Here is a 52,232-nt window from a genome sequence, read left to right as displayed (position 1 = left end):
CGTCCTCCAGGTCGATCTCCGTCGATGCCTGGATCACAGTACTCATCAGGGGTGTCCTCCATGATCAGGAGTTACACCGTTGTTCTTACAGTCCCAGCTGAGCCCCCGCCGGAGGCATGAAACGGGTGAGGGCTACGAAGGGCTCATTGCGTGCAACCCGTCCCAGGCGGAAGATGCGTGTTCGTGATCAGAGAATCGCAGATCCTGGCCTGTTCCGGGGTGCTGTATCCGCCTGAGGGGTTTCGGCACGTCGGCGTTCAGATATGGCAGGCGAGGCAGTTAGCTGGTGTGCGTAAGCCGCGGATGTGCCTCATCGCGACGGCGGTGGGTGACTCGCGGGAATTTATCGACGGCTGGTGCGCGAGGGCTGCGTCGTTCGGTGACGCGGACTTGTCCCATCTCCAGTTGTTCACGCAGCCGAATGTGAGTGACGTGCGGGCGCATCTCCTCGCCCAGGATGTGATCTTCGTGTCCGGGGGGAGCGTGGTGAATCTGCTGGCGGTGTGGCGGGCGCACCGCCTTGATGAAATCCTTCGGGAGTGCTGGGAGAAGGGCGTCGTGCTGGCCGGTCAGAGCGCGGGTAGCCTGTGCTGGCACATGGGCGGTGTGACCGACTCCTTCGGCGACGGCCTCGATGCTCTCAATGACGGCTTGGGATTCCTGCCGTTCAGCAATGGCGTCCATGACGACTTGGTCGATCAGCCCCGGCGGGCTCGGTTCCGCGTAGCTGTGGGCAACGGGACGCTGCCGGCGGGATACGCCACGGAAGACGGGGTCGCCCTCCGCTACGTGGGCACCAAGCTGCACGAGGTCGTGAGTGTCCTTCCCGACCGGAACGCATGGTTCGTCGAGGCAGACGGCGATGGCGGGTACAGAGAGAAGGCGCTTCCGGCTCGCTGCTGGGTTCCTTGAAAAGTTGCGCCGGCGCTTGCCGCGCCATGCACGAGTGCGCGGCCCGGGCCGCCGGCGGCCGGGACCGGCCCCAGGCCGCATGCCCGGCCGCCGAGCGGCGGAGGGCCGCGAGGCGGCGCGCGCCACGGACCGTCTGCTTTCAGACGGAGCATTCGCCCTGGTCTGGTAGCGGAGACCCGGGTCAGAGGGGGTTTGACGGTGGACGAAGTGAGTCCGTGTGCGGGGACGTTGCTGTCAGCGCTGCTGTCACCACTTCGCCGGCCCCCTGCGAGATCGTCCCGGTCCGTAGAACTATGTCCTCATGTCAGTGACCGAATTCGCCGGTGTGACCAAGGACAAGAATCGTGACATCACTTCCGTGGGAGGGGGAGGGCTGTACGAGTTCTGGACCGAGGAGGGTGCCCACGTCTACCTTCACGACACCAACTTCAGGCGCCTGACTTACAAGCCCGGCAGGCCGCCGACGTTGGAACTGGAGTTCATCTACGTCCCAAAGTGGACTCCACCCGAACTGTCGAAGACACCTGTCGTGGTCTTCCGGTTCGAAGACGTCCGCCTCGTCGAATGGATCGAGGATCAGGAGGGCCACGACTGTGTGGCCACCTCCCCTGATGCCCCGCCGGGGCAGGTCGGGCAGTTCGACTGGGACGGCACCGACATGTTCACCCTGGACACCTTCATACTGCGCTTGATCTTTCACGCGCCGCGAGCAGCGGTGACCGTACATGCGAAGTAAAGCGGGAAGCCATCACGGCCTACCTGTCCGAATCTCGGCCCCCTTCATTACGCGTCAAGCGGAGGGCCGTGGTTGAGAACCTGCGCCGCTGCTCAACCGTGTGACGCCGTACGGAACGATCAAGCTGCGTGAGGCGGCGTTGCTGTACTTCCCTGGTGTGCAGCAGACCGCAGCAACCCCCGTATCCGGTGGCACGCCGACCCGGAGCGCAGGGCCGCCAGGCCCGAGCACCGGAAGCGGCGCGGCAGTAATCGCCCAGTACGGACCATGAGTACCGAAGTCGGCGATCGTCGCGGCCTCAGACCCGGCAGTGGCTGTTGACCAGAGAGTCGCAGGCCCAGCACTTCACTGACGCGTTTCCAACCTGATCGGGCTGATCAGCAGGAGAGAAGCGGGACGGGTTGGCATGAGAAGAGGCTCTCGGCAGCTCGTACGCCCGGGTCTGACCCCATGAAGACCAATAGGCTCCTGGTTGCCAGATGTGCCCGTTGAGCGGTCTCTTGACGGCTCGGATCATGTGTGGAGGGATCTCGGTGATGATGATCAGCCAGCTCGTGATCGCCGGACTGTTGTTACCGAACCTGTCCGTACAGGCACAGCCCCCTCTCCTCCACGTGATGACGTGGAACGTCTGTGCGGGCACCAACGCCGGGTGCGCGCTCTTTCGCCGCTCGAACGCCGAGCTGGCCTGGCACGTGGCAGTGCTGGCGACCGAGGCGGACGTGGTCTTCCTTCAGGAGTTCTGCACGGGCGCCGACGCCGACCTGGAACACGAGCTCGAACGCCGTACCGGCCGGAATTGGAGCGTCCGGTCGGCGGGGCTGATGTATTCGGACGGTTCTCCGTACCAGTGCCTGCCCGACAGAAACGGCAGGCCGCGTGGGGTGCTGAGCGTCACCCTGGCCGTGGCCGGAACGGACACCGGCCTCGTCGTGCACCCGCTGACCTCGCCGCCGTGGGGAGCCCGCAGGTACGCCGTCTGCACGGCCGACCGGGCGTTCTGCACCGCGCACTTCTCGTCGGGATCGAGCTACGACGACAGGCAGAAGGGCAGGCCCTACCGGCACATCCAGTTGCGCGAGCTGTTCAAGCTCGGCCGGGGTGTGATCGGCGGCGACCTCAACCTGGTGCCGCGCGACGCCGCCGCAGCCTACAAGGGCCGCGACGAATGCGACCCGCGCCGGCGCTGGACCTACGTGACCCGCAAGCGGAAGATTGATTACGTGTTCGCCGGCGAGGGCCGCGTACGGAAATGCTTCGTCGATTACGCCCGGAGCACGTGGTCTGATCACGTCCCGCTGCACGCCTGGGTGAGAGCAGGCTCAACGCCGCCTGCACCGCGTTGAGCCGGCCCAGCACGGCCGCCGGACTATCGGCATCCCCGCCGCGATCGTCCCAACCCTTACCGAACCTCTTGCGTCCTACGTAGGTCCCGATGAGGACGCCTTCGTGTTCCTCGGGAAGAACAGCGGGTTCCTGCGCGGGGGCAACTTCCGGCGTGCCGCGAAGTGGGCAGACGCACTCAAGGAGATGGGGCTCATGGGCCTGCACTTCCACGATCTTCGCCACACGGGCAACACGCTGGCCACACAGTCAGGGCGAGCCTGGCCGACCTCAAAGCCCGGATGGGCCACGACAGCGATGGCGCCGCACTCATCTACCAGCATGCGACCAAGGACGCCGACCAACGGATCGCCGACGCTCTCAGCGCGCAAGTGGAGGTGGATATGAGAGATCGCCGCCCTAGCGGCTAATGGCCCGTTAATGGCCCGAACACCCCGTCACAAGATCAGTGGCGGGGTGTCTTCCCTGGTGGAGCCTAGGAGATTCGAACTCCTGACATCCTGCTTGCAAAGCAGGCGCTCTGCCAACTGAGCTAAGGCCCCTTCGACGAAGATAGCTTACCGGGCCGGGGAAGCCACCCGCGTCGTCCCGAGGTCGTCGCTCAGCACCAGGCCCGGGAAGTCCGCGATGGAGTCCAGGATGTGCGTGGCGCCGCCCTTGAGCAACCGTTCCCTGCTGTGCACGCCGGTCATCACCCCCGCCACCACGGAGGCTCCGGCCCGGCGTCCGCAGAGCATGTCGCTCTCCGAGTCGCCGACGACCGCCACGTGCCGTACGTCCGCCACGCCGAGTCGCAGCACGGCGTGCAGGACCATGTCCGGCCAGGGACGGCCGCGGCCGCCCGCGTCCTCCGGGGAGATGGCGAGGTCGATCTTGTCGTGCCAGCCGAGGACGCCGAGCACGCGGCTGAGCGTCGTACGGCTGAAGCCGGTGATCAGGGCGAGCTTGATCCCGGTGCCGCGGAGTTTGTCGAGCATCTCCAGGACGCCGGGCACGGGCTCCAGTCCGGCACGTTCCAGCGCACCCTCGTAGGAGCGCTCGAACGTCAGGTTCGCCGCCTGGGCCTGGGCCTCGTTGCCGGGGAAGATGCCCCGGAAGACATCGATCTTGGGACAGCCCCGGGACCGGTGCACGTGAACCATGGCACGCGCGTACGCTCCGGTCCCGGGCACTATGCCCTGGGTGGCGATCGCCTCGGCGAAGGCGCGCTCGACCATGGCGATGTCACCGACTGTGGTGCCTGCCAGGTCCAGGCACGCCAGCTCGATGGGGACGACGTCACTCATCGCCTCGCCGGTCGGTTAGTTCTCGCTGCCGGTCGCCTCGGTCCAGAGATCGAGCTCGGCGCGGTCGGCCTGCACCTTACGCCAGATCAGCAATCCCCCAAGGGCGATCAGCGCCAGAACGAGCAGCTTCTTCACGGTGTGACCCCACTTCTTCGACGGTCTCACCTGCCGGGGTGAGACCCAACGGTTGACATGCAGCCTAGCAAGGGATGGCTGCGCTCCTTGTGTTGCGCACGAACCTGATGTGCGGCTTGTGCGTAGAACGAGCCTTCAGCTCGGCCTGGATCACCTCTTCGACCCCGGCCTGTCTCCATCCCGTCCTGGGCAACCTGCCAATCACTTCGGACAACATCCCGATCATGCCAAATATCCGGACGTCCCGCGCGCGCGGCATACCCCCATAGGTATGTTACATCCCCCACCGCATGGCCGGAGGCATGGCCGGGTCACGTCTGGCGGAGGCCGGTCCACCGGCGGTTTCCGGGCCGTCTTCCCGGGCACCGCGGTGGTGGCCGTTATGGGTGCGGGACGCTGAGCGCGCAGGCCGTCCGTACGCGAAATCGTGAGCTGGATCTCATGCCCTCCGGAATACCCTAGGGGGGTACCGTGTTAGAGTATTCGGCAGGAACCGGAACCGCGTTGAAGGAGACCGTAATGAGCACCGCCACCTACACCGTCAAGGGCATGACCTGCGGCCACTGCGTGAGCTCGGTGAAGGAGGAGGTCGGCGGCGTGGCCGGCGTCACCGGCGTCGAGGTCGACCTGGCCAGCGGCCGGCTCACCGTGACCAGCGAGAGCCAGGTCGAGGAGTCCCAGATCGCCTCCGCGGTCGAGGAAGCCGGATACGAGCTGGTCGGACAGTCATGAACACGGCCGCCAAACTCGGCTCCTACGCCCTGGGGCTCGCCGTCGTCTTCGGCGGGGCCCTGGGCGTGGGCCGGGCGGTCGGCCCGGTGGCAGAGGACCCGTCGGCACAGAGCCACACTGCCATGACGAAGAGCCAGGAGAGCCAGGAGGGCCACGAGGGCCAAGACGCCCTGAAGGGCCAAGAAGGCCAAGAGGACCACGAAAGCCAGAACAGCGAGAAGAGCCAGGAGCACGGGACGCCGGAGCAGGCGTCCGGTGACACCCCCGGGGGGCTGCAAGTGTCGCAGAACGGATACACCCTCAACCCGCTGACCCCGATCGAGACCGGCAAGGCCACCGACTTCCGCTTCGCGGTGACCGGCCCGGACGGCCGCCCGGTCACCGCCTACCAGGTGGAACACGACAAGAAGCTGCACTTCATCGTGGTCTCCCGCGACCTGACGACCTTCCTCCACCTGCATCCGGAGATGACCCCCGACGGCATCTGGTCGGTCGGGCTGACGCTCCCGGCGGCGGGCGCGTACCGGGCGTTCGCCGACTTCGCCCCTACCGGCGGCGAGAAGCTGACGCTCGGCGCCGACCTGCAGGCCGCCGGCGACTACCGGCCGAAGCCGCTGCCCGAGGCGAGCCGCTCCTCGAAGGTCGGTGACTACACTGTGAGCCTCGACGGAGACCTGGTCCCCGGGCGGGCGAGCAAGCTCACCCTCTCGGTCAGCAAAGACGGCGAGCCGGTCACCGACCTGCAGCCCTACCTGGGCGCGTACGGCCACCTGGTCGCCCTCCGCGCCGGTGACCTGGCCTACCTGCACGTGCACCCCGAGCAGAGCGAGAAGGCCGGTCCGCAGATCACCTTCTACGCCGAGGTGCCGAGCATCGGCGACTACCGGCTGTTCCTCGACTTCAAGCACGGGGACGAGGTTCGTACCGCGGACTTCACCGTGCGCGCCACGCAGGGCGACGCGACCGCCGCGGAACCGTCGGCCCCCCACGGCCACTGAACACCGGGATATCGAGAAAGGAGAGGTGATGTCTTCCCTCACCGAGGAAAAGGCCGTCGAGCTCGCGATCGGCGGAATGACGTGCGCGTCCTGCGCCAACCGCATCGAGCGCAAGCTGAACAAGCTTGAGGGCGTGACCGCGACGGTCAACTACGCGACGGAGAAGGCGAAGGTCACCTTTCCCGACGGGCTCGACCCCCAGACGCTGATCAGCGAGGTCGAGAAGGCCGGGTACACCGCCGCGCTCCCCGTCGCCAAGAAGCAGGAGGAGGAGCAGGCCGAGCCCGCCGACGAGCTGCGTCCGCTGCGCGACCGGCTGATCGCCGCCGTCACGCTGAGCGTGCCGGTGATCGCGATGGCGATGGTCCCGGCGCTGCAGTTCACGAACTGGCAGTGGTTGTCGCTGGTGCTGGCCGCGCCGGTCGTGGTCTACGCGGGCTGGCCCTTCCACAGGGCCGCCTGGACGAACCTGCGCCACGGCGCCGCCACCATGGACACGCTGATCTCCATCGGCACGCTGGCCGCGCTCGGCTGGTCGTTGTGGGCGCTGTTCTTCGGCACGGCGGGCACGCCGGGCATGACGCACCCGTTCGAGCTGACCATCGAGCGCACCGACGGCTCGGGCAACATCTACCTGGAGGCCGCGGCGGGAGTGACCGCGTTCATCCTGGCCGGACGCTACTTCGAGTCGCGTTCCAAGCGGCGGGCGGGGGCCGCGCTGCGGGCCCTGATGGAGCTGGGCGCCAAGGACGTCGAGCTGGCCGACGGGCGGCGGGTGCCGGTCGAGCAGCTCAAGGCGGGCGACACGTTCGTCGTGCGGCCGGGTGAGAAGATCGCGACCGACGGCGTGATCGAGGAGGGCACCTCCGCGGTCGACGCCTCGATGCTGACCGGCGAGTCCGTGCCCGTCGAGGTGCGGCCGGGCGACACTGTCACCGGCGCGACCGTGAACGCGGGCGGCCGGCTGGTGGTGCGGGCCACCCGGGTCGGGGCCGACACGCAGCTCGCCCAGATGGCCAAGCTGGTCGAGGAGGCCCAGACGGGCAAGGCCGAGGTGCAGCGGCTGGCCGACCGCGTGTCGGGCATCTTCGTCCCGATCGTGATCGCGCTGGCGGTGGGCACGCTGGGCTTTTGGCTCGGCACCGGCAACGGCGCGGGGGCCGCGTTCACCGCGGCGGTGGCCGTGCTGATCATCGCCTGCCCGTGCGCGCTCGGCCTGGCCACCCCGACGGCGCTGCTGGTCGGCACCGGACGGGGTGCGCAGCTCGGCATCCTGATCAAGGGGCCGGAGGTGCTGGAGTCCACCCGCCGCATCGACACCATCGTCCTGGACAAGACCGGCACGGTCACCGAGGGCAGGATGACGCTGGTCGGCGTGCACCTGGCCGAGGGCGAGAGCCGCGAGGAGGTGCTGCGGCTGGCCGGCGCCATCGAGCACGCCTCCGAGCACCCGATCGCCCAGGCCATCGCCAGGGAGGCGAAGTCCGATGCGACCGTGGAGGACTTCGCCAACGTCGAGGGTCTCGGCGTGCAGGGCATCGTGGACGGGCACGCGGTCCTGGTCGGCCGGCCCAGGCTGCTGGCCGAGTGGTCGCAGCACCTGCCCGCCGACCTGGCGGCCACCCTTGAGGAGGAGCAGGCCAAGGGCCGCACGGTGGTCGCGGCCGGCTGGGACGGCAAGGCCAGGGCGCTGCTGGTGGTGTCGGACGTGGTCAAGGAGACCAGCGCGGAGGCCATCGCCAGGCTGCGCACGCTGGGCCTCACCCCGGTGCTGCTGACCGGCGACAACGAGGCAGTCGCCCGGCAGGTCGCGGACGAGGTCGGCATCGACGAGGTGATCGCCGAGGTGCTGCCCGCCGACAAGGTGGACGTGGTCAAGCGGCTGCAGTCGGAGGGCAAGGTCGTGGCGATGGTCGGCGACGGCGTCAACGACGCGGCCGCGCTCGCCCAGGCCGACCTGGGCCTGGCCATGGGCACCGGCACGGACGCGGCCATCGAGGCGTCCGACCTCACCCTGGTCAGGGGCGACCTGCTGGTGGCCGCCGACGCGATCAGGCTCTCCCGCCGGACGCTCGGCACGATCAAGGGCAACCTGTTCTGGGCGTTCGCCTACAACGTGGCCGCCCTGCCGCTGGCCGCGCTCGGCCTGCTCAACCCGATGATCGCGGGGGCCGCGATGGCCTTCTCCAGCGTGTTCGTGGTCAGCAACAGCCTGCGGCTACGCCGCTTCAAATGACCGCCGCTTCAAATGACCGCCGGTTCAGGTGACCGCCGGTTCGAGTGATCGCTGAGCCCATCTGACGGCCGGTGCCATCGCGGCGCCGGCCGTCATGAACGCCAGCCCCAGCAGCAACCAGCCCACGGTCCCGCCGTCGAGCACGAGCGTGGTGAGCACGGCCGGGCCGAGCATCCTGGCCACCGCCGTGCCGGTGCCGAAGAAGCCCTGGTACTGGCCCTGCCGGTCGTCGGGGGCCAGACCGAAGCCGATCTCCCAGGCCCCCGCGGCCAGCAGCATCTCCCCCGCGACCTGCAGACAGCCCGCCGCGATGAGGAAGACCCAGCCGTACGGGCTGAGGGCGAACACCGCGCACGCGGCGAACAGCACGACGCCCGCCCGGCGGACGGCCGTGGACGCGTCCCGCAGGTCGCGCACCCGGCGGGCCACGCGTACCTGGAAGAGCAGCACGCTGCCGGTGTTGAGCACGAGCAGCACCGCGACCATCCAGGCGGGCCCGGACGTGCGCTGCGCGATCCACAGCGGCACCACGAGGCTGAGCAGCGGCATGTAGAAGAGCATCACCGCGTTGATCACCGTCACCAGCGCGTACGGCCGGTCCCTGAGCACGGCCAGCCGCGGCCCCGGCGCGGCCGGCGCGGGCCGCACGGCGGGCAGCCTGAGCAGGACCAGCGCGGCCACCAGGAAGCTCAGGGCGTCGAGCGTGAACACCGCGACGTATCCGGCCCGGGTGCCGACGGCCAGCGCGACGCCGCCCAGCGCCGCCCCGACGGCCATGCCGCCGTTGAGCGTGGACTGCAGCACCGCCCGCACGACCGTGCGGCGGGCCGGCTCGACCAGCCCGGCCAGCAGGGCCTGCCGGGCCGCCGACAGGCCGGTCTGCGCGGTCCCGTAGAGGCAGGCGACCAGCAGGAACAGCGCGAACGACCGGACGAACACGAACGAGCCGGCCGCGACCGCGGTCGTGAGCGCGAGCAGCACCGCCACGCCGCGCGGCCCCCGCCGGTCGGCCAGGTGCCCGAGCGGCACCCCCGCCACCGAGCCGACCGCCCAGCCCAGCGTGAGGCCGAGGCCGATCTCGGTGGCCGACAGCCCCACGACGTCGGCGAAGTAGAGCGCCGAGGTGACGAGGTACGCGCCGTCGCCGATGGAGTTGGCGAGCTGCGCGGCGGCGAGCACGCGCTGGGTTTTCATGACTTGTACGACTCCGGGGTCATCCGGGTGGCGACGCCCATCCTGTTCCAGGCGTTGATGGTGGCCACGGCCACGGTGAGCGCGGCCATCTGCTGCTCGTCGAAGTGCGCGGCGGCCTGCGCCCAGACCTCGTCGGTGACGTCGTCGGTGGACAGGCGGGTGGCGGCCTCGGTGAAGGCCAGGGCGGCGCGTTCCTGCGGGGTGAAGAAGGGGGCCTCGCGCCAGACGGCCACGGCGTGCAGCCTGGCGTCGCTCTCCCCTGCCTGCTTGGCGTCGGAGCTGTGCATGTCCACGCAGTAGACGCAGCCGTTGATCTGGCTGGCGCGCAGCCGTACGAGTTCGAGGAGGGGCTTGGGGAGGGTGCTCTGGGCCACGAACCGGTCCAGGCCGGCCATCGCCTTGTACGCTTCGCCGGCGAACTTCCCGAGTTCCATGCGTTCGGTCATATGCCCATCTTGGCCGTACTCTTGTCCCGACATAAGCTCCAATTTCCGCCAAGTTGATTGGGCCAAGTTGGACGTTCACATCAGCCTTCAGGGGCGCGGTGACCTGGCCGCACAGGTCTACCGGCAGCTGCTCGACGCCATACTCGACGGACGCCTGCGCTCCGGCGAGCGGCTGCCCCCCACCAGGGAGCTGGCCGGCCGGCTGGAGATCTCCAGGAACACGGTGGCGGTGGCCTACGACCGGCTGGTGGCCGACGGCTTCCTGGTGGGCCGGGCGGGGGCGGGCACGTTCGTGTCGGCCGAGCCGGTGCGCGGCCGGGCCGCGCCCAAGGGGGTGGTCAGGCCGCGGGCGTTCTGGCGGGAGCTCGGGGAGACCGTCGAGGTGCCGCCCGCCCGGTACGACTTCCGCGTCGGTGTGCCGGACGCGCGGCTGTTCCCGATGGAGACCTGGCGCAGGCTGGTGGCCAGGGAGCTGCGGGTGGGGCTGGCGACGTACGAGCCTTCGTCCGGCTACAAGCCGCTACGTGAGGCTATTTCGCGTCATATCGGGATCAGTCGGTCGGTGCACGCGGGGCCCGACGACGTCCTGATCACCAACGGCGCCCAGCAGGCCCTCGACCTTATCGGCCGCGTCCTCATCGAGCCCGGCACGACCGTCGCCGTCGAGGAGCCCGGCTACCCGCCCGCCCGCCGGCTGTTCAGCTCGCTCGGCGCCCGCGTGATCGGCGTGCCCGTGGACGCCGAGGGCCTGGACGTGGCGGCCATCCCCCGCTCGGCGAGCCTGGTCTACGTCACGCCCTCGCACCAGTTCCCGCTGGGCACGCCCATGTCGCTGGCCCGTCGCGCCGCCCTGCTCGCCTGGGCCGAACGCCGCGCCGCCGTGGTGATCGAGGACGACTACGACAGCGAGTTCCGCTTCGGCGAACGCCCGCTCGAACCCCTGCAGAGCCTCGACCGGTCGGGCCGGGTGATCTATGTGGGCTCGTTCTCGAAGACCCTGCTGCCCATGCTCAGGCTCGGCTTCCTCGTCGCCCCCGCCTCACTCGGCCCGGCTCTGTGCGCCGCGCGGCAGCTGTCCGACTGGCACGGCGACATGCCCACGCAGGCCGCCCTGGCCCGGTTCATCGACGAGGGCCTGCTGGCCAGGCACATCAGGAAGGCGACCCGCGAGTACGCCGCCCGGCACGAGCTGGTCACCGCGGCACTGGCCGGGGACGAGCGGCTGCGCCTGATCCCGTCCGCCGCGGGCCTGCACGTGTGCGCCCGCCTGGCCCCCGGCGTGTCCCTGGGCCCTGTGCCGGACCTGGCCGTCGAGCAGCTCGACGCCTACTGCGGCGAGACCCCGGCGCAGCCGGGCCTGGTGCTCGGCTACGGCGCGATCGGGCCGCGCGACATCGGCCCCGGCCTGCGCCTGCTCACCGACAACCTCAGGACGGCAACGCCCGGTCAGTAGTTGCGCCGGCTCCAGAACCGCCACGCCCGGTCAGTAGTTGCGCCGGCTCCAGAACCGCCGCGCCCGGTCCCCCGTCAGCTCCGGGTCGTCCGGCGGCGAGGGCTGCTGCACGATGACGACGGTCGTCTTGGCGTGCCGGGCGCAGTACATGCTGGTGGAGGGCAGCAGGATCCGGCTCAGCAGCCGCCGCCGCCCCCGGCCGAGCACCAGCAGGTCGCCCTCGCGGGCCAGATCGACGAGGTGGTAGCCGGGGTCGCCGACCTTGCTGAGCGTCGCCACGCGCAGGTCGTCGGGCACGCCCCCGGCGACGTCCTCGAACACGCCCGCGATCACCTCCGCGCAGCGGGACTCCTCGCCCTGCCGGATCGCGTGCTGCACGGGCAGCGCCTCGGGAAAGGGATGGACGGGCGCACGACTGACGTGAACGGCCACCAGAGCCATCCGGTGCAGCCTGGCCGCGCCGATGGCCCAGGCGAGTGCCCAACGCGAGGCCGGGGACTCGTCCACCCCCACGATCAGCCTCACACCGCCAGGCAGATCCTGTTCCACGGTGCCTCCTGGAAATGAAGTACGACCATAGTGCGCCAACCGGCCAGTTACCGGGAGGTGGCACTTTGCGAACTCTGGAGTCCCCCGCGAGCCCGGGCGTAGCATGCGGGGGTGGAACGAGGGTGGGTGCAACCCCGTCCCGCCCTCGACCGGCGGCTCGACGGGGCGCTTACGCACAGGCTCACCACGCTCGTGGCCTCTACAGGCTACGGGAAGTCGATCGCGCTCGCCGGTTGGAGCCACGCCGTGGGCGGCGTCCTGCACCTGCTCGGGCCCGCCGACCGCGACCTGCCGACGCTGGCGGGCTCGGTGGCGTCGGCGCTGGCCGAGGCCGTGCCGAGGTTGCCCGCCGACCTGCTGGCCGCGGCCGGGGCGCCGCTCGGGCCCGACGCCGACGAGCTGTCCAGGGCCGCCGCGCTGGCGGGCGCGCTGGCCGAGGCACTGGCCCGGCGGCTGACCAGGGGTCTGGCGCTGGTCTTCGACGGCGTCGACGCGATCATCGGCGCGCCCGGCTCGGTGCGTTACGTCGAGACGCTGGTCCGCGCCGCGCCCCGGCACCTGCATCTGGTCACCGCCTCGCGGGCGCCGCTGCCGTTCCCGACGGCCCGGCTGCGCCAGGACCACGAGGTGCTCGACCTCGACGCCACCGACCTCGCGCTCACCGCGTCCGAGACCGGCGCCTGGGCCAGAGAGCGGCTGGGCGAGCAGGGGGCGGGCATCGCCGCCAGGCTGCACGAGGCGTGCGCGGGCTGGCCGGCCGCCGTCCAGGCCGCCCTCGACGCGCTGGCCCGCGAGGAGCCGGCGAGCTGGCCGCGCACCGCGGCGAGCCTGGCCGCCAACTCGGCCACGCTCGAACACCTGACGCTCGCCGCGTTCAAGGACCTGCCGGCGGGCATGCGGGAGCTGCTGCGCGCGGCGACCGTCCTGCCGGTGCTGACGTCCGGCCTGGCCGCCACGCTCGGCGCGCCGCCCGACACGCTCGCGGCCCTGACCAGCCGCGGCCTGTTCATCGAGGCCGACCAGGACGGCCACCGGCTGACCTCGACCAGCAGGCACGTCCTGGCCAGGCACGCCCCGCTCGACCGGCACGAGGCCCACGACGTGGCCGCCGTCGCCGCCCGCTGGTACGTCGAGCACGACCAGCCCGAGCTGGCCCTGCGTGCCGCCGTCGCGACCGCCCACCCCGATCTCGCCGCGTCGCTGCTCAACTCCCACGGCCCCCGCCTGGCCGAGCGCGGCGACGTGATCGCGGCCCTCGACCTGCTGCCCGAGCAGGCCAGAGGCGCGCCGCCGATGCTCAGGCTGGCCGGCATCGCCGAGCAGAACCGCGGCCACTGGACCCGCGCCCGCGACCTGCTGGCCCGCGTCGCCGACGGCCCCGCCTTCGACGCGTTCGTGGCCAGGCGGCTCGGCTTCATCGACCACCTGCGCGGCGACCTCGACGCCGCCATGACGATGTACGCCAAGGGGCACGCCTACGGCTCGCCGCCCGCCGACGCCGCCATGTGCGCCGCCTCCATGGCCTCGGTGCTGTGGCTGAAGGGCGACCGGGCGGGCTGCGCCGAGCTGGCCGACCGGGCGCTGGAGCAGGCCGGCGGCCTCGGCGACCCCGGCGCGCTGGCGATGGCCAACACGGTCCTGGCCATGCTGGCCGCCCTCGACGGCGACCGCCGCGCCAACGACGCCTACTACCTGCGCGCCCTGGAGTACGCCGAACGCGCCGGCGACGTCGTCCAGCTCATCAGGATCCGGGCCAACCGGGCCTCCCGCCATCTGGACGAGGGCGCCTACACCGAGGCGCTGGCCGAGACGGAGGCCGCGAGCAGGCTGTGCGACCTGGTGTCGTTCGCGCCGTACGCCGCGCTCAACGTGGCCAACCGGGCCAAGGCGCTGGTCGGGCTCGGCCGGCTGGAGGAGTCGGCGATCGACGCGGCCGACGCGGTGGCCAGGTGGGAGGCGATGGGATCGCGGCTGGTCAGCGTCGGGCTGGTCCGGCTGGGCGAGATCCACGCGCTGCGCGGCGACCGCGGGCAGGCGGCCGCCGTCTACCGCCGGGTGATCGCCGAGACCGAGCCGCTGGGCGAGGTGCAGACCCGCTCGAACGCGCTCAACGCGCTGGCCGAGCTGCTGGCCGAGGACGATCCCGAGGAGGCGGCCCAGGTGGCCGGGCAGGCGCTGGCGTACGCCGGCGGCATCGCCGGGGTCTCCGCGCGGGTGGCCGCGGCGCACGTGGCCCTGGCCGCCGGCCGTCGCGAGGAGGCCGCCCGGCTGGTCGGCGAGACCGAGCCGATCGCCGTGGAGCGCAGGGACCACGCGGCCCAGGCCGTGCTGCACGAGCTGCGGGCCCGGCTCGACGGCGATCCCGCGCAGGCCGACGAGGCGGTGCGCAGGTGGGCGGCGCTCGGCGACCCGATCGGGCGGGCCAGGGCCGAGCTGGTGCGGGCGGCCCTGTCCGACCCGGTGAGCGGGGGTGAGGTGGCCGTACGGGTGCGCGAGCGGATGCACGCGATCGGCTGCCGGGCGCTGGACGACCGGATCGACGAGCTGATCGCCCGCGCGGCGCCCGCGCCGGGGGCGGCGGTGGTGATCGAGACCATGGGAACGTTCCGGGTGCTGCGCGGCGCGGTGCCGGTCCCGCGTACGGCCTGGCAGTCGCGCAAGGCCCGCGACCTGCTGAAGATCCTGGTCAGCCGCCGAGGCGGCGCGATCAGCAGGGAACGGCTGGTGGAGATCCTGTGGCCCGAGCAGCGCGACGACGCGGTCGGGTTGCGGCGGCTCAACGTCATGGTCTCCACGCTGCGCGCGGTGCTCGACCCGGCCCACGAGCGGCCCGCCGACGACGTCGTGGTCTCCGAGGAGGGCGCGCTGCGCCTGGACCTGGCGCACGCCGACGTCGACGTGGAGCGCTTCCTCGACCTGACCGCCGGCGCCGTACGGCTGGAGCAGGCCGGCCGCGCCGCCGAGGCACTGGAGCGGTGGACGGCGGCCGAGAGCGCGTACGGCGGCGAGTTCTGCGAGGAGGACCCCTACGCCGACTGGGCGGTGGGCCTGCGCGAACAGGCGCGGCTGGCCTACGTGCAGGCGGCCGCCCGGCTGGCCACGGCGCGCACCCGCGAGCGGCGCTACGACGAGGCCGCCCGCTACTGGCTGCGCCTGCTGGAGCGCGACGGCTACGACGAGCGCGCCCACCTGGGCCTGGTGCGCGTGCTCGACCTGGCGGGCCGGCGCGGCGACGCCCGCAGGCGCTACCACCTCTACGCCGAGCGCATGCGGGAGCTGGAGGTCGAGCCCGCGCCCTACCCCACCTGAACCAGACCTGAACCGTCCCGGGTGATGGTGATCAGATGAGGACGGTCATCGTACGGCTGGTCGAGCCCGAGCAATCCGGCGGCCAGCTCCGCGGGCTGCTCGAAGAGGTGGGGGGCGAGCCGGTGCCGTTCAGCGGCGCCGACGCCGTGATCACCCTGTTGCTGAACGCGGCCGGCCTGAACCGCGATCCGGCCTGAACCTCGCGCGAACCTCGGCTCGCCACCATCTGTGGTGAGAGGAGGCACGATGAGCGAGCAGCTGGGGAGTGGATGGCCGTTCGTCGGGCGAGGGGGATCGATCGCGACCGTGCGCGCGGCGCTGCGGTCGGGAGCGGGCGCGATGATCGCCGGTGAGGCGGGCGTCGGCAAGAGTAGGCTGGCCGCGCAGGCGCTGGCCGGGCTCGACGGGTACGAGGTCGTGCGCGTGCTGGGCACGGAGACCGCGTCGATGATCCCGTTCGGGGCGTTCGCCCATGTGTTGACGGGGCCGCCGCAGAGTGGCGAGAACCTGCTGCGCTGGGCCGCGCGGCACCTGCGCAGGGGAGAGGGAGAGCTGCTGGTGAGCGTGGACGACGCCCACCGGCTGGACGCGGCGTCGGCGGCGCTGGTGCACTACCTGGCCGCCGGCGGGGAGGCCAGGGTGCTGGTCACGGTGCGTACGGGCGGCCCGCTGCCCGCGCCGGTGGCCGCGCTGTGGAAGGACGAGCTGCTGACCAGGGTCGAGCTGCCGCCGCTCGGCCGCGACGAGGTCGGCCAGGTGCTGGCGGGCGCGCTCGGCGGCGAGGTGGCGGAGGGGACCGTACGGCATCTGGCGGCCGTCACCGGCGGGAACGTGCTCTACCTGCGCGAGGTCGTCCATGCCGGGCGCACGTCCGGCTGCCTGGCCGAGAGCGGCGGCGAGTGGCGCTGGCGGGGCGAGCTGTCGATGACGACCCGGCTGCGCGAGCTGGTCGGCGCCCGGATCGGCCACCTGGACCAGGACGAGCGGGAGGTGCTGGAGCTGGTGGCGTACGGCGAGCCGGTGGACGCGGAGCTGCTGGTCGCGCTGACCTCGCCGCGCGCGGTGGAGCGGGTCGAGGCCCGCGGCCTGGTCACGGTCGCCGGCGACGGCAGGCGCGAGCAGGTACGCCTCGGCCACCCCCTGTACGGCGAGGTGGTCCGCGGCGACTGCGGCACCCTGCGGGCCAGGCGGCGGCTGCGGACGCTGGCCGAGGCCCTGGAGGCAGGCGGCCTGCGGCGGCGCGAGGACGAGCTGCGGGCGGCCGTCTGGCGGCTGGACAGCGGGTCGGCCGCCGCGCCGGAGCTGTTGTTGTCGGCCGCGGGCCTGGCCTGGGCCAGGCGTGACCCCAGGCTGGCCGCCCGGCTGGCCAGGGCCGCGATCGAGGCGGGCGCGGGCGTGGCGGCGGTCGCGCTGCTCGGCCAGGTGCTGATGGTGCTGGGCGACCAGGACGCGGCGCTGACGGCGCTGCGGCAGGCGGCCAGGAACGCCGTCACCGAGGGCGAGCGCGCCCAGCACGCCTTCAGCCTGGGCATGAACCTCGCCTGGGCGGGCGCGGACGCCGAGGCGTGCCGGGTGCTCGACCTGGCCGCCGGGTCCCTGACCGATCCGGCCTGGCGGCAGGAGGCGCACGTCTACCGGGGCGTCGCCGACTTCTTCGCCGGCCGGCTGGCCGGGGCCGCGGACGCCCTGGCGCGGGCGCGCGCGTGCGAGCCGGCGACCGTGCGCGGCGCGGCGCACGCGGCCGCGCTGGAGTCCTGGACCGCCGCCTACTCCGGACGTGCGGAGAGCGCGCTCGCCGTGGCCGGGCGGGCCCTCGCGGGCCGGGACGGCTGGGACGACGACGCCCCGCACGCGCTGCCGACGCTGCTGGACGCGCGCTGCGCCGCCCTGGTGTTCTCCGGCCGCCTGGACGCGGCGGCGCGGACGGCCGCGGAAGGCATGGAGACGGCCGCGGCCGAGCTGTCGGTGTCGGGGTTCGGGGCGTACCGGGCGATGGTCGGCAGGCTGCGCGGCGACGCGGCCGGCGCGGCCCGCTGGGCCAGGCAGGACGCGGCCCGGCTGCCTCCCGGGACGCCGTACCGGGGGCGCTGCCTGGCCGAGCTGGCCCACGCGCGGGCGCTGATGGGGGAGACGGCGGCGGCGCGGGCCGCGCTGGCCGAGGCCGAGGGGCCGGCCTCGCGGTGGGCGTTCACCCGGCAGCCGGTGTTGCAGGCCGCGGTCTGGGTGACGGCCTCGGCGGGCGACCTGGACCAGGCGGTGAGCCTGTGCCTGACGGCCGCCGGGCTGGCCGAGCGGCACGAGCAGTCCGGGCACCTGATGTTCGCGCTGCACGACCTGGTGCGGCTGGGCGCGCCCGCCCTGGCGGCCCGGCGGCTGGCCGCGCTCGCCGAACGGGTGGACGGGCCCCTCGCCGGGCTGTTCGCCCGGCACGCGCGGGCCGTCGGCGACCCGGCCGAGCTGCGGGACGTCGCCGCCGAGTTCGAACGGCTCGGCCTGATCCTGTACGCCGCCGAGGCCCTCGCCCAGGAGTCGGCGGCCCACCGCAGGGACGGCCGGGGCACGCTGGCCAAGGGGGCGCAGACCAGGGCGTGGGCGCTGGCCAGGCGGTGCCCGGGGGTCTCCACGCCCGCGCTGGTCGAGCTGGCCACGCCGGAGCTCACGCCACGCCAGCGGGAGATCGTCAAGCTGGCGGCGGCCGGGCTGACGAACCGGCAGATCGCCGACCGGCTGACGCTGTCCACCCGGACGGCGGCCAACCATCTGCAGGCGGCCTACGAGAAGCTGGGGGTCAACGACCGCACGCAGGTGGGCCGCCTGCTGGCGGCGCTTTAAATAAGGCTCAGGAGGCCGTCGTACAGGGCCTGGCGGTCGTCGTCCGTCATGGCCCGGTACGGGTCGGCGGCCCGCCGGTTCGTCTCGGCCTCGATCGCGGCCCGGACGGGACCGTCCTTCAGCGCGACGATCCCGTCCGCGGTCAGCCCGGCCGCGCGCCAGGACTCGGCGTGCGCGTCGGCCCGGTGGTAGCGCAGCGCGGCGAGCCGGTTGAACAGCAGCAGGCCGGCGGGGGCGGCGTCCGGCTCGTACGGCGGCGCCATCACCTCCAGGGCGCCGCCCGGCACGCGTACCGCCCGGTCGAGCACCCCGCCGACCGACACGGCGAGAGCGGCCACGTCGTGGCCCGCCCAGACGCGGCCGGCCGCCTCGGCGTGCGCGGCGTACAGGGCGTCCACGAACGCCCGTCCCGTGGAGGTGAGCCGCAACGCCCCGCCGGCGTCCCGTTCGAGCGTGCCCTCGCGCAGGTGGACGCCGACGCTTTCGGTGACGTCGCCGTACCGGTGGACGGCGGCGAGCGCGGCCGTGGTCACCGGGCGCAGGGGGAGCACGAAGCGCAGGTCGTTGAGGAGGCCGCTGGTCAGGCCGGAGCGCTCGGTCAGGTCCAGGACGGCTCTGCGGGCGGCGGCGTGCACGTCGACGTGGGCCGCGTCGATGACGGGGGCGATCGCCGCGGCAAACTCCCCCAACCCCTGAAATTTCGGCATTGAGCGTCATTATGGCGCTCAATCCGTAGCTCATCAGCAGGAAACCGTAATCGCCTGGCTCCAGGGTGAGGTCAACCGTCCGGCGTCCGCCGGTGTTCTTCCACCGCCCGGTTCCTCCCTCCCTTGGAGTCCCTGATGTCCCTCCGTCCTCGCTGGGCGGCCCTGCCCGTGGTGCTGGTCGCGGTGTTCATGACCACGCTCGACTTCTTCGTCGCGAACGTGGCCGTGCCCTCGATCCGCGCCGACCTGGGAGCGGGCGACGCGGCGAGCCAGTTCGTGGTCGCCGGGTACGGGCTGGCGTACGCGGCGGGGCTGATCGTCTCGGGGCGGCTCGGCGACCTGTACGGGCCGCGCCGCCTCTTCGCCGCCGGGCTGGCCCTGTTCACGCTCGCCTCGGCGGCCTGCGGCGGCGCGCCGGACGCCGCCGCGCTCGTGCTCGCCCGGGTGGCGCAGGGCGTCGCGGCGGCGCTGCTCGCGCCGCAGGTCCTGACCCTGATCGGGACACTGTTCCCGGGCGCGGGCCGGGCCAGGGCGTTCGGCTGGTACGGCACGGTGGTGGGCCTGGCCGGGATGAGCGGCCAGGTCGTGGGCGGGCTGGTGGTGGCGGCCGATCCCCTCGGGCTCGGCTGGCGGGCGTGCTTCCTGGTCAACGTGCCGATCGGCCTGGCGGCGCTGGCGCTGACCGGGCGGCTGGTCCCCCGCGTCGCCGGGGCCGGGTCGCGTGCGGGGCTCGACGTGCCGGGGGCGGCGCTGGTCGCGGCGGGGCTGGCCGGCGTCGTGCTGCCGCTGGTCCAGGGCCGCGAGGAGGGCTGGCCGCAGTGGACGTGGCCGTGCCTGGGCGGCGCGGCGCTCATGCTGGCGGCGTTCGTCCGGCGGCAGCGGCGGCTGGCGGCGACCGGCCGGGAACCGCTGCTGGACCTGGCGGTGTTTGGCGAGAAGGGGTTCACGGCCGGGCTGGCGGCGGTCGCGCTGCTGTTCGGCACCTCCGCGGGCCTGTCGTTCGTGCTCGCCCTCAACCTCCAGGACGGCCTCGGCCTCGGCCCCCTGGCCGCCGGGGCGGTGTGCACCGCGCTGAACGCCGGCTTCTTCCTGGCCTCGCCGCGCTCGGCCCGGGTCCCGCGCCCGGCCGGCCCGCTGGCGCTGCTGCTCGGGCTCGGGCTGCTCCTCCAGGCGGGGGAGTCGCCGTACCTGGTGGCGGGCGCGCTGCTGGTGGTGGGCGCGGGGATGGGGCTGGTCATGTCGCCGCTGCTGTCGTCGGTGCTCGCGTCCGTACGCCGGGAGCGGGCGGGCGCGGCGGCCGGGGTGCTGGGGACCGTCCAGGAGACCGGCGGGGTGCTCGGCGGGACGATCACCGGCGCGGTGTTCTTCGGCTCCCTGGACGCCGGCTGGCCCGCGGCCACCAGGGCGGCCCTGCTCGTGCTCATCGTGGGCGCGCTGGGCGTCCTGGCCCATTCGGTACGCCGCCCGCGCCGCCCCCGCCGCCCCGAGCCGTGCCCGGCGATGTCCCTGGAGCCGAACCGCTGATCGCGGGGCCCGTCCGGGACGTCAGCCGTACCGGCCGGCCGTGGGCGGGCGCAGGGCGGCGGCCAGGTCGCCGGCCAGGCGCGGCAGCTCGTCGGGCCGCAGCGTGGAGACCGTCAGCCGCAGCGCGGGCGGCGTGCGGACGCGGTTGCGGGCACCGGGCGCGGCCGCCCAGCCGAGGGCCAGCAGCCGGGTGACGGCGGTGGTCTCGTCGGCCACCGGGACCCAGACGTTGAGCCCGCTGCGGCCGTGCGCCCGCAGGCCACGCGCGGCCAGCGCGTCGATCAGGCCGTCCCGCCGACCGGCGTACGCGGCGGCCACGGCCGCGGTGTCCACAGCCTGTGCACGCCACAGGTGAGCGACCGCGCGCTGCAGCAGATGGCTGACCCAGCCGGCGGCCAGCCGCTGCCGCCCGCGCAGCCGGTCGAGCGTGACGGGATCGCCGGTGACCAGCGCCAGCCGCAGGTCGGGGCCGAACGCCTTGGCCGTCGAGCGGGTGAGCAACCAGCGGGTGGTCACGCCGGCCAGGGGATGGAGGGGGAGGTCCACCAGGCTCGCGCCGTGGTCGTCCTCGATCAGCACCACGTCGGGACGGCTGGCGAGCAGGGCGCGCAGGTCCGCGGCCCGCCGGGCGGTGACGGCCGCGCCGGTGGGGTTCTGGGCGCGGGCGGTGATCACCACCGCTCGTACGCCCGCCCGCAACGCCCGGTCGAGCTCGTCCGGCAGCGGGCCCTCGTCGTCCAGCCGCATCGGGACCGGCCGCAGCCCGAGGGCGGCGACCAGGTCGAGCAGGGCCGTCCAGCCGGGGTCCTCGACGCCGATCGCGTCGCCGGGACGAAGGTGGGCGTTCAGGACGCGTTCCACCGCGTCGAGGGTGCCGGAGGTGATCGCCAGCGGCGCGGCGGGCACGCCGTCCGCACGCAGACGGGCGGCGGCCAGCGAGAGCAGCTCCTCGTCGTCGCCCGTGCCGTACATGGCCGGACGCTGCTCGTGCGCCCTGGCGGCGGCGGCGAGCGCCTCGTGCAGCGGCGGCAGCAGGGCTGGGTCGGGGTTGCCGTGCGACAGGTCGCGCACGCCCGGCGGCACCTCGATGCGGATCTCCTCGCGGGTCGTGGTGGCCGGGCGCGGCCGGACCCGCGTGCCGCGCCGGCCCGCCGTCTCGACGATCCCGCGCTCCCGCAGCAGCCGGTACGCGGCCGCGGCGGTGTTCGGGCTGACCTCGGCCGTGGCGGCCACCTCGCGCACCGGCGGCAGGTGCGCCCCGGGAGGCAGCAGGCCCGCGGACACCGCGGCCTCGACGCCCGCAGCGATCTCGCTGGCCGTCCCACCGACGATCCTGTATGTTTCTGACACAAAATACATTATGTACTAATACAAAGCTGGGCGGGAGGGTTTCACGTGCTCATTCATCCCTGGGACGCCGCACGGGACGACGACGAGTGGCACACCTGGCTGGCCACCCGCGACTTCGGCCAGCTGGCCGCGAACGGCCCCGACGGCGGCCCGCCCGTCGTCGTCCCCACCCACTTCCTCTTCGACGCCGCCGCCGGGGAGGTGCTGCTCCACCTGGCCAGGCCCAACCCGGTGTGGACGGCGATCGAACGCGACCCGGCGGTCCTGCTGAGCGTGCACGACGACTACGCCTACATCCCCGGCGGCTGGCGGACGGGCGACCCCGAGACCGGCGTGCCCACCAGCTATTACGCCTCCGTCCAGCTCACCTGCCGGGCCGAGGTGGTGGACGACCCCGAGGGCAAGGCCGAGATCCTGCGCCGCCAGCTCGCCCACTTCCAGCCCGACGGCGCGCACGGCGTCGTGGCGGCCGGCGAGGGGCCCTACCACCGGCAGCTGCCCGGCCTGCGCGGGCTGCGGCTGGCGGTGGTGGCGGCACGCGCCAAGTTCAAGTACGACGGCCGCCACCCCGTCGAGACCCGCGAGCGCGTCGCCGGGCTGCTGGCCGAGCGCGGCCTGCCGGGCGACGCCGGAGCCAGGGAGCAGCAGCTCAGGCGGATGGCTGAGCGCTGAGGCAGGTGCGCAACATGCGGATGAGTACCCGCTTCTCCCGGTGGGTGACGGTCAGCCCGTAGTGGTGCTTCACCGTGATCCAGGCCCGCGCGTACGTGCACCAGTACGACCTGCGCGGCGGCCGCCACGTCGCCGGGCTGCTGCCCGCCTTGTCCAGGTTGACCGACTCGCTGACGGCGATGAGCTCGGGCCTGGTGAGATCGTTGGCGAACGCCTGCCGCTGCTCGTCGGTCCAGGCGTTCGCGCCGGAGACCCAGGCGTTGGCCAGCGGCACGAGGTGGTCGACGTCGATCTGCTCCTCGCTGTGCAGGGTCAGGCCGTCGTACTCGCTGAACCAGGTGCCGTGGACGGCCTCGCAGTCGAGGTCGGTCGTCACGGACACGGCGTCACGCCGCAGGACGACCTCCCGCGTGTCGCACGCGCCCTCCGCCTCGGTCCAGGACGGCATGAACCGCTCGTGCGCATACCCCCTCAGCGACCGCGCCTCGGCGACGACCAGCTCCCGCAACTCGCCCCGGGCACGGGCGACCGAGGTCGGCTCGGGCAGGACCAGGGGGAGCAGCAGCAGCGGCCACATGACGGCGATCATGGACCCAGCATTAGCAGCCCACCCCTCGTTGCTCCTAGTATTTGACGACTCACACAGAGCGATGTCGAGGGAGAGGGTCCCACATGCAGTCGCCGGACGGTCCGGGCCGGGAGCAGGTGCTCGACTGGGTCGAGCGGGTGGCGGACTTCGTCTCCGAGGAATGGGGGCTGGCCCCGATCACCGGGCGCGTCCTGGGCTGGCTCATGGTCTGCGACCCGCCCGCGCAGACGGCCTCCGACATCGCCGACGCCATCGGCGCGAGCCGCGCGTCCCTGACGACGACCATGCAGCTCCTGACGTCGATCCGGGTCGTCCACAAGCTGCGCAGGCCGGGGGAGCGCAACGTCTACTACCGGATCGAGGACGACGCCTGGGCGAAGGTCCTGCGCCAGAAGCTGGCCGCGTTCACGGCCTTCGACGCGCTGGCCGAGGAGGGCCTGCGGCTCGGCTGGACGGACGAGGCCCAGACCGCCCGCATCCGCTCCGCGCACGACTCCATCGCGGCCGTCGCCACCGCTCTCGACAGCCTGTGGAAAACCGACGCGCCTGTGGATAACTAGCCGTCGGCGTCCGGGTACTGGAAGACGTCGTCCAGGGGCACCCGGAACACCCGGGCGATCTGAAAGGCCACCTCAAGAGAGGGTGAGTACCGGCCCTGCTCGATGGCGATGACGGTCTGCCGCGTGACGCCGACCCGCTGGGCCAGCTCGGCCTGCGTCATCTCCCCGTGCGCGAACCGCAGAGCCCTGATGGAGTTGGTCACCTTGGTCGGCTTGCCCATGCCTACAGGCCCCTCCGGTAGGCGAGCAGCCGCAGCGGGGTGGCCACCAGAGTGGACAGGACGAGCGCGCCGTAGATGGCGTTGGCGATCCAGAAATGGTCGGCTTCCGCCATGGTCAGGCCAAGGGGGACCACCATGGAGGCGGCCAGGACGACGCCTCCGACATGTTGGGCGGAACGGTTGATTTCCTTGTCTCGCACGTCGCTCTTGTGACTCTCGCTGGGCTTCACGATCTCGACCACGATACGGCCCGCGATCGACAGGACGACGCTGATCCCGATCGCCCACAGCATCGGCGCGACGTAGGGGACGGCACTGAGCGGGCCGTCGCCGGCCCGGCCCAGGATGACGATGACGTAGGCCACGTAGGCGCCGGCCGTCGCCAGGAGATAGACCCAGGCGCCCTTTTCCTCGTACGACATCACAAGCAGGGAAGGTAAAACAATCCAGACATCGTGTCAATGATTTCAGACTTGTCCACCACTGTGGACAACTGTCCCCAACCTGTGGATAACTTCGCGCCATTTGTGTGGCCGTCCACGGGAGCCCCTTCTGTGGGCGTGGCGCGTCGCCGCGGCGAAAGAGCCTCCGCCGGGCGGGCCCGTCCACCATGCTTGCACCTGTCCCAGGACAGGAGGCAACCATGCGCTACTTCCTCGAAGTACCCCTCGACGACGGCGGCACCGTGCTCGTGGAGGTCAACGAGCGGCCCGGCGACGAGCCGCTTCCCGCCGGACGGGCCCGCGCGGCCGTCGAACGCATGCCGGAGGCGCTGGGCGCGGGCCTCCAGCGCGTCCAGGTCTTCGCCACCGACGTCCTGCGCCGCATGCGGTCATGCCCGGAGCCGCCGGACGTGGTGGCGGTCGAGTTCGGGATGAAGCTGACCGCCAAGGCCGGCGTGGTCATCGCCGAGTCGACGGGAGAGGCCCATCTCAAGGTCACCGCGGAATGGCGGAAACCGGAAGGCGACTGACCCGGCTTCCCGTTAGGGCGTCCTCAGGTCACGCCTTGATGGCCGTGCCCTGCGCCGAGACCAGCCGCCACCTTCCGTCGGGGCCGATGGCGTACACGTGCGTGTACCGGCTGCCGGCGCTGAACGTGCTGCCATCGGGGTTCGTGAAGTTCATCCCCGTACGCCCCACGACGATCCCGACGTCCCCGATCATCCGCACGATGGCCTCGTCGGGGAACGAGTCGATCTTCGGGAACCGCAGGCTTCCCGACTTCACCAGGTCGAGCAGGACGTCCTTGCCGGCGACCGCCCCGTCCTCGACCCCCACCAGGACGAAGTCGTCCGCCAGCAGGTCGTTCAGGCGGTCGTGGTCGTTGGCCACCAGGGCGTCGAAGAAGCTCTGGTCCAGCTCGACCAGGGTGGTGCGGTGGGTGCTCACGGGGGTCGTCCGTTCTCGTCGATATGCGGACGACGAGGGTAGACGTTGACGCCGGTGACAAGGTCAAGCCGTCGAACCGTCGAACCGTCAGGCCGCGAACCGCTTCAGCAGCAGCTCCAGCCTGCGTTCGTGCTGCTCGGCCGGCAGCCGCTTGCCGCGCATGAGCGTGACCAGGCCGTGCAGGGCGGCCCAGTAGGTCTCGGTGAGCAGGCCCAGGTCCTCCCCGTCGCCGGCGTGCGGGCGCAGCCCCTCGACCAGCTCGCCGAAGGCCGCGTGCAGGGCCGCGGGAGCCTCCGGCGTGGCGAACGGCAGGTCGACGTTCTGGCTGAAGATGACGTCGTAGAGCGCCGGACGCCGCTCGGCGAACGCCGTGTAGGCCGCGCCGACGGCCGCGAGGGCGCTGCCGGCGTCCGGCGCCGCGGTACGGGCCGCGCGCAGCTCGTCCGCGAGGATCACGCAGCCCTCCACGGCCACGGCCGCCATGATCGCGCCCTTGCCCTTGAAGTGGCTGTAGAGCACCGGCTGGCTGTACTCGATGCGCTCGGCCAGCCGCCGCGTCGTCACCGCCTCCCAGCCCTCGGCCTCGGCCAGCTCGCAGGCGGCCGTGATGATCAGCTTCTCGCGTTCCGCACGTTCGCGCTCCCGGCGCGCCTGTATCGACATGCTCCCGATCCTAGCACCGCTAGCGCTTCTGTCATCGTTCTGCTAGCGTCGTCCTCGTTCCTAGCAACGCTAGCTCTCGGAGACGGACATGCTCACCACCCTTGCCTACGGCCTCGCCATCGCCCTCAACCTGCTTGTCGTCTTCATCGGCGCGCGCTTCCTGTTCGTGCCGGTCGCCGCGGCGGCCGGTTACGGCGTCCCCGCCAAGCAGGACGGCGACCGGGCCTACCTGACCATCAAGGGGCTGCGCGACGGCACCTACGGGCTGCTCGGCCTGGCCCTGCTGGCCTTCGTCGGCGCCCAGGCCGAAGCCTGGTTCATGCTGATCGTCGCGCTGCTGCCCCTGGGCGACACCCTGATCGTGCTCCGCAACGGCGGCACCAGGGCGGTCGCCTTCGGCGTGCACTTCGCGACCGCCGTCGCCCTCCTCGTCAACGCCGCCCTGCTCTTCGCCGTGTGACCCGGCGATCCCGGAGCTACCCCGCCGCCGCCGTCCGTACGTCCCGCTCGATCTCCCGCCGGGACGTGCGCAGCGGCGAGCACCACATGACCACCGGACCGGCCAGCATCCCGGCCGAGAACACGACAAGCGTGCCGCGCATGCCGATCCCGCCGGCCAGCGCCCCCGCGAGGACCGCGCCGACCGGCGTGGCCGCCCAGGTGAGCCAGCGGGACGTGGCCGCCAGCCGCCCCTGCATCTCCTTGGGCGTCAGGAGCTGCCGCAGACTGCGCTGGGTGCTCTGGAAGACGAGCGTGACGATGATCATCAACGTCCACGAGACGCCCACCACGAGCTGCCCGGCCAGTCCCGGCCCCACCAGCCCGATCGACCCGCTGCACAACGGGTACGCGAAGGCGGCCCCGAGCAGCACGCGCGGCATGCCGTACCGGTCGGTGAGCGGCCCCGCGATCGCCCCGGCCGCCAGCCCGCCGGCCATGCTCACCCCGAACACCAGGCCGGTCGCCAGGCCCGACCAGCCGAGCTCCCGCACGACGTAGTTGACCTCCAGCGCGCTCAGCCCGGCGATGCAGAAGCTGACCGTGGCCATGTAGAGCACCAGCGGCCCGATCACACGATGGCGGACGACGTACCGCAGCCCCTCCCCGATCTGCTCGCGCAGCCGAGGGGCCCGCTCCGTCCGCTCCGGCCTGGCCTCCGGCGACCGGATCAGCGCCAGTGCGAGCGCGCCTCCCAGGTAGGACAGCGCGTCGGCGAGCACCGCCTTGGCCGGCCCGAACAGCGAGATCAGCACCCCGCCGACCGGCTGCCCCGCCATCCCCGCCACCGTGACCGTGCTGGTGAGCTTGGCGTTCCCCGCCATCAACCGCTCAGGCCCGAGCAACGTCAGCGGGTACGTCTGGTAGGCGGGCGTGAAGAACACCTCACACGTCGCGACCACCAGCGCCACGGCGTAGAGCTGCCCGAGCGTGAGCCCTCCGGCCACGGCCGCCAAGGGGACCGTCCCCATCGCACACCCGGACACCAGGAACGTGACGATCATCACCGGCCGCTTGCGCCACCGATCGCTCAGGGCGCCCGCCGGCAACGACGCGAACAACACCGGCAACCGCCGCGCCGCCGTCAGCAGCCCGAGCTCCACCGGCGAGGCGTCCAGCACGAGCCCGGCCACCAGGGGTAACGCCAGATAGGAGATCTCGTTCCCGAGCGAACTGGTGGTCTGACTGCTCCACAGGAGCACGAAATCCCGCTGCCGCCACAACGACCCCGCCCTCGACATCCGCGACATTCTGCCACCGCGGGCCCGTGGTTCCGGTGCTAGCTCGCCAACCACCCGAAGTCCGGCGCCGGGACGTCGAGAACCGCCCCTTCGCGGACGTGCCAGCATCGCGCCCGGCCGCGCTCGTCGGTGACCACGAAGACTCCCCGCGGCCGGTCTCCGTCCTCGTCGACCGGCGGCAGGGCGGCCAGTCGTTCGACCTTGGCCCGGATCTCGTGCAGCGCGCCCTCTCTGACGTCGCCCCCGTAGAACAGGTAGAGCGTCCAGTTGAAGGGTTTCGCGGGCCACGCCCAGCCGCCGGCGTAGGGATCGTCGTCCCCGATGACACGCTCGGCGTCCGGCCGCTGAGCGAACCCCAGCTCAAGCCACCCTCTGACCGAGACGAACATCCCCATACCCCCGATCCTACGAACGCCCTGCGGACCGCCCCAGCCTCATTGACCCGAATCGGGGACCTCTCCTCATCAGCACGCACACTGATCACCAGCGCGGCCTGCTAACTCTGCGGCGGCTTCCAAATGAGGATCGCCCATTTGGCACCCTCGGGCGCCTCGACCTTGACGCTACGGACAGCCACATCGTCGGGGATCATGCTGACGCGCACACCCCCAGGATCGATGGAGCACTGATGAGGGAGCTGAGACTTGCCGACGCGGACGATTATCGTCCCGCTTGCGCCGACGCAGTCCACCTCAAGGCGGAACGACGCTCCCATCTTGAGTTTCGTGGTCCAGCGGCGGGCCTGCCCCTCCTCATCGACATGATGAAGCAGCACCTTGCCTTTGGCGCTTTTCGAAAGGTCCGCGAGCGCGCGATTGACAGGGGGCGGATCGATCAAGAAGCGAGACGGCGATCCCCCTCGCTGTCCTGAAAACGAAATTGCACAACCGGCCAGGAGCGACGAGACGACGACAATGGCCGCGACGTATCTGCGCATATAACCCCTCGGTTGATCAATTCGCGACAAGGCTACGGCAGCAATACGGCCCCCACCAGCCCACGTTCGCCGGACGTCCGGCCAAGCTCGGCCGCGATGCCCCTGGAGCTCAAGTTCTGTGCGTGCAGACGGCACGCCCCGACATCACGCTTGGCCGTCTCAGGGCAGCGGGCGAAATTCGGCCTCGCTGAAATGCGGCGGTAATCCGGGCGGTAATCAGGCATCCAACGTATTGCTAACGCGGCCGGTTGCAATGCGTACGCGGTGGAATCAGCCGCCCCGCGGGGCCCTGAGCCGACCGGGTGCCGTACATCTCAATCACCGGAACGAGGGCGAAGCGATCATGGCCACCTCATATGGAGCGGCAGCGACTGTCCTGAACAGCGACAGCAGATGGATCGCCTACATCGACGCGGCCAACCTGTACTACGGGATCTGCCAGAGTGCCGGCCCCGACTACTGGCGGGTGGACGTCGTCAGAATGTGCGACCAGGTACTGAAGACGTACAACGGCAAGCTGTTCAAGGTGAAGTACTTCACCACCGCGCTGAGCGGCAAGGCCGGGGTGGATCAGAAGCAGTTCGAACAGGACACCATCAGCGTCTACGGCAAGCAGTTCCAGCCGTTCATGGGGAAGACCAAGTACGACGACAAGACCGGCAGCTTCAAGGAGAAGCAGGTCGACGTGCGGCTCGCGGCTCACTTGGTCGGCGACCTGTGCACCAAGGCGTGCGAGGCGGCGCTGGTGGTGAGCTCTGACTCCGACCTGGCCGCGGCGATCGGTGAGGCCAGGTACTACGCGCCGGGCAGGACCATCGTGGCGGCTCATCCCGACGGCGTGCCTTCCGGCGCCTACACCGGTCTCGTCGACGAGGCCATCCCGATCGACGCCGGCATGTACAGGAACGCCGCACGCCTGGACGTGACCCTCTCGAAGCACCGCAAATAGAAGGCACGCCGTTCCGCCCGAGACGAGTAGGTCCGCAACCGGGTCAGTCGTCGTAGGGCGATCGTGGATGGGGTGATGGGCCGATCGGCGGATCGTCCGACCCGCCACCATTCGACCTCACCCGAAATCCCCACGCCAAGCGCCGCCGGACCCCCAGCGCTCGTGGCGGCACATTGATGGCAAACACTCAAAAGGCCGTCTCCCGAACTCCGGGAAACGGCCTTTGCATTGAGAAGAACTGTGGGGCTACCAGGACTTGAACCTGGGACCTCTTCCTTATCAGGGAAGCGCTCTAACCGTCTGAGCTATAGCCCCGCACACCGAACGGTATCGCATTCGCCTCTTGGAGGCGAACCAGTTGTTCGGACGAGAAAAGCTTACCGTGTCCGACGGGCTGCTCGTGCCGTACCAGCCACCCCGGTACGGCACGAGCTCCCGCCCGAACCTGCTATTCGGCCTCGCTGAACGTCACCTCAACGCCCCCGACCAGGTCGGAGGCGATGTTGTAGATGACCGCGCCCAGCGTGGACAGAGCGGTGATCAGCACCACGTTCACGGCGCCGATCAGCGCGGTGTACCCGAGGATGCGCACCGGCTCGAACCACGAGGCGATGTTGATCGGGATCGAGCTCTGTCCCTGCTCACCCTTGCCGAGCTGGTTGACCAGGTCGACGAGTGAGTCGAACACCCCCAGAGCCGACAGCACGCCGTAAAGGACGGCCACTGCCACGAAGAGCACCACGAAGCAGACCAGGGACACCACGAAGCTGAACTTCATGGCCGACCACGGCTCGACGCGGCGCAACACCAGGTGTGCCTTGCGGGGCAGCCTGGACCCCGAGTTGTTCGACGACTTCTTCTTGGGCATCTCGACGGGCGGAGGTGCCTCGCTGGTGAGCGACGGACGGAGGCGCACCGTCTCGTTGCCCTCCGCCTGCGGCTCGTCCTTGGAGCGGGGCTGAGCGGCGGCGCCCTTCGCGGGCGTCCTGTCCTGCTCGCCGTCGACCGCATTGAAGATTTCCGGCTCAGTGGACTTCTTCGGCTGCTGTCCGTTACCCGACGCCGCCTGGGCTCTGGCGGTGCCACCCTGGGCGCTCATGATTTACTCTCCTCCCCCGTCTTCCTCATTCTCCACCGGAGTCTCCATCGACTCCGCGTTCCGGGCGAGGGCAACCACGCTGTCGCCTTCGGCGAGGTTCATCAATCGCACTCCCATGGTCTGGCGGCCGGACTGCTTGATCTCGCCGGCACTCGTCCGGATCACCCCGCCGGCGGACGTGATCGCGAAGACCTCGTCCTCTGGGTTGACCATGACGGCTCCGACCAGCTTGCCACGGGAACTCACGATTTTCGCAGTCAGCACGCCCCTACCGCCACGTCCTTGAACTGGATACTGCTCCACTGGCGTCCGCTTTGCGTACCCAGCCTTCGTGGCGATAAGCACATCTTGACCGTCGGCGATCCGATTCATGGCGAGAAGTTCGTCTCCTTCGAGGAACCTCATGCCGATGACACCGCTGGTCGCGCGGCCCATGGGCCGCAGCGCCTCGTCGGAGGCGGTGAACCTGATCGACTGCGCGCCCTTGGAGACGAGCAGCAGATCGTCGGTCTCGGAGACCAGGCGGGCGCCGATGACCTCGTCGTCCTCGCGCAGGTTGATCGCGATCAGACCGCCCGACCTGGGGGAGTCGTACTCGGACAGGCGCGTCTTCTTGACCAGGCCGCTGCGCGTGGCGAGCACCAGGTAGGGGGCGACGTCGTAGTCGCGGAGGTCGAGAACTTCCATGACTGTTTCGTCGGGCTGCATGGCCAAAAGGTTCGCGAGATGCATGCCACGGGCGTCACGCCCGGCATCAGGCAGCTCGTACGCCTTGACCCGGTACACCCGGCCCTTGTTCGTGAAGAACAGCAGCCAGTGGTGCGTCGTGGTGACGAAGAAGTGGTCGACGATGTCGTCCTGGCGCAGCTGGGCGCCGCGGACGCCCTTGCCGCCCCGCTTCTGCGCCCGGTAGAGGTCGGTACGGGTGCGCTTGGCATAACCGCCGCGGGTGATCGTGACGACGATCTCCTCCTCGGCGATGAGGTCCTCGATCGACATGTCGCCGTCGTAGGCGATGATCTCGGTCTTGCGCTCGTCGCCGAAGCGGTTGACGACCTCGGCCAGCTCGTCGCCGATGATCTCGCGCTGGCGGGCCTCGCTGGCCAGGATCGAGTTGTACTCGGCGATCTGGGTCATCAGGGCGTCGTACTCGTCCTGGATGGCCTGCCGCTCCAGAGCGGCCAGCTTGCGCAGCTGCATGTCCAGGATGGCCTGCGCCTGGACCTCGTCGATCTCCAGGAGCCCCATGAGGCCCTGCTGGGCGTGCGAGGCCGACTCCGAGGCCCGGATGAGGGCGATGACGTCGTCGAGCCGCTCAAGGGCCCTCAGCAGCCCGCGCAGGATGTGCGCGCGCTCCTCGGCCTTGCGCAGCAGGTAACGCGTCCGGCGGACGATGACCTCGACCTGGTGGGCCACGTAGTGGCGGATGAACTGGTCGAGCCGCAGCGTGCGCGGCACGCCGTCGACCAGCGCCAGCATGTTGGCGCCGAAGGTGTCCTGGAGCTGGGTGTGCTTGTACAGGTTGTTGAGCACGACCTTGGCGACCGCGTCGCGCTTGAGCACGATCACCAGGCGCTGCCCGACCCGCGAGGAGCTCTCGTCGCGTACGTCGGCGATGCCCGTGAGCTTGCCCTCGCGCACCAGCTCGGCGATCTTCAGCGCCAGGTTGTCCGGGTTGACCTGGTACGGCAGCTCGGTGACGACGAGCGCCTGCCGGCCCTTGTCCTCCTCGACCTCGACGACCGCGCGCATGGTGATCGAGCCGCGCCCGGTGCGGTACGCGTCCTCGATGCCCCGGCGCCCGACGATCAGCGCCTTGGTCGGGAAGTCGGGCCCCTTGACCAGCCTGATCGAGGCTTCCAGCAGCTCCTCGTCGTCGGCCTCGGGGTTCTCCAGGTACCACCTGACGGCGGCCGAGACCTCGCGCAGGTTGTGCGGCGGGATGTTGGTGGCCATGCCGACCGCGATGCCGCCCGAGCCGTTGACCAGCAGCTGCGGGAACCGCGCCGGCAGGACGTCGGGCTCCTGCGACTTGCCGTCGTAGTTCGGGCGGAAGTCGACGGTGTCCTTGTCGATGTCGCGCAGCATCTCCATGGCGATGGGCGCGAGCTTGCACTCGGTGTACCGCATCGCGGCCGCCGGGTCGTTGCCCGGCGAGCCGAAGTTGCCCTGCCCGTCGACCAGGGGATAGCGCAGCGACCACGGCTGGGCCAGGCGGACCAGCGCGTCGTAGATCGAGGTGTCGCCGTGGGGGTGGTAGGTGCCCATCACGTCGCCGACGACGCGGGCGCACTTGAAGTAGCCGCGGTCGGGACGGTAGCCACCGTCGTACATCGCGTAGAGCACCCGTCGGTGCACCGGCTTGAGACCGTCGCGCACGTCAGGCAGCGCCCTGGACACGATGACGGACATCGCGTAGTCCATGTAGCTGCGCTGCATCTCCGACTGGATGTCCACCGGCTCGATGCGCTCAGCCGGGGGAGTGGTGTTCACGTCCGTCACAGGTTCAGGTCCTTCTTAAACGTCGAGGAAGCGAACGTCGCGCGCGTTGCGGATGATGAAGTCGCGCCGCGCCTCGACGTCCTCGCCCATGAGCACGCTGAACAGGTCGTCGGCCTGGGCCGCGTCGTCGAGCGTGACCAGGCGCAGCAGTCGCGTCGCCGGGTTCATGGTGGTCTCCCAGAGCTGGCCGGCGTTCATCTCGCCGAGGCCCTTGAAGCGCTGGACGTTGTCCCGCGGGCGCGGGTCTGCCTTGCCCTGCGCGATGCCGTCGTTGATGACCGCGTCGCGCTCGGCGTCGGAGTAGGCGTAGGAGGCGTCCTCGCCCTTCCGGTCCCACTTGATCTTGTAGAGCGGCGGGCACGACAGGTAGACGTGCCCGGCCTCGATCAGCGGCCGCATGAACCTGAACAGCAGCGTCAGCAGCAGGGTGTTGATGTGCTGGCCGTCGACGTCGGCGTCGGCCATCAGGATCACCTTGTGGTAACGCAGCTTGGCGATGTCGAACTCGTCGTGCACGCCGGTGCCCAGGGCGGTGATGAGCGCCTGGACCTCGTTGTTCTTCAGGACCTTGTCGATCCGCGCCTTCTCGACGTTGAGGATCTTGCCGCGGATGGGCAGGATCGCCTGGAAGCGCGAGTCGCGGCCGCCCTTGGCCGAGCCGCCGGCCGAGTCGCCCTCGACGATGAACAGCTCGCACTTCTCCGGGTCGTTCCACTGGCAGTCGGCCAGCTTGCCGGGAAGGCCGCTGCCGGACTCCAGGAGCGACTTGCGCCGGGTCAGGTCGCGGGCCTGGCGGGCCGCTATGCGGGCGCGGCTGGCCTGCAGCGACTTGTTGATGATGTCCTTGGCCTCGCCGGGGTTGCGCTCGAACCAGTCGCGCAGGTGGTCGTTGCAGGCCTTCTGCACGAACGACTTGGCCTCGGTGTTGCCCAGCTTGGTCTTGGTCTGGCCCTCGAACTGCGGGTCGGACAGCTTGACCGAGATGATCGCGGTCAGGCCCTCGCGGACGTCCTCGCCGGAGAGGTTGTCGTCCTTGCCCTCCTTGAGGAACTTCTGCTCGCGCGCGTAGCGGTTGACGATGGTCGTCAGCGCCGCGCGGAAGCCCTCCTCGTGGGTGCCGCCCTCAGCCGTGTTGATCATGTTGGCGAACGTGTAGACCGACTCCGAGTAGGAGTTGTTCCACTGCATGGCGATGTCGACCGCGATGCCGTCGCCCTCCTCCTCGAAGGAGACGATCGACGCGTGCGCCGGCTCCTTCTTGGCGTTGAGGTGCTTGACGAAGTCGGCCAGGCCGCCCTCGTAGTGGTATTCGACCGTGTGGGGCTCGCCGTTGACGTGGTCGGGCCGCTCGTCGGTGAACGTGATCGTCAGGCCCTTGTTGAGGAAGGCCGTCTCCTGGAACCGGCGCGAGAGCGTCTCGTAGTTCCAGGTGGTGGTCTCGAAGACGTCGGGATCGGGCCAGAACGTGATCGTCGTGCCGGTCTCGTCGGTCTCCTCGCCCTGGGCCAGCGGCGCGGTGGGCTTGGAGTGCTCGTAGCGCTGCCGCCAGTAGCGGCCGTTCTGCTTGACCTCGACGTCCATGGCGGTGGACAGCGCGTTGACGACGGCCGAGCCGACGCCGTGCAGGCCGCCGGAGACCGCGTAGGACTGGCTGTCGAACTTGCCGCCCGCGTGGAGCGTGGTCAGCACGACCTCGACGGCCGAGCGCTTCTCCACGGGGTGGATGCCCGTGGGGATGCCGCGGCCGTTGTCGACGACGCGCACGCCGCCGTCGGCCAGCAGCGTGATGTCGATCCTGGTGGCGAAACCGGCCAGCGCCTCGTCCACCGAGTTGTCCACGATCTCGTAGACGAGGTGGTGCAGGCCGCGCTCACCGGTGGAGCCGATATACATACCCGGGCGTTTGCGAACCGCCTCAAGTCCTTCGAGTACGGTGATTGAGCTAGCGTCGTAGGACAACTGCGAAATCCTCCTGCCGCGGACACGCGGCGGGGGAGGCCGTCAACTTCATGCTGCCCCTACCGTGCCCGTCACCGTCGTGAGTGCCCCGATGCGCGGTCACCCGGGGGAGTCGGCTTGCTGCCGGGGTGACACGCAAGCGGACGTGTCCGGAATCCTTTTTCATTCTACCGCTTCCCGGAGCCCGTGGTGGCAATACACGCGCCTGTGATGCGCCCTAGCTCGATTTGCCCCCCACTCAAGCATCCCCCCTTCGGAAAGGGGGCTTATCGCGTCTGCGGCTGTCTGATCGCCCCCGGCGCCTAACCATAGGTGTCGCCGGGCCCCCTGCTTCCGGTCACCCGCAAACCCCCCGTGGGCCGGGGCGCGTTCTGCGGCCCCCTGACCTTGACCTTTGTCACGGAACCGTCACCCAGCTCCTCGTTGAGCCTGCGGATGAGGGTGCGCGCGAGCAGCCTGACCTGCGTCGCCCAGGCTGTGGAATCGGCCGCGATGAGCACCTCGCCCTCGTCGAAGGACTCCGGCCGGGTGTGGGCGGCCAGGTCGGGGCCGACGATCTCCTTCCACCGGCCGAACACCGCGCCGACGGCCGCCGAGCGCTCCCAGCCGCGGTCGGCCAGCAGGTCGGCGATGGCCCGGCCGAAGAGCTGGGGATCGCCGGCCTCCCTGCGCGGGCCGGCCTTGCGCCTGGGCTCGCGGCGCGGGAGCTGGCCACGCTTGGCCGCGTCGGCCTTCGCCTGCGCGAGCTTCTCCCTCGCCATGGCGGCCCCCCTGGCCGCCGCGTTGTGCTGCTCATCGGACACGGGTCACGCTCCCCTCAGCGACGTCGAAACGGGCCCCCGCCAGCTCCTTCGGCACGTCGTCGGGCACGGCGGCGGTGATCAGCACCTGTTCGGCCGGCGCGACGATCTCGGCCAGCCTGCGCCGGCGCTGGCTGTCGAGCTCGGCGAACACGTCGTCGAGGATCAGCACCGGGTCGCCGCCGTCGGCCCGCAGCAGGTCGTAGGCGGCCAGCCGCAGCGCCAGCGCGAACGACCACGACTCGCCGTGACTGGCGTAGCCGCGGGCGGGCAGGTCGCCGAGGCCCAGGATCAGGTCGTCGCGGTGTGGGCCGACCAGGGTGACGCCCCGTTCCAGCTCGGCCTGGCGGACCTCCGACAGCCGGTCGCGGAGCTGCTGTTCAAGGGTTTTCCCCAAGTCTGTGGATAACGTCTGCGCATCGGGAGATCCCCGCTCACCGGCGACTTCGTCCTCCGCGCCGTCCCCACCTGTGGACAACGTGCTGCGGTAGGCCAGCGTCGCGGGGGCGCTCGTGGGGGCCAGCGCGGCGTAGGCCCCGGCCACCAGCGGGCGCAGCGCGTCGATGAGCTCCAGCCGGGCCCGCAACAGCTCCGCGCCGTGCCTGGCGAGGTGGGCGTCCCACACCTCCAGCGTGCTCAGGACGTCGCCGGCGCCCGCGGCGGAGAACGCGGTGTCGCTCTCGGCCCGCCGGGCGCTCCTGCTGCCTCTGCGGGCCTGCGCGGCCGTGCGCAGCAGGGCGCCGCGCTGCTTCAGCACCCGGTCGTAGTCGGCCCGGACCCCGGCGAACCTCGGGGCCCTGGCCACCAGCAGGTCGTCGAGGAACCGGCGGCGCTCCGACGGGTCGCCCTTGGACAGCGCCAGGTCCTCCGGCGCGAACAGCACCGTGCGCAGGAGCCCGATGACGTCGCGCGGCCTGGACACGGGGGAGCGGTTGAGCCGCGCCCGGTTGGCCTTGCCCGGGTTGATCTCCAGCTCCACCAGCGCCCGCCGGTCGTCCCTGTGGACGGCGCAGCGCACGATGGCCCGCGCGGCCCCCTGCCGCACCAGCGGCGCGTCGTTGGCCACGCGGTGGCTGGAGTGCGTCGCGACATAGCCGAGGGCCTCGACCAGGTTGGTCTTGCCCTGGCCGTTGGGCCCGACGAGAGCCGTGACGCCCGGTTCCAGACCGAGCTCCACGGACGCGTAGGACCTGAAGTCGGTCAGCGAGAGGTGGGCGACATGCACCCCACGAAGGTTAGTCCGCCGCGGGGGCCGCCCGTGTCACCGGCGTGCCGTCCTGTGGAAAACCTCGGGCTTCCCCGGACGGCCTGTGGACCACCCGGCAGGACCAGCCGGCCGGGTTACTCGGCTTCGCGCGGCGGGGCCACGTCGGCGCCGGGCGAGTCGGCGCCCTTGCCGGTGCTGCCCTCGGTCGAGGTGATCGCGTGGCCGCCGAACTGGTTGCGCAGCGCGGCGACGACCTTCATCGCGGGGGAGTCGTCCTGACGCGAGGCGAACCGCGCGTAGAGGGCGGCGGTGATCACCGGCAGCGGCACGGCGTGGTCGACGGCCGCCTGGACCGTCCAGCGGCCCTCGCCGGAGTCCTGGGCGTAGCCGCGGAGCTGGTCGAGGTGCTCGTCGTCGTCGAGCGCCCGCACCATCAGGTCGAGCAGCCAGGAGCGGATGACGGTGCCGGTGCGCCAGCTGCTGAAGGAGCCCCTGACGTCCTTGACGACGTCGGACGCCTCCAGAAGCTCCCAGCCCTCCGCGAACGCCTGCATCATGCCGTACTCGATGCCGTTGTGGACCATCTTCGCGAAGTGGCCGGCACCGACGTCACCGGCGTGGACGAAGCCGTCCTCGCCCTCGGGCTTGAGCGTCTCGAAGATCGGCATGAGCCGGTCGACGTCGGCCTGCTCGCCGCCGCACATGAGGGCGTAGCCGTTCTGGAGCCCCCACACGCCGCCGCTCACGCCGCAGTCGACGAAGCCGATGCCCTTCTCGCGCAGCTCGGCGGCGTGCTTCTGGTCGTCCACATAGTGTGAATTGCCGCCGTCGACGACGATGTCGCCCTCGTCGAGCAGCTCGCCGAGCTCGTCGATCGTCTGCTGGGTGGGCTTGCCCGCGGGAACCATGACCCAGACCGCGCGCGGCGCGGACAGCCGCTCGACCAGCTCCTTCAGGCTGGCCACGTCGCTGATGCCGGGGTCGCGGTCGTAACCGACCACCTCCTGGCCGCCGCGGCGAAGCCGCTCGGCCATGTTGCCGCCCATCTTGCCCAGTCCCACCATGCCGATCTGCATGACGCTCCTCTACCCCCTTGTCAGGCTTCCATCATCCCCGATGACGGGATCAGCCCGACAGGCGGATGGGCATGATCAGGTAACGGTAGTCCGTACCTGCGCCTTCGTCCACAGGCTTGCCCCCTGTGAGGATGGCGGGTTTGGTCGAGGTCGTCATCTGCAGGCGCGCCACGTCGGAGTCGATCGCGCCGAGCCCCTCCAGCAGGAACTGGTGGTTGAAGGCGATGTTCATCTCCTCGCCCTCGTAATCCACAGGCAGTGCCTCGACGGCCTGCGCCTCGTCGCCGCTGCCGGCCTCCAGCACGACCTCGCCGCTCCTGAACGCCAGGCGCACGGGGGTGTTGCGCTCGGCGACCAGGGCCACGCGCTTGACCGCCTCGACGAACGGGCCTGTGGACAGGTCGGCGCGCGCGGAGAACTCCGTGGGCAGCAGCGAGCGGTACTTGGGGAACTCGGGGTCGAGCAGCCGCGTCGTGGTGCGCCGGCCCGCGCTGGAGAAGCCGATCATGCCCTCGCCGGTGCCTCCGGCCGAGCTGAGCGCGATCTCCACCTCGGCGCCGGTGGTGCCGAGGGCCTTGGCGGTGTCGGCGAGTGTCTTGCCGGGGATCATCGCGATCGCGGCGAAGTCCGGCTGGTCCGGCTGCCACTTGAGCTCGCGCACGGCGAGCCGGTAGCGGTCGGTGGCGGCGAGGGTGACGGTGTCGCCCTCGATCTCCATGCGCACGCCCGTGAGCATCGGCAGCGTGTCGTCCCGGCCCGCCGCGACGGCGACCTGGCCGACGGCGGAGGCGAACACGTCGCTGCCCACCCGCCCGGCGGCCGGCGGCATGGCCGGGAGCGACGGGTAGTCCTCCACAGGCATGGTCAGCAGGGTGAACCGCGCGCTGCCGCACGTGACGACGGCCTTGGCGCCTTCCACCACGAAGTCCACAGGCTGTGCGGGAAGCGCGCGCGTGATCTCGGCGAGCAGCTTGCCCGAGACCAGGACGACGCCCGCCTCACCGGTGTGGAGTTCGAGCGTGACCTCGGCGGAGACCTCGTAGTCGAACCCCGACAGCTTGAGCTGCTGGCCCTCCGTCACCTCCAGGCGCATGCCGGCGAGCACGGGCACCGACGGGCGCGCCGGGAGACTGCGTGCCGTCCATGCCACCGCCTCAGCGAGGACGTCTCGCTCGATTCGGAACATCACGGTGATCAGCCTCCTGGGTTCGTCGTTGATTCAAGTGTTCACTCTCCCGCACCGCGGTTCGGGGAGAACCCCTCTATGGGTCTTTGATTTTCTTAGTAAGAGAGATAAGAGGTCATCACACTAGGGGCTGTGGGAACTGTGGACAACTGATGTCCTCGCAGCTCAGTGCCCCTGTTTTCATCCACCGAGGGTGTGGGTGACGCCTGGGGGAAACTTCGCCGCCTGGGGATGGAGATTCGTCGCCCACAGGCCGTCCCCAGATCATGGTGTGTTCATCCACCGGTTATCCACGAGGTTTCCACAGGTTGTCCACGGGGTAAGAGGGGGCCTTCTGGAGTCCCAGATCGACTGTTCACAGGCCGTCCACACGTTATCCACGAGTCATCCCCAGGTTCTCCTCAGGATGTCCCCAGATTCGTCCCCAGCCCTTGTGGGTGGATTTTTCCCGGCATTGACGGTCGTACCGACGCGCCGATTTTGCGTTTCCGCTGGTCCACAGTGTTTTCCACAGGCTGTGTACGACCATCAAGATCCACGCTTGCTCTGTTTGATACGCATTGTCAGCTCGTTGACCTGGTTGTACATCGACCTGCGCTCGGCGATGAGCGACCGGATCTTGCGCTCGGCGTGCATCACGGTGGTGTGGTCGCGGCCGCCGAACTGCTGGCCGATCTTCGGCAGCGACAGCTCGGTCAGCTCGCGCGCCAGGTACATGGCGATCTGCCGGGCGTTGACGAGCGCGCGGCTGCGCGAGGTGCCGCACAGGTCTTCGATGCTGATGCCGAAGTAGTTGGCGGTCTCGGTCATGATGGCCGCGATCGTGATCTCGGTGTCGGACTCCGAGGTGATCAGGTCCTTCAGCACGACCTCGGCGAGCTGCAGGTCAACACCCTGCCTGTTGAGGCTGGCGAACGCGGTCACCCTGATCAGGGCGCCCTCCAGCTCGCGGATGTTGGTGGAGATCCGGCTCGCGATGTACTCCAGCACCTCGGGCGGCGCGGCCAGGCCCTCCTGGATGGCCTTCTTCCGCAGGATCGCGATGCGGGTCTCCAGCTCGGGCGGCTGGACGTCGGTGATCAGGCCCCACTCGAACCGGTTGCGCAGCCGGTCCTCCAGCGTGATGAGCTGCTTGGGCGCGCGGTCGCTGGAGATGACGATCTGCTTGTTGGCGTTGTGCAGGGTGTTGAAGGTGTGGAAGAACTCCTCCTGCGTCTGCTCCTTGCCCTCCAGGAACTGGATGTCGTCCACAAGCAGGATGTCGATCGCGCGGTAGCGGCCGCGGAAGCCGTCGGCCTTGTGGTCGCGGATGCTGTTGATGAAGTCGTTGGTGAACTCCTCCGAGCTCACGTATCTCACCCGGGCGCCGTCGTACAGGCTCTGCGCGTAATGCCCGATCGCGTGCAGCAGGTGGGTCTTCCCCAGGCCGGAGTCGCCGTAAATGAAGAGCGGGTTGTACGCCTTCGCGGGGGATTCGGCCACCGCCACGGCCGCGGCGTGCGCGAACCGGTTGCTGGCGCCGATGACGAATGTCTCAAATGTGTACTTCTGGTTGAGTCTGGCCGGCTCGCTGGGCTTGTTGCTCTTCGCTTCCCAGCGATTCGGCGCCGGCTCCGGCGCTTTCTCCACAGGCGGTGTGTACGGCTGCGCCTGTTCAAAAGAGAACGAAGGCTGTGGATATTCGGTGGACGCCGGCGGCTGCTCGGGCTGTGGAGAATAGAACTGCGGGGGCTCGGAGGCCTGGTAGTGCTGGGGTTGCACCGGCTGTGCGTAACGCGGCTGGCTATCCACACTCTGGGGATAAGGCACATTCACAGGCTGTTGATGGGCGTCTGGCAAAGGCTGCTCGGGAGCCGTGGTGTCGATCATCACGGCTAGCCGCATCGTCATCCCCAGTTCCTGGGACAGCGCGTGGGCCACCAGCGGGCGCAACTTGCCCTCGATGAGGTCCTTGAGGAAGTCGTTGGGGACGCCGAGCACGATCGTGTCGTCCGCGAGAGCGATCGGACGGACCATCGACAGCCAGGTGCGCTGCTGGATGGGCACGTTCTCGTTGAGGAAGTTGCCCAGGGCCCTCGCCCATACCGTGCCGAGGTCGACACCACTCATGGTGCGGCTCCCCTCCTTCCTCTCGCGGCCCCCCGCGATCGTTTATCCACATGACCGTGGTCGCCCCGAGCGGTCGGCGACCCCTTCGTCCACAGCGTGGCGGCAGGGCTTCGTACCCAGGTCCTCCACAGGAGATCCACAGGCTGTGCACGGTGTTTCCGGTGGTCCAGAAGGGCCGACAGTATCCATGTGCACAGCTGTGTTCAAGACGTTGTCCACAGCGTAGTGGCACCTGGATGCACAAACTGTGGACGTGGGCCCGGCGGTGGAAAAGTCGCCTGTGGATCAGTGGATAACCCGTTCGGTTTGACCTGGGACGCCGTTGGCCCGTAACGTACGACGGTCGGCTTGCCACGCGACGGCTATTTCGCGTGCCCTCGCTCCCACGGCAGGCCAGCCATGTGTGTATAAGCGCCCCTGGGCGCACCTTCAAGCCTGGAGCCCACCCGTGAGCAAGCGTACTTTCCAGCCGAACAACCGTCGCCGCGCGAAGACCCACGGCTTCCGGCTGCGGATGCGCACCCGGGCCGGTCGCGCCATCCTCGCCGCCCGTCGCCGCAAGGGTCGCGAGAAGCTGTCGGCCTGATCGACCCGCGCCCGAAGTCCGGCCCGTCGGTGTACCTCGCCGACGGGCGTTAGGCGTATACGGTGCTGTCCCGTCAATCCCGCATGCGACGCGGGGACGAGTTCGAAGCGGCGGTCCGACGCGGCAAACGCGCCGGACGCCCTACTTTGGTGGTGCATCTCAACCTTTCTGGGGAAGAGACACCTCTGGTTGGTTTCGTGGTGAGCAAGGCCGTTGGTGGCGCGGTGACCCGGAACAAGGTCAAACGACGGCTCCGACACCTGATGCGCGACCGTCTCGACCGGCTGCCGCGAGGTAGCCTGCTGGTGGTACGCGCCAATCCACCGGCCGCGTCCGCGTGCGTCGAGCAACTGGCCGCCGATCTCGACGCCGCGCTGGATCGTTTGCTCAGGCGGCGCGAGTCCTCGACGGGTGGACACAGATGACGGAGCAGCCGCAAGGGATGCCGGGCCTCGCCGCCCGGGCGCTGATCATCCCCATTCGGTTCTACCGGGCCTTCATCAGCCCGATGCTCGGTCCACGCTGCCGGTTCTACCCGTCGTGCAGCGCGTATGGGCTCGAGGCGATTGCCGTACATGGGGCATTGCGCGGCACATGGCTGACTGTCCGGCGCATCGGGCGGTGCCACCCATTCCATCCCGGAGGTATAGACCCGGTGCCCCCACGCCCGGTCCGGTCCCACGAAACGCAAGGGAGCTAGCTCGGTGGAGCTGTCCTGGCTCAATTGGCTGTACACGGCCGTCGCCCAAGTCATCACCTGGATCCACCAGGTCTACAGCACTTTCCTCGACCCCAACAGCGGGTTGACCTGGGCGCTGACCATCGTCACGCTGACCGTCTGCATGCGGATCCTCATCTTCCCGCTGTTCCTCAAGCAGATGCGGTCGTCGCGGAAGATGCAGGAGCTGGCACCGAAGGTCCAGGAGCTCCGCAAGCGCTACAAGAACGACAAGCAGCGCATGAACCAGGAGGTCATGGCGCTGTACCAGGGCGCGGGCGCCAACCCCCTCGGTGGCTGCCTCCCCGTCGTGGCGCAGTTCCCGATCTTCATCTCGATGTTCACCGTGCTGCGGGCCATCGCCGCCGACCAGGCCAAGTTCGGCATGTCGCAGGAGCTGGTCGACAGCGCCAAGCACGCGCTGATCATCAACGCTCCCCTGCCCGCCACGTTCTTCGAGGCCCCTGACATCGCCCAGAAGGTCGTCATCGGCTTCTTCGTGGCGATCAGCTCGCTGACCACGTTCCTCACCGTCCGGCAGAGCGTGACCCGCTCGATGGCGCAGATGCCGGACAACCCCATGGCGCAGCAGCAGAAGATCCTGATGTACATCTCGCCGCTGTTCGCCTTCTTCAGCCTCAACTTCCCGCTGGGCCTGATCCTCTACTGGGTCACCACCAACCTGTGGACGCTGGGCCAGCAGCACTGGTTCTACAGCCGGCACCCGATGCCGCAGTTCGACGCCAAGGGCAACGCCATCCCCGTGACGCCCAAGCCCGGCCTGGTGGCAAAGATGCGCAAGACCACTCCGGAAGAGGAGGCACCTCCCGCCCCGCCGGAGCCTAAGATCATTAGGCAGCAGCCCAGCCGCCAGTCCCGCAGCAAGCGCACCGGCAGCAAGAAGTCTTGAACACGAAGGAGAGGCCGGCCATGACCGAGGCCGAGCAGGAGAAGGCTCCTGATCTCAACGCGCTTGAGCAGGAAGGCGAGATCGCTGCCGACTACGTCGAGGGCCTTCTCGACATCGCCGACATCGACGGCGACATCGACATGGACGTCGAGGGCGACCGCGCCATGGTCTCCGTCGTCGGGCTCAAGGGCAACGAGCTGGTCGGGCCCGCCGGCGAGGTCCTGGAGGCGCTGCAGGAGCTGACCCGGCTGGCCGTCCACCGGCAGACCGGGGAGCGCTCGCGGCTCATGCTCGACGTCGCCGGCTACCGCGAGCGGCGCCGGGCCGAGCTGAGCAAGCTCGGCACCGAGGTCGCCAACCAGGTCAAGGACAAGGGCGAGCCGAAGGCGCTGCACCCGATGACGCCGTTCGAACGGAAGATCGTCCACGACGCGGTGGCGGCCGCCGGGCTGCGCAGCGAGTCCGAGGGTGAGGAGCCGCAGCGGTACGTGGTGGTCCTTCCCGCCTGAAACGTGCATGGTGAGCCGGTTCGGCCGTCTGTCGGCGCTTGGGTGCGCTGATGGGCGGCCGTTTCCGTGTCTATAGCTGTACGTACGGGATGCGGGGCCTATGTGGGCCGCTGGCGGGTTTGCGGGCTGGCATCCGTGCTGGTGCGGATCGATCCCTGTTTCTTGGTGTTAGGGCGTTTCTCGGCTTCTTCGTGCGCTGGCGATCTGGTTCGGCGCTGTTAGCGGGGGAGCGCGGGGTTTGTGCGTTGGTCTTGGTGTTCATCCCGAAAATTGCCTATGAGTGGTTCTTTCGGGTGATATGCGCTCTATGTCGTTTGCGGGGGATTTGATATCGAGGGTGGATCGGGAGGGGTACGCGGCGGCGTGCTCGACCGTCACCCACATGCCAGCCCGCTAGTCTTCCAGTGTGATCTCACATCTAGCCTTGGGTGGACACCACCCCTAGAACGTCGAGACACCCACCGTCGAACGCCCACCGGCATCACCGCCGAGCAGGCAACCTGAATACGAACACCACCTGAGACTGAGAAAGGGCCAGCATCCAGTGAGCGAAGAGCTTCCGGCGCCGCCGGACATAGCGCGGGACGTCTTCGCCGGGGAGGCATGGGACCGTGCGAACGCGTTCGCCGCGCTGCTGGCGGGTCCGGGCGTCGTCCGGGGGTTGCTGGGGCCGCGGGAGGTGCCGCGTATCTGGGATCGTCACCTGCTCAACTGCGCCGTGGTCGCCGAGGCCGTGCCGCCGGAGGTGCGGCTGGTGGACATCGGCTCGGGGGCGGGGCTGCCGGGGCTGGTGCTGGCCATCGTCCGCCAGGACATCGAGGTCACGCTGCTGGAGCCGTTGCTCCGCCGTACGGTGTTCCTGGAGGAGTGCGTCGAGGCGCTCAAGCTGGACAACGTCGAGGTGCTGCGTGGGCGGGCCGAGGACCTGGCGGGGGAGCGGGAGTTCGACGTCGCCAGTGCTCGGGCGGTCGCGCCGCTCGATCGGCTGCTGAAATGGGCCATGCCTCTTCTGCGTGAGGGCGGCGAGCTGATAGCCATGAAGGGGGAGCGAGCCGCCGGCGAGCTCGCCGAGGCCGAGTCCCAATTGCGGGCCTGCGGGGCCCGAACGGCCGAGCTTGTGACCGTCGGGCACGGTAAGGTCGAGCCGCCTGCAACATTGGTTCGGGTGGTAGCGGGTCGCGCGCCGGAGCGAGCCAGGCGGCGACGAAGGAGGTGACGGTTGTGCCAGTCGCGTCTTGCGGTCTTGGCTGGCCGGACAGCCGTCTGTCCGAGAGCCCGTCCGGGGTTGGATGGCCCGAAATGGGCGTGTCGCAACAGCAAATTCCCGGCACCGGCACACCACTGGTTGAAAGGATGGCCAACGTGACCCAGACCCCCCTGAACCCCGGTGATTCGCCGTTGGTACGAGAGGCGCTCAGTTCAGTGGTTTCACGTGAAACACCTGCCACCAGCCAACCGGCCGCCCCTCAGCCAGCCGCCGAGCAGCCGGCCGCCACCCAGCGGGGCGGCACCAGCGGCGACGGCGACAACTCCTGGCCTCGGCCGGCGAAGTGCAGAGTGATCGCGGTGGCCAACCAGAAGGGCGGCGTCGGCAAGACCACCACCTCGGTGAACATTGCCGCGGCCCTGTCGATGCACGGCCAGCGCGTCCTCGTGGTGGACCTCGACCCGCAGGGCAACGCCTCGACGGCCCTGGCCACCGAGCATCGCGGTGACGTACCGGATGTGTACCAGGTGCTCGTCGACGATCTGCCCATGGTGGAGATCGTCAAGCAGGTCCCCGAGATGCCGAACCTCTACTGCGCGCCTGCCACGATCGACCTGGCCGGCGCGGAGATCGAGCTCGTCTCGCTGGTGGCACGGGAGGCCCGGCTGCGGCGGGCGCTGGCGGCGTACGAGGCGGAGTTCGACTACATCATCATCGACTGCCCGCCGTCCCTCGGCCTGCTGACGGTCAACGCCCTGGTCGCGGCGGAGGAGGTCATGATCCCGATCCAGTGCGAGTACTACGCGCTGGAGGGCCTGGGGCAGCTCCTCAGGAACGTCGATCTCATCAAGGCGCACCTCAACCCGGCTCTGCGGCTCTCCACGATCGTCCTGACGATGTACGACGGGCGTACCCGCCTGGCCTCGCAGGTCGCCGACGAGGTGCGGTCGCACTTCGGGGAGACGGTGCTGAAGACCGTCATCCCGCGCAGCGTCCGGCTGTCGGAGGCGCCCAGCTATGGGCAGTCGGTCATGACGTACGATCCGGGGTCGAGCGGGGCGATGGCGTACATGGACGCGGCCCGGGAGATCGCCCACCGCGCCACCGTGGCCTGACCTCTGGCCGCTTGCGGGTCTTGTTGGGTACGGCTTGAGGGCGTGGGTTGCCATGCCCGTGCTCCAGTGTTCCTACGCCGGGTTGGTGCGGTGGACTCCGGTGGTGGGTGGTCTCGTTCGGCGCGAGTCGTGAGTTGGGCAGATTTGTAACCGTGTCGGCGTAAATCCCACGGGACTGTGTGTGGCGTGGGGGCACCCCGCTGGGCCCGCAACGGTAACCTCTCCTGGAGTGACCGGAATCGACCGGCTGGATGAGGAGACGCAGTGAGTCAGCAGCGGCGGGGATTGGGCAAGGGACTCGGGGCGCTCATCCCGACCGGACCCATCGTTGACGGCCCGGGTACGGCGCCCGCTCCCTCGAACGGATCCACGGTCGAGGCAGGCCCGAAGCCGATCGCTGGAGCGTACTTCAGAGAGGTCGCGCTGAGCGCGATCGTGCCCAACCCTCGTCAGCCGCGTGAGGTGTTCGACGACGAGCGCCTCCAGGAGCTCGCCGACTCCATCCGCGAGGTCGGCCTTCTGCAGCCGATCGTGGTGCGCTCCGTGGGCGGCGGCCAGTACGAGCTGATCATGGGGGAACGGCGCTGGCGGGCGTGCCAGCAGGTCGGTCTTGACCCGGTCCCGGCGATCGTCCGGAACACCCAGGACACCGACCTCCTCCGGGACGCGCTCATCGAGAACCTCCAGCGCGAGCAGCTGAACGCTCTGGAAGAGGCGGCCGCCTACCAGCAGTTGCTGGACGACTTCCAGGCGACCCACGAGCAGCTGGCCAGCAAGGTGGGGCGTTCTCGGTCTCACATCACCAACACGCTCCGGCTGCTCAACCTCCCGCCGGAGGTTCAGTCCCGCGTGGCCGCCGGCATCATCAGCGCGGGGCATGCCCGCGCTCTGCTCGGCCTGAGCAGTGCGGATGAGCAGGTTGAGTTGGCCAAGCGCATCGTGGCGGAGCTGCTGTCCGTGAGGGCGGTGGAGGAGATCGTCGCCATGGGCAGCGCGAAGGCCGCTCAGAAGGCGCCGCGTGAGCGGCAGGCGCCCAAGCCTACGGCTCCTGGGCTGACCCATCTGGCAGACCGGCTCTCCGACCACTTCGAGACGAAGGTCAAGGTCGACTTGGGGCGGCGTAAGGGGCGGATCGTGGTGGAGTTCGCGACGATCGACGACCTTGAGCGCATCATCGGGACGATGGCGCCCGAGGCGGCACGGGCGATGCGGGAGCGCGAGGATTGACCTTGCCTGTTTCACGTGAAACCACGCGCTCTTTCACGTGAAACCACTTCCTCCGGTCTTCTCGTCTCTTCTGCTTCTTTCTTCTCTCCGGTTCTCTTCTCCCTTCTGATCGCCTGAGTCCGGTCTTGTTTCGCCTTGGGGACGTGGTCGTAGGGCTGCGGCGTGGGTGCGGCAGACGTGGCGGGGGCCGGCCGGGTTGCCGCCTTGGGGCCGTTCCGGCTCGCTTCCGTTTGCCCGGGTCTCCGGATTGCTCAGCTCTTCGACTCGCCAGGCTTCCTGACTCCCCGGCTCGCTTGGCTCTCCACTTTGCTCGGCTCACCGGCACGCCCGGCTTTTCCGGTTCTTCCCTGGTTCGCTCAGGGTTGCGGTGATTGCTCGACGACTCCGGTCGCCTCGGAGCGGCGTGGCTGTGGTCGCGCCTAGGGGTGGTTGTTCAGCCTCGGCCGCTTCTCGGGCCGAACTGCGGGCAGCTGGGCTCTCCACCCACGCCCCACGCATCCGCTTCTGGATTGGTGAGTGGACGTGTTTCACGTGAAACGCCTGCCGACTCCGATCGGAGGGAGCGTGGCGGGTGGCGGTGTTTCACGTGAAACGGTGCCGGAGGCGGCTACGGGGTGGCTGCCTTGTGGAGGGCGGCCAGGAAGTCGTCCACGTGTTCTTCGGTGGTGTCGAAGGCGGTCATCCAGCGGACCGTGCCTGCGGTCTCGTCCCAGTAGTGGAAGAGGTAGTTCTGCAGGAGGGATTCGGAGATGGCGTGGGGGAGGGTGGCGAAGACGGCGTTGGACTCCACGGGGTAGGCGAGGGTGACGTCGGGGACGTCCGTGAGACCGTTCGCCAGGCGGAGTGCCATCTGGTTGGCGTGGGAGGCGTTGCGGTGCCACAGGTCGTCGGTCAGGAGAGCAGAGAGCTGGGCTGAGACGAAGCGCATCTTGGAGGCCAGCTGCAGCGACTGGCGGCGGAGGTAGGGGACCGCGTCCGTCAGGGACGGGTCCAAGACGACCACCGCTTCGGCGGCCATGGCGCCGTTCTTGGTGCCGCCGAAGCTGAAGACGTCCACGCCGACGTCCGTGGTGATGGCTTTCAGGGAGCAGTCCAGATGGGCGGCGGCGTTGGCGAGGCGGGCGCCGTCCACGTGGAGGCGTAGGCCGGAGGCGTGGGCCGTTTCGGCCAGGGCGGCGATCTCGGTGGGGGAGTAGCAAGTGCCCAACTCGGTCACCTGGGAGATGGAGACGACTGTCGGCTGAGGCTCGTGGTGCTGGCCGATGAGGTGGAGGTGGGCCTTGATGTCATCCGGGTGGAGCTTGCCCTGAGGGGTGGGGATGGTTCGGAGCTTCACGCCCAGGAGGCGTTCTGTGGCGCCCGTTTCGTGGGTGGCGATGTGGGCGGTGTCGGGGCAGAGGATGGCGTCGTAGCGGCCGAGCATGAGGGCGAGGCCGACCATGTTGGCGCCGGCCCCGTTGAGTACGGCGAAGCCTTCCGCTGCGGGACCGAACGTTTCCTTGATTTTGTGCTCGAAGGTCGATGTCCAGGTGTCGTCGCCGTAGGCGGGGGCGTCTCCCTGGTTGGCGGCGGTCATGGCGTTGAGGATGTCTGGGTGCACGCCGGCGTGGTTGTCACTGGCGAAGCTCTTCGGGTGGGCGGGATTGATCGGCACACCGCAAGGCTATGCAAGGCGCTTGGGCGGAGGCTGTAAGGGGCGGTGGCGCCGGGGCGGTTCTCGCGGATGCCTCATCAGTCGTTGTCTCCCGTCGGTGTTGCGCTGATGCTTCATCCGGTGGCCGTTGTCAGGGGTTCTGGGGCAGTGCGGGTGCGACCGGTCGCCTGTGCGGCAGGCGGCGGATGGTGTGCTGGGGTGGTCGACGGGGGCCGGTGGAAAGATGCATGGCTGCTGTCTGTGAGGCAGGCGGTCGCGACCAGCCGAGGCGTCGGAACAAGGCGGGGGCGCCCGATGGGGACGGGGCGGCCGATGGCGAGGAGGAGAAGGAGCCGGTGACGCCGAGGCGCGTGGCTTCGGCGCCGCAGAGCACCAGGGAGGCAAACCTTCAGGTGGGCGCCGTCGGTTCGGCGCACGGGATGGCGGGCGCGATGGGAAACGTCGGCACAGGAGCCCGGCAGGTGTTGGAGACACACGCTTAAGAGGCATGGATGAGGGGTGGGTGAGGAGAGCGTCCTTGAAGTGGATGCGCGGCGAGGTGTCAGGGAGAGTTGCTCGGCGACGGACAGCTGGGGCAGCGCTAATGATTGGCGACCAGCAGGCAGGCACGTTGAAGGAGAAGCGGTGGCGTGCTGCGGGGAAAGTCTTGGGGGGAGGCGCCGAGAAGCGGTCGCGATAGACGGCCAGGGAGAGGCGTTTATGAGCGGCGTGGAGGAGATTCCTGCCGAGAGAGAAGCGGTGCCGCGCTGTGGGGGAGACGTCTTGAGAGAAGTGCGCTGAAGGCAGTCACTGACAGGCGCCGAGGAGAGACGCGCTGAAAGACATGCGGTGGGCGAGGTGCTCAGCCGCGGGTGGCTGAGGGCGCGGTGGCGAGCAGTGGTCAGGGGAGTGCGACGGGAGACGGAAGCGAAGCGGCGTGGGAGGAGCGCCAAGGAGAGGTGTTGGTCGCAGGGCTCTGGTGCAGATGCGGGTGACGCCATGGGAAGGCGTTCCTGCGAAGGAAGGGAGAGGCCGACTTCGAAGGTGGGCGAGTGAGGAGACAAGAGCTCGTCTCAAGCATGAGATGGAGAGGGGAGGCGAGCAAACAGGGGGCGGATTCGGAGCGAGAGACGGGGAGGGGGGGCTCGCACGGGGGAAGTGAAGGAGTTGCCGGGCGGAGGATGGAGGAGCTGTCGCTGCGGGGAAGAGGGGCGCGGGCCGCGTGGAGAAGGAAGCAGCAGCCGCGTGACGGGAAGAGGGGTCATCGCCTGGCGGACGAGGGGAGGCCACCGCACAAGGGTGAGGGAGTAGCAGCCGCGCGCCGGAACGGGAGCGGTCGTCGCCTGGCGGATAAGGGCGCTGTCGTGGTGCGGACAATGGGAGGCATCGCGGGGGACAAGGGGTAGCAGCCGCGCGGAGAAAGGAACAGCCGCCGTGCGGGGGACGGGAGCGGTCATCGCCTGATGGGCCAAGGGGGCTGCCGGGCGGGGGCAACGGGCGGCGCCCGCGGCACGACAAGAGAGGGCAACCGTCAACAGCCGCGCGGCGGGACGAGAACGGTCATTGCCAGGCAGCAAAGGGGAGCCGTCGTGCGGCCGATGACGGTAGGTGCCGCGCGGGGAACAGTGGCAGCAGCCGCGCCCGAGGGCGGGAGCGGTGATTGCCCGACGGTCAAGGGGAGCTGTCGTGCGGCGGACAAGGTGAGTCGCCGAGTGGGCGCAGGAGCAGCGCCACGTGGAGCACGTGAGCGGTGGCCGCCTGGCGGACGAAGAGAGCTGTCGTGCGGCGGATATCGGGAGGCGCAGCGCGAGGGACAAGAGAGCAGGGCCGCGTGGAGACGCGAGTGGTGGTCCTGGCGGACGAGTGGGGGCCGCCGTACAAGGGGTGGGGGAGCAGCAGGCGCCGCGCGGCGGGACGGGAACGGTCATTGCCAGGCAGCCAAGGGGAGCTGTCGGGCGGCCGATGGCGGTAGGCGCCGCGCGGGGAACAGTGGCAGCAGCCGTGCGGGGGCGGGAGCGGTGGTTGCCCGGCGAGCAGGGGGAGCTGTCGGGCGGCGGATTACGGGAGGCACCGCGCGGGGGACGAGAGAGCAGCAGCCGCGTGGGAGAAGCGAGGGGTGGTCGCCGGGCGGACGAGGGGAGGCCGACGCACAAGGGTCGAGGGGGTAGCAGCCGCGCGGCGGGACGGGAGCGATAGTCGCCTGACAGAGGAGGGGGCTGTCGTGCGGCGGACAACGGGCGGCGCACGCGGCGCGACATAAGGGGCACGGGGGATGAGGGGACAGCTGTGCAAGAGACGAGGGCGGTAGTCGCCTGGCGGACATGGGGGCTGTCGTGCGGCGGACAACATGAAGGGCAGCACGGGGACGAGGGAGCAGCCGCTGTGCGGGGGGACGAGAGCCGTAGTTGGCTGACGGGCCAAGGGAGCTGTCGGGCCGCGGACAGCGGGGGCGCCCGCAGTATGACAAGAGGGCAGCAGCCGCGCGGCGAGAAGAACCTTCATCGTGCGGCGAGAAGAACCGTCGCCACACGAAGAAGAACAGTTGCCGCACGAGGAAGAACAGTTGCCGCGCGGCGAAGAACCGTCGCCGCGCGGCCGAGGAGAAGAGTCGCCGCGCTAGGAGCGAGCCAGGAGATGAGTCAGGGGCGGGGGCGGTGGGCGGCGTTTTGGAGGAGGGTGCGGCAGAGGTCGCCGAGGTCGCGCCCCGCTGCCTCCGCCGCCATCGGCAGCAGCGACGTCTCCGTCATCCCCGGCGCCACGTTCACCTCAAGGAAGTGCGGGTCGTCGGACGCGTCCACGATCAGGTCGGTACGGGAGATGTCCCGCAGCCCCAACGCCGTGTGCGCCGTCACGGCCATCCGGGCGCAGGCTTCGGCGGCGGCCGCGGAGAGGCGGGCGGGGGCGAAGAACTCGGTGTGCCCGGCG

Annotated in this window: 49 protein-coding genes and 2 tRNA genes (1 of these 51 only partly in view); 24 read left to right on the top strand and 27 right to left on the bottom strand. The window is 70.2% G+C overall.

Annotation, left to right across the window (positions count from 1 at the left end):
* The first annotated feature begins 177 nt into the window (after positions 1-177).
* The 3 genes from ABT158_RS39020 (at position 178) to ABT158_RS39010 (ending at position 2,994) form a co-directional block, all read left to right on the top strand.
* Positions 178-912: a Type 1 glutamine amidotransferase-like domain-containing protein gene (locus ABT158_RS39020; RefSeq protein ID WP_352362369.1), complete on the top strand. Its 735-nt coding sequence runs from the start codon at positions 178-180 to the stop codon at positions 910-912.
* A 301-nt stretch (positions 913-1,213) separates the two neighbouring features.
* Positions 1,214-1,648, top strand: a complete 435-nt coding sequence (locus ABT158_RS39015; protein WP_352362367.1) for a hypothetical protein — start codon at positions 1,214-1,216, stop codon at positions 1,646-1,648.
* A gap of 536 nt (positions 1,649-2,184) precedes the next feature.
* Complete coding sequence (locus ABT158_RS39010) at positions 2,185-2,994, top strand: endonuclease/exonuclease/phosphatase family protein (RefSeq protein ID WP_352362365.1); 810 nt, start codon at positions 2,185-2,187, stop codon at positions 2,992-2,994.
* Positions 2,995-3,458: 464 nt separating this feature from the next.
* On the opposite strand, the gene ABT158_RS39005 is transcribed toward ABT158_RS39010, so the two are convergent.
* The 3 genes from ABT158_RS39005 to ABT158_RS38995 form a co-directional block, all read right to left on the bottom strand.
* A tRNA-Ala gene (locus ABT158_RS39005) sits at positions 3,459-3,534 on the bottom strand.
* Between the two features lie 15 nt (positions 3,535-3,549).
* Entirely contained in the window at positions 3,550-4,278 is a 729-nt protein-coding gene (locus tag ABT158_RS39000) for an HAD-IA family hydrolase (RefSeq protein WP_352362363.1), read from the bottom strand.
* A 15-nt stretch (positions 4,279-4,293) separates the two neighbouring features.
* Positions 4,294-4,413 carry a DLW-39 family protein gene (locus tag ABT158_RS38995; protein ID WP_020542320.1) on the bottom strand — a complete coding sequence of 40 codons (120 nt, stop codon included), beginning with the start codon at positions 4,411-4,413 and terminating at the stop codon, positions 4,294-4,296.
* 519 nt (positions 4,414-4,932) lie between these two features.
* Between ABT158_RS38995 and ABT158_RS38990 the strand changes: the two genes are divergently transcribed.
* From ABT158_RS38990 to ABT158_RS38980, 3 genes are read left to right on the top strand one after another with little or no spacing between them, the layout of a single operon-like run.
* The gene (locus ABT158_RS38990; protein ID WP_352323852.1) at positions 4,933-5,145 is read left to right on the top strand and encodes a heavy-metal-associated domain-containing protein; all 213 of its coding nucleotides are present in this window, start codon (positions 4,933-4,935) and stop codon (positions 5,143-5,145) included.
* On the top strand, positions 5,142-6,143 hold the full coding sequence (locus ABT158_RS38985) for a DUF8832 domain-containing protein (RefSeq protein WP_352362360.1): 1,002 nt from the start codon (positions 5,142-5,144) through the stop codon (positions 6,141-6,143). Before ABT158_RS38990 ends, ABT158_RS38985 begins: the two co-directional genes overlap by 4 nt.
* 28 nt (positions 6,144-6,171) lie before the next feature.
* The gene (locus ABT158_RS38980; RefSeq protein ID WP_352362358.1) at positions 6,172-8,379 is read left to right on the top strand and encodes a heavy metal translocating P-type ATPase; all 2,208 of its coding nucleotides are present in this window, start codon (positions 6,172-6,174) and stop codon (positions 8,377-8,379) included.
* 24 nt (positions 8,380-8,403) lie between these two features.
* On the opposite strand, the gene ABT158_RS38975 is transcribed toward ABT158_RS38980, so the two are convergent.
* Together ABT158_RS38975 and ABT158_RS38970 are read right to left on the bottom strand one after the other, a co-directional pair.
* Positions 8,404-9,573, bottom strand: a complete 1,170-nt coding sequence (locus ABT158_RS38975; protein WP_352362356.1) for an MFS transporter — start codon at positions 9,571-9,573, stop codon at positions 8,404-8,406.
* Positions 9,570-10,019, bottom strand: a complete 450-nt coding sequence (locus tag ABT158_RS38970) for a carboxymuconolactone decarboxylase family protein (RefSeq protein WP_352328679.1) — start codon at positions 10,017-10,019, stop codon at positions 9,570-9,572. Before ABT158_RS38970 ends, ABT158_RS38975 begins: the two co-directional genes overlap by 4 nt.
* Positions 10,020-10,086: 67 nt before the next feature.
* Between ABT158_RS38970 and pdxR the strand changes: the two genes are divergently transcribed.
* On the top strand, positions 10,087-11,472 hold the full coding sequence (gene pdxR, locus ABT158_RS38965) for a MocR-like pyridoxine biosynthesis transcription factor PdxR (protein WP_352362354.1): 1,386 nt from the start codon (positions 10,087-10,089) through the stop codon (positions 11,470-11,472).
* 30 nt (positions 11,473-11,502) lie between these two features.
* On the opposite strand, the gene ABT158_RS38960 is transcribed toward pdxR, so the two are convergent.
* The gene (locus ABT158_RS38960) at positions 11,503-12,021 is read right to left on the bottom strand and encodes a universal stress protein (protein ID WP_352362352.1); all 519 of its coding nucleotides are present in this window, start codon (positions 12,019-12,021) and stop codon (positions 11,503-11,505) included.
* Positions 12,022-12,132: 111 nt separating this feature from the next.
* Between ABT158_RS38960 and ABT158_RS38955 the strand changes: the two genes are divergently transcribed.
* Genes ABT158_RS38955 through ABT158_RS38945 form a run of 3 tightly spaced genes read left to right on the top strand, consistent with a single transcriptional unit; the run spans position 12,133 to position 18,162 of the window.
* Positions 12,133-15,330 (top strand): AfsR/SARP family transcriptional regulator, encoded by a 3,198-nt coding sequence (locus ABT158_RS38955; protein WP_352362350.1) that lies wholly within the window; start codon positions 12,133-12,135, stop codon positions 15,328-15,330.
* 35 nt (positions 15,331-15,365) lie between these two features.
* Positions 15,366-15,527 carry a hypothetical protein gene (locus ABT158_RS38950; RefSeq protein WP_185844989.1) on the top strand — a complete coding sequence of 54 codons (162 nt, stop codon included), beginning with the start codon at positions 15,366-15,368 and terminating at the stop codon, positions 15,525-15,527.
* Between the two features lie 49 nt (positions 15,528-15,576).
* Positions 15,577-18,162: a LuxR C-terminal-related transcriptional regulator gene (locus ABT158_RS38945; protein ID WP_352362347.1), complete on the top strand. Its 2,586-nt coding sequence runs from the start codon at positions 15,577-15,579 to the stop codon at positions 18,160-18,162.
* Here ABT158_RS38945 and ABT158_RS38940 read toward each other — a convergent pair.
* Positions 18,159-18,851: a hypothetical protein gene (locus tag ABT158_RS38940; protein WP_352362345.1), complete on the bottom strand. Its 693-nt coding sequence runs from the start codon at positions 18,849-18,851 to the stop codon at positions 18,159-18,161. The two genes, ABT158_RS38945 and ABT158_RS38940, sit on opposite strands and share 4 nt — an antisense overlap.
* A gap of 153 nt (positions 18,852-19,004) precedes the next feature.
* Here ABT158_RS38940 and ABT158_RS38935 point away from each other — a divergent pair, with 153 nt between their 5' ends.
* On the top strand, positions 19,005-20,393 hold the full coding sequence (locus ABT158_RS38935; protein ID WP_352362343.1) for an MFS transporter: 1,389 nt from the start codon (positions 19,005-19,007) through the stop codon (positions 20,391-20,393).
* 21 nt (positions 20,394-20,414) lie between these two features.
* On the opposite strand, the gene ABT158_RS38930 is transcribed toward ABT158_RS38935, so the two are convergent.
* A complete protein-coding gene (locus ABT158_RS38930; protein ID WP_352362340.1) occupies positions 20,415-21,752 on the bottom strand; it encodes an aminotransferase class I/II-fold pyridoxal phosphate-dependent enzyme in 1,338 nt (445 codons plus the stop codon).
* Positions 21,753-21,788: 36 nt separating this feature from the next.
* Between ABT158_RS38930 and ABT158_RS38925 the strand changes: the two genes are divergently transcribed.
* On the top strand, positions 21,789-22,415 hold the full coding sequence (locus ABT158_RS38925) for an FMN-binding negative transcriptional regulator (RefSeq protein WP_352362338.1): 627 nt from the start codon (positions 21,789-21,791) through the stop codon (positions 22,413-22,415).
* Here ABT158_RS38925 and ABT158_RS38920 read toward each other — a convergent pair.
* Positions 22,393-23,004, bottom strand: coding sequence for an HNH endonuclease family protein (locus ABT158_RS38920; protein WP_352362336.1), 612 nt, complete (start codon positions 23,002-23,004; stop codon positions 22,393-22,395). The genes ABT158_RS38925 and ABT158_RS38920 overlap by 23 nt on opposite strands.
* A gap of 83 nt (positions 23,005-23,087) precedes the next feature.
* Between ABT158_RS38920 and ABT158_RS38915 the strand changes: the two genes are divergently transcribed.
* A complete protein-coding gene (locus ABT158_RS38915) occupies positions 23,088-23,564 on the top strand; it encodes a GbsR/MarR family transcriptional regulator (protein ID WP_352362334.1) in 477 nt (158 codons plus the stop codon).
* On the opposite strand, the gene ABT158_RS38910 is transcribed toward ABT158_RS38915, so the two are convergent.
* Positions 23,561-23,785, bottom strand: a complete 225-nt coding sequence (locus tag ABT158_RS38910; protein ID WP_352324570.1) for a helix-turn-helix transcriptional regulator — start codon at positions 23,783-23,785, stop codon at positions 23,561-23,563. The two genes, ABT158_RS38915 and ABT158_RS38910, sit on opposite strands and share 4 nt — an antisense overlap.
* Positions 23,786-23,787: 2 nt before the next feature.
* Positions 23,788-24,207, bottom strand: coding sequence for a hypothetical protein (locus tag ABT158_RS38905; RefSeq protein WP_352362332.1), 420 nt, complete (start codon positions 24,205-24,207; stop codon positions 23,788-23,790).
* A 221-nt stretch (positions 24,208-24,428) separates the two neighbouring features.
* Between ABT158_RS38905 and ABT158_RS38900 the strand changes: the two genes are divergently transcribed.
* On the top strand, positions 24,429-24,758 hold the full coding sequence (locus tag ABT158_RS38900; RefSeq protein WP_352362330.1) for a CU044_2847 family protein: 330 nt from the start codon (positions 24,429-24,431) through the stop codon (positions 24,756-24,758).
* 28 nt (positions 24,759-24,786) lie between these two features.
* Here the strand turns inward: ABT158_RS38900 and ABT158_RS38895 are convergent, their stop codons facing one another.
* Together ABT158_RS38895 and ABT158_RS38890 are read right to left on the bottom strand one after the other, a co-directional pair.
* A complete protein-coding gene (locus ABT158_RS38895) occupies positions 24,787-25,176 on the bottom strand; it encodes a YybH family protein (RefSeq protein WP_352362329.1) in 390 nt (129 codons plus the stop codon).
* An 87-nt stretch (positions 25,177-25,263) separates the two neighbouring features.
* Positions 25,264-25,839: a TetR/AcrR family transcriptional regulator gene (locus tag ABT158_RS38890; RefSeq protein WP_352362327.1), complete on the bottom strand. Its 576-nt coding sequence runs from the start codon at positions 25,837-25,839 to the stop codon at positions 25,264-25,266.
* Positions 25,840-25,927: 88 nt separating this feature from the next.
* Here ABT158_RS38890 and ABT158_RS38885 point away from each other — a divergent pair, with 88 nt between their 5' ends.
* Complete coding sequence (locus ABT158_RS38885) at positions 25,928-26,299, top strand: DUF4267 domain-containing protein (RefSeq protein WP_352362325.1); 372 nt, start codon at positions 25,928-25,930, stop codon at positions 26,297-26,299.
* Positions 26,300-26,315: 16 nt separating this feature from the next.
* Here the strand turns inward: ABT158_RS38885 and ABT158_RS38880 are convergent, their stop codons facing one another.
* The 3 genes from ABT158_RS38880 to ABT158_RS38870 form a co-directional block, all read right to left on the bottom strand.
* Positions 26,316-27,578 (bottom strand): MFS transporter, encoded by a 1,263-nt coding sequence (locus ABT158_RS38880; protein WP_352362323.1) that lies wholly within the window; start codon positions 27,576-27,578, stop codon positions 26,316-26,318.
* 38 nt (positions 27,579-27,616) lie between these two features.
* Positions 27,617-27,973 carry a hypothetical protein gene (locus ABT158_RS38875; protein ID WP_352362321.1) on the bottom strand — a complete coding sequence of 119 codons (357 nt, stop codon included), beginning with the start codon at positions 27,971-27,973 and terminating at the stop codon, positions 27,617-27,619.
* Positions 27,974-28,074: 101 nt separating this feature from the next.
* The gene (locus tag ABT158_RS38870) at positions 28,075-28,515 is read right to left on the bottom strand and encodes a hypothetical protein (protein WP_352362319.1); all 441 of its coding nucleotides are present in this window, start codon (positions 28,513-28,515) and stop codon (positions 28,075-28,077) included.
* 343 nt (positions 28,516-28,858) lie between these two features.
* Between ABT158_RS38870 and ABT158_RS38865 the strand changes: the two genes are divergently transcribed.
* Positions 28,859-29,464, top strand: coding sequence for an NYN domain-containing protein (locus ABT158_RS38865; RefSeq protein WP_352362317.1), 606 nt, complete (start codon positions 28,859-28,861; stop codon positions 29,462-29,464).
* A gap of 241 nt (positions 29,465-29,705) precedes the next feature.
* Here the strand turns inward: ABT158_RS38865 and ABT158_RS38860 are convergent.
* The 9 genes from ABT158_RS38860 to dnaA all read right to left on the bottom strand — a co-directional run bounded on the left by ABT158_RS38860 (position 29,706) and on the right by dnaA (position 41,402).
* Positions 29,706-29,779 (bottom strand) — tRNA-Ile (locus ABT158_RS38860).
* 133 nt (positions 29,780-29,912) lie between these two features.
* The gene (locus tag ABT158_RS38855; protein WP_352362315.1) at positions 29,913-30,563 is read right to left on the bottom strand and encodes a DUF3566 domain-containing protein; all 651 of its coding nucleotides are present in this window, start codon (positions 30,561-30,563) and stop codon (positions 29,913-29,915) included.
* Between the two features lie 3 nt (positions 30,564-30,566).
* Entirely contained in the window at positions 30,567-33,065 is a 2,499-nt protein-coding gene (gene gyrA, locus ABT158_RS38850) for a DNA gyrase subunit A (RefSeq protein ID WP_352362313.1), read from the bottom strand.
* A gap of 15 nt (positions 33,066-33,080) precedes the next feature.
* Positions 33,081-35,024, bottom strand: coding sequence for a DNA topoisomerase (ATP-hydrolyzing) subunit B (gene gyrB, locus ABT158_RS38845; RefSeq protein WP_352362311.1), 1,944 nt, complete (start codon positions 35,022-35,024; stop codon positions 33,081-33,083).
* A 302-nt stretch (positions 35,025-35,326) separates the two neighbouring features.
* Positions 35,327-35,827, bottom strand: a complete 501-nt coding sequence (locus ABT158_RS38840) for a DciA family protein (RefSeq protein ID WP_352324557.1) — start codon at positions 35,825-35,827, stop codon at positions 35,327-35,329.
* On the bottom strand, positions 35,817-37,049 hold the full coding sequence (recF, locus tag ABT158_RS38835) for a DNA replication/repair protein RecF (RefSeq protein WP_352362309.1): 1,233 nt from the start codon (positions 37,047-37,049) through the stop codon (positions 35,817-35,819). Before recF ends, ABT158_RS38840 begins: the two co-directional genes overlap by 11 nt.
* 116 nt (positions 37,050-37,165) lie before the next feature.
* A complete protein-coding gene (gene gnd, locus ABT158_RS38830; protein WP_352362307.1) occupies positions 37,166-38,107 on the bottom strand; it encodes a phosphogluconate dehydrogenase (NAD(+)-dependent, decarboxylating) in 942 nt (313 codons plus the stop codon).
* 49 nt (positions 38,108-38,156) lie between these two features.
* Positions 38,157-39,296: a DNA polymerase III subunit beta gene (gene dnaN, locus ABT158_RS38825; protein ID WP_352362305.1), complete on the bottom strand. Its 1,140-nt coding sequence runs from the start codon at positions 39,294-39,296 to the stop codon at positions 38,157-38,159.
* Positions 39,297-39,821: 525 nt separating this feature from the next.
* Positions 39,822-41,402, bottom strand: a complete 1,581-nt coding sequence (gene dnaA, locus ABT158_RS38820) for a chromosomal replication initiator protein DnaA (RefSeq protein ID WP_352362303.1) — start codon at positions 41,400-41,402, stop codon at positions 39,822-39,824.
* Positions 41,403-41,850: 448 nt separating this feature from the next.
* On the opposite strand from dnaA, the gene rpmH reads away from it, so the two are divergent.
* From rpmH to ABT158_RS38780, 8 genes are all read left to right on the top strand, one after another.
* A complete protein-coding gene (gene rpmH / locus ABT158_RS38815) occupies positions 41,851-41,988 on the top strand; it encodes a 50S ribosomal protein L34 (RefSeq protein WP_043614899.1) in 138 nt (45 codons plus the stop codon).
* An 83-nt stretch (positions 41,989-42,071) separates the two neighbouring features.
* Positions 42,072-42,413: a ribonuclease P protein component gene (gene rnpA, locus ABT158_RS38810; RefSeq protein WP_387671795.1), complete on the top strand. Its 342-nt coding sequence runs from the start codon at positions 42,072-42,074 to the stop codon at positions 42,411-42,413.
* A 17-nt stretch (positions 42,414-42,430) separates the two neighbouring features.
* On the top strand, positions 42,431-42,688 hold the full coding sequence (gene yidD, locus ABT158_RS38805) for a membrane protein insertion efficiency factor YidD (RefSeq protein WP_352322972.1): 258 nt from the start codon (positions 42,431-42,433) through the stop codon (positions 42,686-42,688).
* Positions 42,689-42,692: 4 nt separating this feature from the next.
* Complete coding sequence (gene yidC / locus ABT158_RS38800; protein ID WP_352362300.1) at positions 42,693-43,616, top strand: membrane protein insertase YidC; 924 nt, start codon at positions 42,693-42,695, stop codon at positions 43,614-43,616.
* Positions 43,617-43,636: 20 nt separating this feature from the next.
* Entirely contained in the window at positions 43,637-44,125 is a 489-nt protein-coding gene (locus ABT158_RS38795) for a Jag family protein (protein WP_352362298.1), read from the top strand.
* 544 nt (positions 44,126-44,669) lie between these two features.
* Entirely contained in the window at positions 44,670-45,341 is a 672-nt protein-coding gene (rsmG, locus tag ABT158_RS38790) for a 16S rRNA (guanine(527)-N(7))-methyltransferase RsmG (protein WP_352322967.1), read from the top strand.
* A gap of 137 nt (positions 45,342-45,478) precedes the next feature.
* Positions 45,479-46,447 (top strand): ParA family protein, encoded by a 969-nt coding sequence (locus ABT158_RS38785; protein ID WP_502911604.1) that lies wholly within the window; start codon positions 45,479-45,481, stop codon positions 46,445-46,447.
* A 264-nt stretch (positions 46,448-46,711) separates the two neighbouring features.
* Positions 46,712-47,674, top strand: a complete 963-nt coding sequence (locus ABT158_RS38780) for a ParB/RepB/Spo0J family partition protein (RefSeq protein ID WP_352362294.1) — start codon at positions 46,712-46,714, stop codon at positions 47,672-47,674.
* Positions 47,675-48,281: 607 nt separating this feature from the next.
* Here ABT158_RS38780 and ABT158_RS38775 read toward each other — a convergent pair.
* A complete protein-coding gene (locus ABT158_RS38775) occupies positions 48,282-49,328 on the bottom strand; it encodes a threonine aldolase family protein (protein ID WP_352362292.1) in 1,047 nt (348 codons plus the stop codon).
* 2,618 nt (positions 49,329-51,946) lie between these two features.
* Positions 51,947-52,232, bottom strand: the 3' end of a protein-coding gene (locus tag ABT158_RS38770; RefSeq protein WP_352362290.1) for a D-alanine--D-alanine ligase family protein. 671 nt of this gene lie beyond the right edge of the window; only the last 286 of its 957 coding nucleotides appear in the window; its start codon lies beyond the right edge, outside the window; its stop codon occupies positions 51,947-51,949.

It is taken from the genome of Nonomuraea sp. NPDC001636, from assembly GCF_040298265.1.
Lineage (GTDB): Bacteria > Actinomycetota > Actinomycetes > Streptosporangiales > Streptosporangiaceae > Nonomuraea.
This window is presented reverse-complemented; position numbering and strand designations above follow the sequence as displayed.

What these genes read in the sequence shown, in the direction of transcription:
- ABT158_RS38795 (WP_352362298.1), top strand. Translation starts at nt 43,637, where the DNA reads ATGACCGAGGCCGAGCAGGAGAAGGCTCCTGATCTCAACGCGCTTGAG.
- ABT158_RS38915 (WP_352362334.1), top strand. Translation starts at nt 23,088, where the DNA reads ATGCAGTCGCCGGACGGTCCGGGCCGGGAGCAGGTGCTCGACTGGGTC.
- ABT158_RS38945 (WP_352362347.1), top strand. Translation starts at nt 15,577, where the DNA reads ATGAGCGAGCAGCTGGGGAGTGGATGGCCGTTCGTCGGGCGAGGGGGA.
- dnaA (WP_352362303.1), bottom strand. Translation starts at nt 41,402, where the DNA reads ATGAGTGGTGTCGACCTCGGCACGGTATGGGCGAGGGCCCTGGGCAAC.
- ABT158_RS38865 (WP_352362317.1), top strand. Translation starts at nt 28,859, where the DNA reads ATGGCCACCTCATATGGAGCGGCAGCGACTGTCCTGAACAGCGACAGC.
- gnd (WP_352362307.1), bottom strand. Translation starts at nt 38,107, where the DNA reads ATGCAGATCGGCATGGTGGGACTGGGCAAGATGGGCGGCAACATGGCC.
- ABT158_RS38870 (WP_352362319.1), bottom strand. Translation starts at nt 28,515, where the DNA reads ATGCGCAGATACGTCGCGGCCATTGTCGTCGTCTCGTCGCTCCTGGCC.
- yidD (WP_352322972.1), top strand. Translation starts at nt 42,431, where the DNA reads ATGCCGGGCCTCGCCGCCCGGGCGCTGATCATCCCCATTCGGTTCTAC.
- ABT158_RS38905 (WP_352362332.1), bottom strand. Translation starts at nt 24,207, where the DNA reads ATGTCGTACGAGGAAAAGGGCGCCTGGGTCTATCTCCTGGCGACGGCC.
- ABT158_RS38985 (WP_352362360.1), top strand. Translation starts at nt 5,142, where the DNA reads ATGAACACGGCCGCCAAACTCGGCTCCTACGCCCTGGGGCTCGCCGTC.
- ABT158_RS38950 (WP_185844989.1), top strand. Translation starts at nt 15,366, where the DNA reads ATGAGGACGGTCATCGTACGGCTGGTCGAGCCCGAGCAATCCGGCGGC.
- ABT158_RS38885 (WP_352362325.1), top strand. Translation starts at nt 25,928, where the DNA reads ATGCTCACCACCCTTGCCTACGGCCTCGCCATCGCCCTCAACCTGCTT.
- ABT158_RS38970 (WP_352328679.1), bottom strand. Translation starts at nt 10,019, where the DNA reads ATGACCGAACGCATGGAACTCGGGAAGTTCGCCGGCGAAGCGTACAAG.
- ABT158_RS38930 (WP_352362340.1), bottom strand. Translation starts at nt 21,752, where the DNA reads ATGTATTTTGTGTCAGAAACATACAGGATCGTCGGTGGGACGGCCAGC.
- ABT158_RS38880 (WP_352362323.1), bottom strand. Translation starts at nt 27,578, where the DNA reads ATGTCGAGGGCGGGGTCGTTGTGGCGGCAGCGGGATTTCGTGCTCCTG.
- ABT158_RS38935 (WP_352362343.1), top strand. Translation starts at nt 19,005, where the DNA reads ATGTCCCTCCGTCCTCGCTGGGCGGCCCTGCCCGTGGTGCTGGTCGCG.
- ABT158_RS39015 (WP_352362367.1), top strand. Translation starts at nt 1,214, where the DNA reads ATGTCAGTGACCGAATTCGCCGGTGTGACCAAGGACAAGAATCGTGAC.
- ABT158_RS38920 (WP_352362336.1), bottom strand. Translation starts at nt 23,004, where the DNA reads ATGATCGCCGTCATGTGGCCGCTGCTGCTGCTCCCCCTGGTCCTGCCC.
- rnpA (WP_387671795.1), top strand. Translation starts at nt 42,072, where the DNA reads ATGCGACGCGGGGACGAGTTCGAAGCGGCGGTCCGACGCGGCAAACGC.
- ABT158_RS38900 (WP_352362330.1), top strand. Translation starts at nt 24,429, where the DNA reads ATGCGCTACTTCCTCGAAGTACCCCTCGACGACGGCGGCACCGTGCTC.
- ABT158_RS38990 (WP_352323852.1), top strand. Translation starts at nt 4,933, where the DNA reads ATGAGCACCGCCACCTACACCGTCAAGGGCATGACCTGCGGCCACTGC.
- ABT158_RS39010 (WP_352362365.1), top strand. Translation starts at nt 2,185, where the DNA reads ATGATGATCAGCCAGCTCGTGATCGCCGGACTGTTGTTACCGAACCTG.
- ABT158_RS38910 (WP_352324570.1), bottom strand. Translation starts at nt 23,785, where the DNA reads ATGGGCAAGCCGACCAAGGTGACCAACTCCATCAGGGCTCTGCGGTTC.
- ABT158_RS39000 (WP_352362363.1), bottom strand. Translation starts at nt 4,278, where the DNA reads ATGAGTGACGTCGTCCCCATCGAGCTGGCGTGCCTGGACCTGGCAGGC.
- ABT158_RS38975 (WP_352362356.1), bottom strand. Translation starts at nt 9,573, where the DNA reads ATGAAAACCCAGCGCGTGCTCGCCGCCGCGCAGCTCGCCAACTCCATC.
- ABT158_RS38890 (WP_352362327.1), bottom strand. Translation starts at nt 25,839, where the DNA reads ATGTCGATACAGGCGCGCCGGGAGCGCGAACGTGCGGAACGCGAGAAG.
- ABT158_RS38785 (WP_502911604.1), top strand. Translation starts at nt 45,479, where the DNA reads ATGGCCAACGTGACCCAGACCCCCCTGAACCCCGGTGATTCGCCGTTG.
- ABT158_RS38875 (WP_352362321.1), bottom strand. Translation starts at nt 27,973, where the DNA reads ATGGGGATGTTCGTCTCGGTCAGAGGGTGGCTTGAGCTGGGGTTCGCT.
- ABT158_RS38855 (WP_352362315.1), bottom strand. Translation starts at nt 30,563, where the DNA reads ATGAGCGCCCAGGGTGGCACCGCCAGAGCCCAGGCGGCGTCGGGTAAC.
- ABT158_RS38980 (WP_352362358.1), top strand. Translation starts at nt 6,172, where the DNA reads ATGTCTTCCCTCACCGAGGAAAAGGCCGTCGAGCTCGCGATCGGCGGA.